This is a genomic window from Agreia pratensis (genome assembly GCF_900177685.1).
GTDB classification, from domain to species: Bacteria; Actinomycetota; Actinomycetes; order Actinomycetales; family Microbacteriaceae; genus Agreia; species Agreia pratensis.
In genome coordinates, this window is record NZ_FXAY01000003.1 from 1 (window position 1) to 56,997 (window position 56,997).

The 56,997-nt window shown below is 64.6% G+C and carries 54 protein-coding genes, 1 tRNA gene and 1 pseudogene (1 of these 56 only partly in view); 29 read left to right on the forward strand and 27 right to left on the reverse strand.

Translation table 11 applies throughout. The features are described 5' to 3' along the window. Window positions 1–155 (forward strand): annotated as a pseudogene (locus B9Y86_RS09530) (aquaporin); the annotation flags it as partial. A 44-nt stretch (window positions 156–199) separates the two neighbouring features. Next, the gene (gene glpK, locus B9Y86_RS09535; RefSeq protein ID WP_085485398.1) at window positions 200–1,717 is read left to right on the forward strand and encodes a glycerol kinase GlpK; all 1,518 of its coding nucleotides are present in this window, start codon (window positions 200–202) and stop codon (window positions 1,715–1,717) included. A gap of 139 nt (window positions 1,718–1,856) precedes the next feature. On the opposite strand, the gene B9Y86_RS09540 is transcribed toward glpK, so the two are convergent. After that, window positions 1,857–2,804: an aldose 1-epimerase family protein gene (locus B9Y86_RS09540; RefSeq protein ID WP_085485400.1), complete on the reverse strand. Its 948-nt coding sequence runs from the start codon at window positions 2,802–2,804 to the stop codon at window positions 1,857–1,859. A gap of 26 nt (window positions 2,805–2,830) precedes the next feature. Beyond that, a complete protein-coding gene (locus B9Y86_RS09545; protein WP_085485402.1) occupies window positions 2,831–4,312 on the reverse strand; it encodes an MFS transporter in 1,482 nt (493 codons plus the stop codon). A 57-nt stretch (window positions 4,313–4,369) separates the two neighbouring features. Between B9Y86_RS09545 and B9Y86_RS09550 the strand changes: the two genes are divergently transcribed. Further along, window positions 4,370–4,978: a TetR family transcriptional regulator gene (locus B9Y86_RS09550; protein WP_085485404.1), complete on the forward strand. Its 609-nt coding sequence runs from the start codon at window positions 4,370–4,372 to the stop codon at window positions 4,976–4,978. Here the strand turns inward: B9Y86_RS09550 and prpB are convergent. The 7 genes from prpB to B9Y86_RS09585 form a co-directional block, all read right to left on the reverse strand. Further along, a complete protein-coding gene (gene prpB, locus B9Y86_RS09555) occupies window positions 4,941–5,855 on the reverse strand; it encodes a methylisocitrate lyase (protein ID WP_085485406.1) in 915 nt (304 codons plus the stop codon). The genes B9Y86_RS09550 and prpB overlap by 38 nt on opposite strands. Next, window positions 5,855–7,372 (reverse strand): MmgE/PrpD family protein, encoded by a 1,518-nt coding sequence (locus B9Y86_RS09560; protein WP_085485408.1) that lies wholly within the window; start codon window positions 7,370–7,372, stop codon window positions 5,855–5,857. Before B9Y86_RS09560 ends, prpB begins: the two co-directional genes overlap by 1 nt. Before the next feature lie 53 nt (window positions 7,373–7,425). Continuing rightward, a complete protein-coding gene (locus B9Y86_RS09565) occupies window positions 7,426–9,111 on the reverse strand; it encodes a glycoside hydrolase family 13 protein (protein WP_085485410.1) in 1,686 nt (561 codons plus the stop codon). Next, window positions 9,111–10,010: a carbohydrate ABC transporter permease gene (locus tag B9Y86_RS09570; RefSeq protein ID WP_085485412.1), complete on the reverse strand. Its 900-nt coding sequence runs from the start codon at window positions 10,008–10,010 to the stop codon at window positions 9,111–9,113. Before B9Y86_RS09570 ends, B9Y86_RS09565 begins: the two co-directional genes overlap by 1 nt. Further along, window positions 10,010–10,924: a carbohydrate ABC transporter permease gene (locus tag B9Y86_RS09575; protein ID WP_085485414.1), complete on the reverse strand. Its 915-nt coding sequence runs from the start codon at window positions 10,922–10,924 to the stop codon at window positions 10,010–10,012. Before B9Y86_RS09575 ends, B9Y86_RS09570 begins: the two co-directional genes overlap by 1 nt. Further along, window positions 10,921–12,165, reverse strand: coding sequence for an ABC transporter substrate-binding protein (locus tag B9Y86_RS09580; RefSeq protein ID WP_244894701.1), 1,245 nt, complete (start codon window positions 12,163–12,165; stop codon window positions 10,921–10,923). The genes B9Y86_RS09575 and B9Y86_RS09580 overlap by 4 nt, the downstream gene beginning before the upstream one ends. Before the next feature lie 120 nt (window positions 12,166–12,285). After that, window positions 12,286–14,433, reverse strand: a complete 2,148-nt coding sequence (locus B9Y86_RS09585) for an alpha-galactosidase (protein WP_085485418.1) — start codon at window positions 14,431–14,433, stop codon at window positions 12,286–12,288. A gap of 106 nt (window positions 14,434–14,539) precedes the next feature. Between B9Y86_RS09585 and B9Y86_RS09590 the strand changes: the two genes are divergently transcribed. Then, entirely contained in the window at window positions 14,540–15,685 is a 1,146-nt protein-coding gene (locus B9Y86_RS09590) for an ROK family protein (RefSeq protein ID WP_085485420.1), read from the forward strand. A gap of 18 nt (window positions 15,686–15,703) precedes the next feature. Next, complete coding sequence (locus tag B9Y86_RS09595; RefSeq protein WP_085485422.1) at window positions 15,704–16,540, forward strand: carbon-nitrogen hydrolase family protein; 837 nt, start codon at window positions 15,704–15,706, stop codon at window positions 16,538–16,540. A gap of 26 nt (window positions 16,541–16,566) precedes the next feature. On the opposite strand, the gene B9Y86_RS09600 is transcribed toward B9Y86_RS09595, so the two are convergent. After that, window positions 16,567–17,763: an aminotransferase class I/II-fold pyridoxal phosphate-dependent enzyme gene (locus B9Y86_RS09600; protein ID WP_085486276.1), complete on the reverse strand. Its 1,197-nt coding sequence runs from the start codon at window positions 17,761–17,763 to the stop codon at window positions 16,567–16,569. A 246-nt stretch (window positions 17,764–18,009) separates the two neighbouring features. Here B9Y86_RS09600 and B9Y86_RS17335 point away from each other — a divergent pair, with 246 nt between their 5' ends. Continuing rightward, window positions 18,010–18,414 carry a hypothetical protein gene (locus B9Y86_RS17335; protein ID WP_139824849.1) on the forward strand — a complete coding sequence of 135 codons (405 nt, stop codon included), beginning with the start codon at window positions 18,010–18,012 and terminating at the stop codon, window positions 18,412–18,414. Between the two features lie 8 nt (window positions 18,415–18,422). On the opposite strand, the gene B9Y86_RS09605 is transcribed toward B9Y86_RS17335, so the two are convergent. Continuing rightward, window positions 18,423–18,725 carry a hypothetical protein gene (locus tag B9Y86_RS09605; RefSeq protein WP_085485424.1) on the reverse strand — a complete coding sequence of 101 codons (303 nt, stop codon included), beginning with the start codon at window positions 18,723–18,725 and terminating at the stop codon, window positions 18,423–18,425. 27 nt (window positions 18,726–18,752) lie between these two features. On the opposite strand from B9Y86_RS09605, the gene B9Y86_RS09610 reads away from it, so the two are divergent. The 6 genes from B9Y86_RS09610 (at window position 18,753) to B9Y86_RS09630 (ending at window position 25,427) form a co-directional block, all read left to right on the forward strand. Then, entirely contained in the window at window positions 18,753–19,181 is a 429-nt protein-coding gene (locus B9Y86_RS09610; protein WP_139824850.1) for a PKD domain-containing protein, read from the forward strand. A 141-nt stretch (window positions 19,182–19,322) separates the two neighbouring features. After that, the gene (locus tag B9Y86_RS09615; RefSeq protein ID WP_244894702.1) at window positions 19,323–21,113 is read left to right on the forward strand and encodes a trypsin-like peptidase domain-containing protein; all 1,791 of its coding nucleotides are present in this window, start codon (window positions 19,323–19,325) and stop codon (window positions 21,111–21,113) included. 176 nt (window positions 21,114–21,289) lie between these two features. Then, complete coding sequence (locus B9Y86_RS09620) at window positions 21,290–22,357, forward strand: glycosyltransferase family 2 protein (RefSeq protein ID WP_085486280.1); 1,068 nt, start codon at window positions 21,290–21,292, stop codon at window positions 22,355–22,357. A 2-nt stretch (window positions 22,358–22,359) separates the two neighbouring features. Beyond that, window positions 22,360–23,169: a CDP-alcohol phosphatidyltransferase family protein gene (locus B9Y86_RS17340; RefSeq protein ID WP_139824851.1), complete on the forward strand. Its 810-nt coding sequence runs from the start codon at window positions 22,360–22,362 to the stop codon at window positions 23,167–23,169. 32 nt (window positions 23,170–23,201) lie between these two features. Continuing rightward, window positions 23,202–24,044 (forward strand): glycosyltransferase family 2 protein, encoded by an 843-nt coding sequence (locus B9Y86_RS17345; RefSeq protein WP_244894703.1) that lies wholly within the window; start codon window positions 23,202–23,204, stop codon window positions 24,042–24,044. A gap of 108 nt (window positions 24,045–24,152) precedes the next feature. After that, window positions 24,153–25,427, forward strand: coding sequence for a hypothetical protein (locus tag B9Y86_RS09630; RefSeq protein WP_085485430.1), 1,275 nt, complete (start codon window positions 24,153–24,155; stop codon window positions 25,425–25,427). 32 nt (window positions 25,428–25,459) lie between these two features. Here B9Y86_RS09630 and B9Y86_RS17830 read toward each other — a convergent pair whose 3' ends face one another. Next, window positions 25,460–25,588, reverse strand: coding sequence for a hypothetical protein (locus B9Y86_RS17830; RefSeq protein ID WP_267240104.1), 129 nt, complete (start codon window positions 25,586–25,588; stop codon window positions 25,460–25,462). A gap of 149 nt (window positions 25,589–25,737) precedes the next feature. On the opposite strand from B9Y86_RS17830, the gene B9Y86_RS09635 reads away from it, so the two are divergent. Beyond that, on the forward strand, window positions 25,738–26,049 hold the full coding sequence (locus B9Y86_RS09635) for a GNAT family N-acetyltransferase (RefSeq protein ID WP_085485432.1): 312 nt from the start codon (window positions 25,738–25,740) through the stop codon (window positions 26,047–26,049). 12 nt (window positions 26,050–26,061) lie between these two features. Here B9Y86_RS09635 and B9Y86_RS09640 read toward each other — a convergent pair whose 3' ends face one another. Further along, window positions 26,062–26,961 carry a hypothetical protein gene (locus tag B9Y86_RS09640; RefSeq protein WP_244894704.1) on the reverse strand — a complete coding sequence of 300 codons (900 nt, stop codon included), beginning with the start codon at window positions 26,959–26,961 and terminating at the stop codon, window positions 26,062–26,064. A gap of 70 nt (window positions 26,962–27,031) precedes the next feature. On the opposite strand from B9Y86_RS09640, the gene B9Y86_RS09645 reads away from it, so the two are divergent. After that, window positions 27,032–27,535 carry a DUF427 domain-containing protein gene (locus B9Y86_RS09645; RefSeq protein ID WP_085485434.1) on the forward strand — a complete coding sequence of 168 codons (504 nt, stop codon included), beginning with the start codon at window positions 27,032–27,034 and terminating at the stop codon, window positions 27,533–27,535. A gap of 8 nt (window positions 27,536–27,543) precedes the next feature. Here the strand turns inward: B9Y86_RS09645 and B9Y86_RS09650 are convergent, their stop codons facing one another. Both B9Y86_RS09650 and B9Y86_RS09655 read right to left on the reverse strand, forming a co-directional pair. After that, window positions 27,544–28,383, reverse strand: a complete 840-nt coding sequence (locus B9Y86_RS09650; protein ID WP_085485436.1) for a DUF3097 domain-containing protein — start codon at window positions 28,381–28,383, stop codon at window positions 27,544–27,546. Between the two features lie 66 nt (window positions 28,384–28,449). Further along, the gene (locus B9Y86_RS09655) at window positions 28,450–29,757 is read right to left on the reverse strand and encodes a CoA transferase (protein ID WP_085485438.1); all 1,308 of its coding nucleotides are present in this window, start codon (window positions 29,755–29,757) and stop codon (window positions 28,450–28,452) included. Window positions 29,758–29,870: 113 nt separating this feature from the next. On the opposite strand from B9Y86_RS09655, the gene B9Y86_RS09660 reads away from it, so the two are divergent. Together B9Y86_RS09660 and B9Y86_RS09665 are read left to right on the forward strand one after the other, a co-directional pair. Further along, window positions 29,871–30,842, forward strand: coding sequence for an LLM class F420-dependent oxidoreductase (locus B9Y86_RS09660; RefSeq protein ID WP_085485440.1), 972 nt, complete (start codon window positions 29,871–29,873; stop codon window positions 30,840–30,842). Window positions 30,843–30,933: 91 nt separating this feature from the next. Continuing rightward, complete coding sequence (locus B9Y86_RS09665) at window positions 30,934–32,433, forward strand: MFS transporter (RefSeq protein WP_085485442.1); 1,500 nt, start codon at window positions 30,934–30,936, stop codon at window positions 32,431–32,433. Here the strand turns inward: B9Y86_RS09665 and B9Y86_RS09670 are convergent, their stop codons facing one another. Both B9Y86_RS09670 and B9Y86_RS09675 read right to left on the reverse strand, forming a co-directional pair. Continuing rightward, window positions 32,434–33,300: an aminotransferase class IV gene (locus B9Y86_RS09670; protein WP_085485444.1), complete on the reverse strand. Its 867-nt coding sequence runs from the start codon at window positions 33,298–33,300 to the stop codon at window positions 32,434–32,436. It lies immediately after the preceding gene. Then, entirely contained in the window at window positions 33,297–33,809 is a 513-nt protein-coding gene (locus tag B9Y86_RS09675; RefSeq protein ID WP_217809193.1) for a metallophosphoesterase family protein, read from the reverse strand. Before B9Y86_RS09675 ends, B9Y86_RS09670 begins: the two co-directional genes overlap by 4 nt. A 39-nt stretch (window positions 33,810–33,848) precedes the next feature. Here B9Y86_RS09675 and B9Y86_RS09680 point away from each other — a divergent pair, with 39 nt between their 5' ends. Then, window positions 33,849–35,417, forward strand: coding sequence for a DUF7059 domain-containing protein (locus B9Y86_RS09680; protein ID WP_244894705.1), 1,569 nt, complete (start codon window positions 33,849–33,851; stop codon window positions 35,415–35,417). A gap of 19 nt (window positions 35,418–35,436) precedes the next feature. Here B9Y86_RS09680 and B9Y86_RS09685 read toward each other — a convergent pair whose 3' ends face one another. From B9Y86_RS09685 to B9Y86_RS09700, 4 genes are all read right to left on the reverse strand, one after another. Next, window positions 35,437–36,651 carry an MFS transporter gene (locus B9Y86_RS09685; RefSeq protein WP_085485501.1) on the reverse strand — a complete coding sequence of 405 codons (1,215 nt, stop codon included), beginning with the start codon at window positions 36,649–36,651 and terminating at the stop codon, window positions 35,437–35,439. An 11-nt stretch (window positions 36,652–36,662) separates the two neighbouring features. Further along, on the reverse strand, window positions 36,663–37,427 hold the full coding sequence (locus tag B9Y86_RS09690; protein WP_085485503.1) for an ABC transporter ATP-binding protein: 765 nt from the start codon (window positions 37,425–37,427) through the stop codon (window positions 36,663–36,665). Then, window positions 37,427–38,230 (reverse strand): ABC transporter permease, encoded by an 804-nt coding sequence (locus tag B9Y86_RS09695; RefSeq protein WP_244894706.1) that lies wholly within the window; start codon window positions 38,228–38,230, stop codon window positions 37,427–37,429. Before B9Y86_RS09695 ends, B9Y86_RS09690 begins: the two co-directional genes overlap by 1 nt. A gap of 140 nt (window positions 38,231–38,370) precedes the next feature. Continuing rightward, on the reverse strand, window positions 38,371–39,063 hold the full coding sequence (locus tag B9Y86_RS09700; RefSeq protein ID WP_085485505.1) for a phosphocholine cytidylyltransferase family protein: 693 nt from the start codon (window positions 39,061–39,063) through the stop codon (window positions 38,371–38,373). 597 nt (window positions 39,064–39,660) lie between these two features. On the opposite strand from B9Y86_RS09700, the gene B9Y86_RS09705 reads away from it, so the two are divergent. The 3 genes from B9Y86_RS09705 to B9Y86_RS09715 all read left to right on the forward strand — a co-directional run bounded on the left by B9Y86_RS09705 (window position 39,661) and on the right by B9Y86_RS09715 (window position 42,851). Next, entirely contained in the window at window positions 39,661–40,926 is a 1,266-nt protein-coding gene (locus B9Y86_RS09705; RefSeq protein WP_244894707.1) for an ABC transporter ATP-binding protein, read from the forward strand. Further along, the gene (locus tag B9Y86_RS09710) at window positions 40,902–42,473 is read left to right on the forward strand and encodes a GumC domain-containing protein (protein ID WP_085485507.1); all 1,572 of its coding nucleotides are present in this window, start codon (window positions 40,902–40,904) and stop codon (window positions 42,471–42,473) included. The genes B9Y86_RS09705 and B9Y86_RS09710 overlap by 25 nt, the downstream gene beginning before the upstream one ends. A 72-nt stretch (window positions 42,474–42,545) precedes the next feature. Beyond that, entirely contained in the window at window positions 42,546–42,851 is a 306-nt protein-coding gene (locus tag B9Y86_RS09715) for a DUF3039 domain-containing protein (protein WP_085485509.1), read from the forward strand. 14 nt (window positions 42,852–42,865) lie between these two features. On the opposite strand, the gene B9Y86_RS09720 is transcribed toward B9Y86_RS09715, so the two are convergent. After that, window positions 42,866–44,167 (reverse strand): nicotinate phosphoribosyltransferase, encoded by a 1,302-nt coding sequence (locus B9Y86_RS09720; protein WP_085485511.1) that lies wholly within the window; start codon window positions 44,165–44,167, stop codon window positions 42,866–42,868. Between the two features lie 43 nt (window positions 44,168–44,210). Between B9Y86_RS09720 and murI the strand changes: the two genes are divergently transcribed. The 4 genes from murI to B9Y86_RS09740 are packed head-to-tail and all read left to right on the forward strand — an operon-like array spanning window position 44,211 to window position 47,388. Further along, a complete protein-coding gene (murI, locus tag B9Y86_RS09725; protein WP_085485513.1) occupies window positions 44,211–45,035 on the forward strand; it encodes a glutamate racemase in 825 nt (274 codons plus the stop codon). Window positions 45,036–45,053: 18 nt separating this feature from the next. After that, the gene (rph, locus tag B9Y86_RS09730; protein WP_085485515.1) at window positions 45,054–45,794 is read left to right on the forward strand and encodes a ribonuclease PH; all 741 of its coding nucleotides are present in this window, start codon (window positions 45,054–45,056) and stop codon (window positions 45,792–45,794) included. Beyond that, on the forward strand, window positions 45,791–46,405 hold the full coding sequence (gene rdgB / locus B9Y86_RS09735; RefSeq protein ID WP_085485517.1) for an RdgB/HAM1 family non-canonical purine NTP pyrophosphatase: 615 nt from the start codon (window positions 45,791–45,793) through the stop codon (window positions 46,403–46,405). Before rph ends, rdgB begins: the two co-directional genes overlap by 4 nt. A 47-nt stretch (window positions 46,406–46,452) precedes the next feature. Further along, entirely contained in the window at window positions 46,453–47,388 is a 936-nt protein-coding gene (locus tag B9Y86_RS09740) for a cation diffusion facilitator family transporter (RefSeq protein ID WP_085485519.1), read from the forward strand. Window positions 47,389–47,412: 24 nt separating this feature from the next. Here the strand turns inward: B9Y86_RS09740 and aspS are convergent, their stop codons facing one another. The 5 genes from aspS to B9Y86_RS09765 all read right to left on the reverse strand — a co-directional run bounded on the left by aspS (window position 47,413) and on the right by B9Y86_RS09765 (window position 52,016). Beyond that, complete coding sequence (gene aspS, locus B9Y86_RS09745; RefSeq protein WP_085485521.1) at window positions 47,413–49,185, reverse strand: aspartate--tRNA ligase; 1,773 nt, start codon at window positions 49,183–49,185, stop codon at window positions 47,413–47,415. A 13-nt stretch (window positions 49,186–49,198) separates the two neighbouring features. Beyond that, the gene (locus tag B9Y86_RS09750; RefSeq protein ID WP_085485523.1) at window positions 49,199–49,921 is read right to left on the reverse strand and encodes a DedA family protein; all 723 of its coding nucleotides are present in this window, start codon (window positions 49,919–49,921) and stop codon (window positions 49,199–49,201) included. Window positions 49,922–50,035: 114 nt separating this feature from the next. Further along, a tRNA-Leu gene (locus tag B9Y86_RS09755) sits at window positions 50,036–50,117 on the reverse strand. Window positions 50,118–50,148: 31 nt separating this feature from the next. Then, entirely contained in the window at window positions 50,149–50,817 is a 669-nt protein-coding gene (locus tag B9Y86_RS09760) for a response regulator transcription factor (RefSeq protein ID WP_085485525.1), read from the reverse strand. Next, window positions 50,814–52,016 (reverse strand): sensor histidine kinase, encoded by a 1,203-nt coding sequence (locus B9Y86_RS09765; protein WP_176223323.1) that lies wholly within the window; start codon window positions 52,014–52,016, stop codon window positions 50,814–50,816. The genes B9Y86_RS09760 and B9Y86_RS09765 overlap by 4 nt, the downstream gene beginning before the upstream one ends. Before the next feature lie 221 nt (window positions 52,017–52,237). On the opposite strand from B9Y86_RS09765, the gene B9Y86_RS09770 reads away from it, so the two are divergent. The 5 genes from B9Y86_RS09770 to B9Y86_RS09790 form a co-directional block, all read left to right on the forward strand. Then, window positions 52,238–52,933: an ABC transporter ATP-binding protein gene (locus B9Y86_RS09770; RefSeq protein ID WP_085486290.1), complete on the forward strand. Its 696-nt coding sequence runs from the start codon at window positions 52,238–52,240 to the stop codon at window positions 52,931–52,933. Further along, window positions 52,930–54,219 (forward strand): ABC transporter permease, encoded by a 1,290-nt coding sequence (locus tag B9Y86_RS09775; protein WP_085485529.1) that lies wholly within the window; start codon window positions 52,930–52,932, stop codon window positions 54,217–54,219. The genes B9Y86_RS09770 and B9Y86_RS09775 overlap by 4 nt, the downstream gene beginning before the upstream one ends. A gap of 96 nt (window positions 54,220–54,315) precedes the next feature. Next, a complete protein-coding gene (locus B9Y86_RS09780; protein ID WP_085485532.1) occupies window positions 54,316–55,569 on the forward strand; it encodes a TadA family conjugal transfer-associated ATPase in 1,254 nt (417 codons plus the stop codon). Beyond that, on the forward strand, window positions 55,566–56,423 hold the full coding sequence (locus B9Y86_RS09785) for a type II secretion system F family protein (RefSeq protein WP_085485534.1): 858 nt from the start codon (window positions 55,566–55,568) through the stop codon (window positions 56,421–56,423). The genes B9Y86_RS09780 and B9Y86_RS09785 overlap by 4 nt, the downstream gene beginning before the upstream one ends. Then, on the forward strand, window positions 56,420–56,997 hold the 5' portion of the coding sequence (locus B9Y86_RS09790; RefSeq protein WP_085486292.1) for a type II secretion system F family protein. The gene runs 361 nt beyond the window's last position; only the first 578 of its 939 coding nucleotides appear in the window; it begins with the start codon at window positions 56,420–56,422; its stop codon lies off the right edge, out of view. Before B9Y86_RS09785 ends, B9Y86_RS09790 begins: the two co-directional genes overlap by 4 nt.

Below are 56,997 nucleotides of genomic sequence, written 5' to 3' on the forward strand. Positions count from 1 at the left end.
GTGACCTCGGTCCGCGTATCGCGCACGCCCTACTGCCGATCAAGGGCAAGGGCGGATCGGACTGGTCGTACTCCTGGATCCCGGTCTTCGGCCCCGTCGTCGGAGGCGTCATCGCCGGCCTCGCCGCCGGACCACTCCTCCCCATCCTCACCTGACCGGCATCCCGCCTCACTAGAACCACATAACGAAGGAGTTAGACATGAGCAAGTACGTCATTGCGATCGACCAGGGAACCACGAGTTCCCGCGCGATCATCTTCAACCACGAGGGCGGAATCGTCTCGACGGGCCAGAAGGAGCACGAGCAGATCTTCCCCAAAGCGGGCTGGGTCGAGCACAACCCCAAGGAGATCTGGGACAACGTTCGTGAGGTCATCGGTCAGGCCCTCTCGAAGGCGAACCTGACGCGTCACGACATCGTCGCGGTCGGCATCACCAACCAGCGCGAGACGGCCGTCGTGTGGGACAAGAACACCGGCGAGTCCGTCTACAACGCGATCGTCTGGCAGGACACCCGTACGCAGTCCATCGTCGATCGCCTCTCTGCCGATGGCGGCGGAGACCGCTTCAAGGACACGGTGGGTCTTCCGCTGTCGACGTACTTCGCCGGTACCAAGATCGTCTGGATCCTCGAGAACGTCGAGGGCGCCCGCGAACGCGCCGAGGCCGGCGACCTCATCTTCGGAACGACCGACACGTGGGTTCTCTGGAACCTGACCGGAGGCGTCAACGGGGGAGTGCACGCGACCGACGTCACGAACGCCAGCCGCACGCTGTTCCTCGATCTCAAGACTCTCGAGTGGGACGACGAGATCCTCAAGGCGTTCGACGTTCCCAAGTCGATGCTGCCCGAGGTTCGCTCCTCCTCCGAGGTCTACGGCACCGTCTCCGACTCGAGCCTGCTGCGCGAGGTTCCGGTGGCCGGAATCCTGGGTGACCAGCAGGCCGCCACGTTCGGCCAGGCGGCGTTCGACAAGGGCGAGGCGAAGAACACCTACGGCACCGGCAACTTCCTCATCTTCAACACCGGCACTGACATCGTCAAGAGCGAGAACGGCCTGCTCACCACCATCGGCTACAAGCTCGGCGACGGAGAAACCCACTACGCCCTCGAAGGCTCCATCGCGGTCACCGGCTCGCTCGTTCAGTGGCTGCGCGACAACCTCGGCATCATCCAGAGCGCTCCCGACATCGAGGTGCTCGCCAAGACGGTCGACGACAACGGTGGAGCCTATTTCGTACCCGCGTTCTCGGGTCTGTTCGCGCCGCATTGGCGATCGGATGCGCGTGGCGCCCTGGTCGGTCTCACCCGGTTTGTGAACAAGGGCCACATCGCCCGCGCGGCTCTCGAGTCGATCGCGTTCCAGACCCGCGAGGTTCTGGATGCGGTCAACGCCGACTCCGGCGTACCGCTGACCGAGCTGAAGGTCGACGGCGGCGCCACTGCCAATGACACCCTCTTGCAGTTCCAGGCCGACATTCTGAACGTTCCCGTGGTTCGCCCGGTCGTTGCGGAGACCACGGCGCTCGGCGCGGCCTACGCGGCTGGCCTGGCCGTCGGTTACTGGGATAACCTCGACGACCTGCGCAACAACTGGCAGGAAGACAAGCGCTGGACTCCGAACATGGACGACGCCGAGCGCGAGCGCTTGTACCGCAACTGGAAGAAGGCCGTCACGAAGACCCTCGACTGGGTCGACGAAGACGTAGCCGAGTAGTAAGCCACGCACCATACCGCGTCGCGCTGATCGAGTAGCGGCGAGGAACGAGTCGCGTATCGAGATCCCGAGATGAATCTCGATACGCCGGCCTCGTACCTCGGCTGGCTACTCGATCAGCGCGTGTGCGGTTTGTGCTTTATAGGGCGAAGATCGTCCAACTCGCGGTGTGCTCTTCGCCCGGGTCGAGGACGACCAGGTCGGTGCCCGTGTTGAAGGCGTCCGGAGGGCAGGTCATCGGTTCGACCGCCAACCCGAGCCGGTTGATCGATGGCTCTGGCTGGTCTGCTGTATGGATCTGCACCCACTGGCACTCCGTGCCCCACGTGATCGCGACGCCAGAGGCTCCGTCGTGCGTTGTGACACGCACCGTCGCGGCCCCGGCCTCGTCGCGTTCGAGTTCGGTGAAGGCATGGTCGATGAATGTCGAATCGATGGGCCGGGTCGCGACGAAATCGAAGGCGCCGTCGTCTTCGAGCTCCACATCGCCGAGATCGATCGGAATCAGTCGGTCGGGGGTGACCGTGAGGACGGCGCGGGCCGGTAGCTCGAGCGACCAGTCGTCGACCCGGCCGGGCCCCGCCACAAGATATGGATGCGGGCCCGTCCCATATGGGGCCGCATCGCGGCCCGTGTTGATGGCCCTGATGGTCGTTGTCAGACCGGAGGGCGAGAGTTCGTAACGCGCGGCGACGAGAACGCGGAACGGATATCCCGACTGTGCCTCGATCTGGAAAGCGAGTTCGACGAAGTCGTCGCCCTCGTCGACGAGCGTCCACTCCTGCCACGCCGCGAGACCGTGCAATGCGTGACCGCGGCGGGGCTCGGTGAGGGCGAGTTCGTACTCCGTGCCGCGGAACGTGTATCGACCGTCTACCACCCGGTTGGGCCACGGCGCGAGCACGGCACCGCGGAATGCCGGCCGAACCTCGTCAGCATCGAATGGAACGATGAGATCGCGCCCCCGATGGCGCAGGGTGCGCAGGCTGGCGCCGACTCCTGCGATGTCGGCCGAGTAGTCGCCCGAGGTGAGTGTGTAGGCAGCGCCGGCGAGAGGAACGTCGGAGAGGGTGGAGGCAGTGTTCATAGTGCCTCCACCGTAGCGGCAGAAGCTCAGCCCAGGTGAACCGCGTCGGACACGTTCATCAGCTCGTCTTTCGACGGACGCACGAGGAAGAACGAGATCGGCGCGGCGAGCAGAATGAGCGCCGCTGCCCACAGGAATGCCGTCGAATAGCCGTCAACGTACGCCTCGAACTCTGATGTCGCTGACGAAGGGTTCGTGGCCAGATATGCGGAGATCGCTGCGGTGTACAGCGCGGTGAACAGGGCCGTTCCTATCGATCCGCCGATCTGCTGGGTGGCCGAGACGGCAGCGCTGGCGACTCCCGCGTCGTGCTGGTCGATGCCAGAGAGTGCGACGTTCTGCAGGGGCACGAAGATGCATGCGAGACCGATACCGAGCAGGATGATTCCGGGGAGCACCTGAACCACGTAGTTGCCCTCGACGGTGATGAACGACAACCAGGTGAGGCCGGCGGCCGCCACGATCGGGCCGACGGTCATCGGCAGACGAACTCCGATCGTGGGTAGGAACCTCGACAGCACCGTGGCGCCGATCATGATCGTGAAGGTCATCGGAAGCGAGGCCAGGCCGGACTGAAGGGGGCTGTACAAGAGCACGACCTGGAAGTAGAAGGTGAGGAAGAGCAACCCGCCGAGCAGTGCGGCGCCCGTGAGAAGCGAGACGAGGAATGCGCCACCGCGGACGCGGTTGAGGATGACTCGGAGAGGTAACAGAGGGTTCGAAGCGCGAGACTCGACCCAGACGAATGCGGCGAGCAGAACGACGCCGAGGGCGAGGAACCCGATGGTCTCCCAGCGGCCCCATCCGTTCTCGGCCTGCGAGAAGCCGTACACCAGAGATGCGAGTCCTCCGACGATGAGCGCGGCGCCGGGAAGGTCGTAGCGCGTGTTGCCGTGCGCGCGGCTCTCTCGGATCAGAGGGATACCGGCCACGATCGCGACGACCGCGATGGGAACGTTCACCAGGAGGCACCAGCCCCAGCTCGCGTATTCGGTCAGCACGCCGCCGAGCAGCAGGCCGACAGCCGCGCCGCCGCCGCCTATCGCGCCGTAGACGGCGAAGGCCTTGATGCGGTCTTTGCCGTTGGGAAAGGTGATGGTGAGGATTGCGAGGGACGCCGGGGCCAGGAGCGCGGCGAACGCGCCCTGCAGACCTCGCGCGATCAAGAGCTGCTCGGTCGTCGCGGCGATTCCACCGATGCCCGACGCGATGGCGAAGCCGACCATGCCCAGCATGAATGACCGCTTCCGACCCCAGTAGTCGGCGATCCGGCCGCCGAGCAGCAGGAGTGAGCCGAACGCGAGCACGTAGATCGTGACGACCCAAGTTCTGTCGCCGTCACTCATGCCGAGCTCGATCTGAGCTTCACGCAAGGCGATGTTCACGATCGTTCCGTCGAGCACCACCATGAGCTGGGCGAGTGCAAGAACGGCGAGCAGCCACCACCGTCGGGGATGTGCGGCGTGATCGTGGACGGCCTCGATCGAGGCGGTGGAGGGGGACGTCATAGAGAAGCGGGATCCTATTCGTACGAACTAGTTGGTTGGCTTAGCTATGCTATACCCATGAGGAGTGACGGTGAGGCGACCAGGCAGCGAATTCTGGATGCCGCGCGCACCGAATTCGCCGACTTCGGTCTGGCGGGGGCTCGGGTGGATCGTATCGCTGCGAACGCGAGCGCGAGCAAGGAGCGGCTGTACGCCTATTTCGGAGACAAGCAGGCACTCTTTCAGGTCGTGCTTCACCTGAATCAGTGCGAGGTCGCCGAGGCGAACCCGATCAATGTCGATGACCTACCAGGCTTCGTGGGGCGGGTCTTCGACCACACGATCTCGCACCCCGAGCACATACGCATGTTGCATTGGGCTCGACTCGAGGGGGTGCCGGCCTCACTCTCCGACGACGACAGGTCCCGGCTCTTCCCCGAGCGACAGATTATTCTGGATGCTCAGTCCAGGGGAGATCTCGACGACGAGTGGGATCCGGAAGACCTGATCACAATGCTGTTCGGTCTCGCCTTCGCCTGGGCGAGCGCGCCGAGCGCCTTCGCCGGTCCCAGCGACGCACAGAATCCAGCCGCGATCGCGAGCCGTCGCAGATCAGCCGTTCGCGCTGCCCAGAAGCTGGTGCGACCCGCTACTGGGCTCCGAAGTGACGATCGAGGGAGAAGTTGAACACGCCGGAATCGAAGGTGTTGTAGGCCTCGTAATCGAGTACCTCGTAGAGGCGAGCGCGCGTTTGCATCTCGGGCAGCAGCGAGGTGAGCGAGCCCTCACGGGTGATCGTGTCGAGGCCCCTCTCAGCGGCGCCCATGGCGAGTCGCAACAACGACACCGGGAAGATGACGAGATTGAGCCCGACGTCGGCGAGCTGTCTCGTGGTGAACAGCTCGCTCTTGCCGAACTCCGTCATATTGGCGAGGATCGGCACATCGACGGCGGCTCGCACGGCGGCGAACTCCTCGAGCGAGGCCATGGCCTCAGGGAAGATCGCGTCGGCGCCGGCATCGACCAGAGCCTTGGCGCGGTCGACCGCGGCCTGCAGTCCGTCGACACCACGGGCATCCGTTCGGGCCATGATGAGGAAGTTCGGATCGCGCCGAGCCTCTACGGCGGCCTTGATGCGCTTGAGAGCTGTGTCGAGGTCGACGACCTGCTTGCCGTCGAGGTGGCCGCAGCGCTTAGGGTTGACCTGATCCTCGAGGTGCATTCCCGCCACGCCCGCGTCTTCGAGCGTCTGGATCGTGCGGGCGACGTTCATCGGTTCGCCGAACCCGGTGTCGGCGTCGACGATCGATGGCAGATCGGTCATGCGAGCGATCTGCTGTGAGCGGCCGGCCACCTCGGTGAGGGTTGTGAGGCCGATGTCGGGCAGACCGAGGTCGGCCGACAAGACGGCGCCGGAGATGTAGACCCCGTGCATGCCCTTCTGCTGGATGAGTTTTGCGGAGAGGGGGTTGAACGCACCAGGGAAGAGCTGGAGTTCGCCGCTTGCCAGGCCCGCACGCAGCGCGATGCGCTTGTCGGCCGCGGTCGTCGGGGCGTACAGCATCAGAAGAGTCCCTTCGGCGTGGCGACGCCGTCGAAGAGCCCGGGGCGCGCCGTGATGGTGAGGCCCGCGAGCTCGTCGGCGCGGAGTTCGGGAAGACGGGCGGCGACAGAGAGAAAACGCTCTATCTCGGTCTGCTCGAGCACTCCCTCAGCGAGAGTGCGGAACTTGGCGACATATTGCTCACGGGCGAACGGTCGAGCGCCCAGCGGGTGGGCATCGGCGACGGCGATCTGGTCGCTGATCAGGGTGCCGTCGGTGAGAAGGATCTCGACGCGACCGCCGAACGCCTTCTCCTGCGGATCGATCGAGTGGTACCGCCTCGTCCACTCGGAGTCCTCGACGGTGCGCACGCTGTTCCACAGCCGCACGGTGTCTGCGCGGCCCGCGCGCTCGGGTGCGTAGGAGTCGACGTGATGCCACGAGCCGTCTTGCAGCGCTACCGTGAAGATGTAGGGGATCGAGTGGTCGAGTGTCTCCCTCGACGCGGTGGGGTCGTATTTCTGGGGGTCGCCGGCGCCGGAACCGATCACGAAGTGCGTGTGATGGCTCGTGTGGATCGTGATGCTGCCGATGTTCTCCGGGTGCTCCACGAGAACCGGATACTCGTTGTGCAGTTTGCGTGCCAGGTCGATCCAGGCCTGTGCCTGGTACTCGGCCGAGTGCTCCTTCGTATACGTGTCGAGGATGCCCCGTTTCGACTCGCCGGCGGTCGGAAGAGGGACCTCGTAGGCGGCCTCCGGACCGTCGAGCAGCCAGGCGATGACGCCGTCTTCGCCCTCGTAGATGGGTGTGGGACTGGTCTCGCCGCGCATGGCTCTGTCGACGGCCTCGACGGCCATCTTGCCGGCGAACGCTGGCGCGTGCGCCTTCCACGACGAGATCTCGCCCTTGCGGGACTGCCGAGTAGCGGTGGTCGTGTGCAGCGCTTGACCGACGGCTTGGAAGATCGTTTCGACATCGAGCCCGAGGAGGGTGCCGATTCCGGCGGCTGCGGAAGGCCCGAGATGGGCGACATGATCGATCTTGTGCGCGTGGAGGCTGATCGCCTTCACAAGATCGACCTGGATCTCGTAGCCGGTGGCGATACCGCGGACCAGCTCCGCGCCTGTGCGACCCGCGTGCTGCGCTACCGCGAGGATCGGCGGGATATTGTCGCCGGGATGCGAGTACTCTGCCGCGAGAAAAGTGTCGTGAAAGTCGAGCTCGCGAACGGCGACGCCGTTGGCCCAGGCCGCCCACTCGGGCGAGAACCGCGCATCCGATGCCAAGCCGAACACCGTCGACCCGGGGGAATAGGGGTGCCGCTCGGCCTGCGATCGCGCCGAGACGACCGGCCTTCTCGTCAACGACGCTGCAGCGACCGAAGCGTTGTCGATGACCCGGTTGATGATCATCTCGGTGACATCGGCGTCGACCGCCACGGGGTCTGCGGCCACCTCGGCGATCGCGTGAGCAAGCTGGTCGGCTCGCTCCAGCGAGTCGGAACTGGGGTGGACGCGGACGGAGTGGAGCTTCACGGGTGCGATGTCCTTTCGACGAATCGGCGCGGCTAGACGGCGCCAAGTCCAGGCTAGGCCACGGGTTCGGCGCCCGCCCGCTCCGAGCGGCGATACACCCGCGCCTCCCACGGCTCGAGAACAGCCTCGTGCCACTCCGGATAGTTGCCGATGAGTCGCGTGCCTGGGTCGTCGGCGAGGCCCTCGGGCAGCCGAAGCCGCTCGTTCGACCAGTTGCCGAGCACGAGCAGACGATCGCCGCCGAGCGTGCGGGTGAAGGCGTAGAGAGCCGGATGTTCCGGCTCGAGCAGGGCGAATTCGCCCAGTGCCACGACGGGCAGCTCGTGCCGCACCCCGATCAGGCGCCGGTAGAAGTCGAAGATCGATCGGTCACCGGCCGCCCGGTCTGTCTGCACATTGATGGTCGAGGCGTTGCTGTTGACGTGGATCCACGGCTCTGCCGTGGTGAATCCGGCGTGCGGCCCCGGTGTCCATTGCACCGGTGTGCGTGCGTTGTCGCGACTGCGGAACGCCATCTGCTCGAGAACGGTCGCAGGCTCTGCTCCCGCACCGACGACCTCCGCGAAGTGGTTGAGGCTCTCGATGTCTTTGTACTGTTCGATCGACTCGAAGTTCGCGTTGGTCATGCCGATCTCGTCACCCTGGTAGATGTAGGGCGTTCCTCGGTGCAGGTGCAGGATCGTCGCGAGCAGGGTGGCGGATTCGTAGCGGTAGCGTCGGTCGTCACCGAACCGCGAGACCGAGCGCGGCTGATCGTGGTTGCCGAAATAGAGGCTGTTCCACCCCGACGAGGCGAGCCCCGTCTGCCATCTGGCCAATGACGTCTTGAGAGCCACCAGGTCGAAGGGGAGGTTGTCGAACTTTCCGGCGTCGCTGTGGTCGAGCCCGACGTGCTCGAACTGGAAGACCATATCCAGCTCATTCCGTTCGGCTCCCGTGAAGAGGGCCGCATCCTCGACCGTGACTCCGGGCATCTCGCCCACGGTGATCAACTCGGTGTCCCTGCCCGCAAAGACCTCGCGATGCATCTCCTGCAGATAGTCGTGGATCTGGGCCCCCATGCTCGGATGCACGCTTTCGCCGACCAGCTCCGACTCCGTCTTGGCGATGAAGTTGATGACGTCCATCCTGAAGCCGTCGACCCCGCGATCGAGCCAGCGGTTCATCATGGCGAAGACGGCACCACGCACCTCGGGATTCTGCCAGTTGAGGTCGGGCTGTTTCGCCGCGAACAGATGCAGGTAATACTGACCCGTGGTGGTGTCGAGACTCCAGGCCGGCCCGCTGAATGCGCTGGTCCAGCCGTTGGGCTCATGCGCATCCACCGGGTCGCGCCAGATGTACCAGTCGCGTTTCGGGTTGTCTCTCGAGGATCGCGATTCGACGAACCACGGGTGCTCGTCGCTGGTGTGGTTGACCACCAGATCCATGACGAGCTTCATGCCGCGCTCATGCACCTCGGCGAGCAACTGATCGAACTCGGCAAGAGTGCCGAACAGGGGGTCGATGTCCTCGTAGTCACTGATGTCATAGCCGTTGTCGGCCTGCGGGGAACGATAGATCGGAGAGAGCCAGATCACATCGACGCCCAACTCGGCGAGGTGATCGAGCTTCGCGCGGATGCCTCCCAGATCGCCGATGCCGTCGCCATTCGAGTCGGCGAAGCTGCGCGGATAGATCTGGTAGACCACCGCCCGTGTCCACCATGCGGGAGTTTCCGTCGCGAGTTCAGTCGTCATCACTTGACCGATCCTCTCATCACCCCGGAGACGACCCACTTCTGCGCGATGACGTAGACGATCAGGAGAGGCGCGAGTGCCATCAGGTACGAGGCGAAGGCGACCGTGTAGTTCGTGTTGAACTGCCCCTGGAAAATGAACTGCGCCAGCGGAAGCGTCTGTGCGGAGGGATCCGAGAGCACCACAAGCGGCAGGAGGAAATCGTTCCATGCCCAGACGCAGGTCAGGATGCCCACGGTTGCGTTCATCGGGGCGAGCAACGGGAACACGACCTTCCAGAAAACGCCCCAGGTACTGGCACCGTCCATGCGTGCCGCTTCCTCCAACTCGATAGGGATCGACTGGATGTATGCGACGAAGATGAAGATGTTGAACGACAGCCCGTAGACCGTGTACAGCAGGATCAGGCCGACGGGTGTATCCAGTCCGAGCAGCGCGGTCTCTTTCACCACGGGAAGCATGATGATCGGAAACGGTACGAAGATCGCCGCGAGGAAGTAGAAGTACAGCCCCCTGAAGAACTTCTTGTGCATGTTGCGGGCGATCGCGTAGGCCACGAGGGAGTTGGTCAGCAGGGTCAACACGACCGCTCCCACCGTGATGAGCGCCGTGTTCAGGAGCGCCCGAGGAAAGTTCGTCAGCTGGTAGGCATCGGAGAAGTTCTCCCAGCGCACGCTGGTGGGCCACTCGAATCCCGTTCCCCCGAGCTGGTCAGGAGTCTTGAGAGCCGTGATGATCGTGAAGTAGAGCGGAATGAGCACGGTCAGCGAGCAGACCGCGATCAGGGCGGTCACCCACCAATTCGTTCCGCCGTTGACGCTGCTGCGTCGACGACGCCGGCGGGGGCTTGGAGCGGGTACGGTGCGAAGGGCTTCGGTGCCCTGTAGTGCTGCGGACATCAGTAGCTCGCCTCCCTGCGCTGGAGGAAGCGCAGTTGGATGAATGACACGAGGATGATGACGAAGAGGTACACGACCGCGTTCGCCATCTGGTAGCCGTATTCGCCACCCTGGAAACCGCCGCGGTAGATCACCATGGCGATGGATTCGGTGCTCGTTCCCGGGCCGCCGTTCGTGAGGGCGACGATCTGATCGAAGACCTGCAGGAACGACTTGAACGACAGCACCATGTTGATGGTGAAGTAGGCGCCGATGAGCGGGAAGGTCAGCGACCAGAACCGGCGCCAGGCCGATGCTCCGTCGATGCCCGCGGCCTCGTAGATCTCGCCGGGGATGGTCTGCAGCCCCGCGAGGTAGAGGATCACGTTGAAAGCGGCCGCCTGCCAGACCGTCGTGATGACGATTCCGATCCAGGCGAAGTTCGGGTCGGCCAGGATGTTGCCCGACAGTCCCGTTATGCCGAGGCTCTCGAAGATGGCCGGGAACGAGTTGGCGAACAGATAGTTGAACACGTAGCCGATGATCAGGATGGCGAGGACATAAGGAATGAAGAACACCCCCCGGAACGCCGTCTTGAACTTGATCCGGGCGTTCAGGCCGAGGGCGATCGCCAAGGCGATCACGTTGACGAGCACGGTCGAGACGATCGCGAAGCCGAACGTGAATCCATAGGAGTTCAGCACCCGGTCGTCAAGAAAGAGATTGACGTAGTTCGACAGCCCGACCAGATCCCACGTGCCGTAGCCGGCGTAGTTCGTGAGGCTGAAGAACATGCCTGTCAGCACGGGGATCGTGTGCAGTCCGAAGAAGATCACGACGGCGGGAACGACCATCCAGAAGAAGGCTCTGGGGGTGCGTCCGGTGCGGCGGGGCGTGGCCGTCCGGCGGGGGGTGGATGCGACGGGCGCGGTCATGACTTTCCCTTTCGCGCGGTCGCAGTGCGGGCCGCGACCTTGCTCCACTCGGAGTCCAGATCAGACAGGAATGCGTCGGCATCACCCGTGAGAACCAGGCTCTGCAACATGTTCACCAGCGGGATCGATGCAGGAATCTGGTGATCGATGAATCCGATGATGCGGCCGTCGCTGAAGTACGGCTCGAGGCCCGCGAGCGCAGGGTCGGAGTTCGGCACGGCGTTCTTCAGGGGCGAGAACGTGCTCTGCGCCTCAGAGTAGGACTGCACGACCTCGGGAGACATGAGGTAGTCCACGAAGCGTTGAGCTTCTGCTCGGTGCGGGGTGTCCCTGCCGATCGAGAGGCCCACGTCGACTCCCGAGACAACGACGCGGGAGTCGGGGTCGTTGGTGACGGGGTACGGGAACGAGGCGATCTGGGCATCCGGATTCGTGGTTCTGATGGCCGGGATCGCATAGGAGCCCTGCAGATACATTGCGGACTCGCCGTCGCCGAATGCCTTGTTGCCCGCGTTGTAGTCGCGGCTGGCGAAGTCGTCCTGGCAGAAGCTGTAGAGCTCCACCTCCTTCTTCGCCGCGTCGTGGAAGTCTTTCGAGAACGACACGGTGTCGAGGTCGGATCCTTCGGAACGCAGATTGTCGAAGAAGCCGTCGGGCATCAGCGTTCCGCCCAGGTTGACGAAGGCTGGAGCGGCTGTCCAAGCGTCTTTCATCGTGCAATAGAACGGCGAGATGCCGTTGTCTTTGAACGTCTGCGCGGCAGCGAGCAGCTCGTCCCAGGTCGTGGGAACGTCGACGCCGTTCTCGGCGAAGATCTGCGGGTTGTACAGGATGCCCGAGGCATTGCTGGCGAAGGGGAGCGCGTTTATCTCGGCGCCCTGGCCCTGGTCGCAGCTGCCGAGATCCTGAACGATCTTCTGCACGGCGGGGTTCACGGTGGCGGCCGGAGCCTCGTCGCTCAGATCGGCGAAGACGCAGGCCCGAGCCAGCTCGGCGAAGTTGCCGCTCACATTCAGGGTGAGCACATCGGGCACCTTGTTCTTGACCAGAAGCGTGCGAATCGCGGTGTCGGGATCGGGAACCGAGTTCTGCACCACGCGGATGTCAGGGTTCTTGGCTTCGAAGTCGTCGATGAGCGACGCGAACTCCTTGACCGCCTCGGGCTTGAACTGGAAGAAGTCGAGGGTGACGACCTTGTCGTCGCCGCTCGAGCATGCAACCAGGGCCGAACTCGCGATCACGAGCCCGATTCCCGCGGCAAGTGCCCGTCGTATCTGGCGTCCGTTCCGCCTTGCGGAACGGACTTGGGGTGGTTGAAACACGAAAACGCCTCCTTGCGTCGTGCGGAACGCGGTCTGGGGTCAGATCGCGACGATGTCGATCAGCCGGAGCTGTTCGGGAAAGAGAACGGGCGCCTGGATGCCCATGGTGCGAAGTGCCCGGCCTGTCAGGTGCACGGGGTGCTCCGTCCAGGCCAGCGGTGATTGTCCTGGGCCCTCGAGTGGCGTCGTCGGCGAGGCCAGCGATACCCGGTACACCCGATCGTCGTCGAGCGCAGGAAAGGTGATCGCGCCCGGCGGGTAGCTCGTGCTGGTTGTCACCTGCGTGTAGGCGAAGAGGGCCTGTTCTCGGTCGTGTGAGACGACGCCGCGCAGGTCTGCCGACTCGTCGGGCAGATCAGCGTAGACCGCGCGCCCCCTGTGGGACAGCTCGCGAATGCGCTTGTGGGCGTCGACCCACGCTGCGAGCTCATCGAGTTCCGCATCGTCGAGTCGGGAGATGTCCCACTCGATGCCGAAATGACCGGGGAGTGCCACGCCGGCGCGCAGCGCCAGCTCGTGCCGTCGCCCGGTCGAGTGCGACCACGGGCCGCCGATATGGGCTCCCATGAGCTCATAGGGAACGACGATGTTGGTGTACTTCTGAATCGTCAGGCGTTCGATCGGATCGATGCAGTCGCTCGTCCAGATACGGTCGGTGTGGGAGAGGATACCCAGGTCGACCCTGGCGCCTCCCGACGCGCAGCTCTCGATCTCGAGCTCAGGATGCCGAGCCTTCAGCTCATCGAGGAGCCTGTAGAGGGCGAGAACGTTGTTGTGCACTGCGGCTCTTGCAGTGGCGGAACTCCCCGCCTCGAGCAGATCGCGATTGTGGTCCCATTTGAGGTAGGCGATGTCGTACGCACGAAGAAGCGCGTCGAGCCGCTCGAGCAAGTACTCGTAGACGGCGCCGTTCGAGAGGTCGAGCACCTGCTGCTGACGGCCCTCGAGCGGCAGATGACCACCTGCCTGCAGGATCCAGTCGGGGTGAGCGCGGGCGAGCTCAGAATCGGCGTTGACCATCTCGGGCTCTACCCACAGACCGAACTGCATGCCGAGTGCGGTGACATGGTCGACGATCGGGGTGAGCCCACGGGGCCACATGTCGTCGTCGACGAACCAGTCGCCGAGCCCGGCTGTGTCGTCGCGTCTGCCGCGGAACCAGCCGTCGTCGAGAACAAAGCGTTCCACTCCCACCCGGGCGCCTGCATCGGCAAGCCGTGTCAGTCGCTCGAGGTCATGGTCGAAGTACACGGCTTCCCAGGTGTTGAGGGTCACCGGCCGCGACGATGCAGGATGATTCGGCCGCGCTCGCACCGATTCGTGGAACCGGGCCGAGACCGCCGTGAGACCGTCGCCCCACGAGCCCATCGCATCCGGGGTCGTGTACCTGTCGCCGGGGCCGAGAATCAGCTCGCCCGGCGCCAGCAATTCGCCCGCCTGCAGGAGCCCATGCGCGGCAACCGTTCGTTCCGCCGCCACGCGCTGGTTACCGCTCCAGGCGAGGTGCACTGCGTGCACGAGGCCCTGTTCGAAACCGAACCCAGGTGTGCCGGCGGCGAGGAACAGGGTGGAGTCTGCTCCAGGACGGCCGCGACGACTGTCTCGAACGTGTCGCCCGGTGGTGAATCCGTGTCGCTGGGGCGAGCGCTCGCGGAGGTGGCGACCCGTCGTATCGAGCAACTCACGAGCGGACTGCGGCACAGGGAAGGTCGCGAGCAACTGCTGCAGTTCGTAGTCCGTCGTTCCGATATTGGTGAGGGTGTGCTGCTGGTGCAGCAGGCCCGCATCGTCGAGTGTCAGGGTCGTCTGGAGTTCGAGCTGAGCGTGCTCGTCGACGGAGCGGAGCCTCACAGAGGCCGTGTTGACATCCTCTGCGGTGCTGCCCTGCGCTTCCGCAAGGCCGAAGGAGGGGGAGAAGTCCTGCCCGCTGCGCGAACCGACGAGGCCAGGCTCGTTCTGCCACCCTGCTGACTCGAGAGGAACGAGCGTGAGTCGAGATGGATTGTCGAGTCCTCCGGAAACCCGCTGGGGGCGAGCCGCGATGGAGATGTCGGAGAGCTGCGATTCGCTGAGTTCGCCGAGGTCTTCCCCCCAGTGGATGATCGCCGGGAACCCCGGAGCCGCGAGGTCGATGACGACGCTCGTCCCGGCTGATCTGAGGTGAATGTTCCCATTGCGGCTCTGCATGGATAATTTCTATCGCGAAACTAATTACTCTGTCAACTCTTGGTTTCCAGCACGAAATGCGTGTTTCACTCGCTAAACAACACTCGTTAGTTGATAATCGAAACAAATGTCTGACACTTTTCGTGACACCGTCACCCGCGATCCCGGGCGTGAACTCGCCCGTGAGGTCTTGATTCATGGGCCGATCGCCCGCGGAGAGCTGGGGCGCAGACTGGGGCTGTCTCCTGCGAGCCTGACTCGTCTGAGTCGTCCGTTCCTCGACCACGGCATCCTCGTCGAGGCTCAGGAGAGGCAGGACGGCGTCGTCGGCAGGCCGGTCAAGCCGCTCGACGTTCGCGTCGATGCGCAACGGATGCTCGGGGTCAAGATCACCGGGGAGCGCGTGTTCGGCGTGGTGACCGATCTGCGCGCCACCGTCGGGGTGTCGGCTGCAGCGCCGTTGGCCGCACACGGTGTCGACGACGTACTCGACAGCATTCAGCAGGTGATGGATGCGCTGGATGCCCATGACGTGGCGGCGATCGGGGCGAGTGTCGGCGGAAAAGTCACCGGCTCATCTCTCGTCGTTCGGGCTCCCTTTCTCGACTGGCACGACATCGATCTCGGTACCGCCATCGAGGATCGTTTCGGCAGGCCCGCGACCGTCGAGAATGACGTCGTCGCCCTCACCGCCGCCGAGCAGTGGTTCGGTCACGCTCGAGGCATAGACAACTTCTCCGTGGTCACCATCGGCGCGGGCGTCGGCTATGGGCTCGTCGTGCACGGACGTCAGGTGATCTCGTCGGATACAGGCCTCGGCCTCGGTGGGCATTTTCCGCTCGACCCCACCGGACCGCTCTGCGCCGATGGCCATCGCGGATGCTCCTCGGCGATGCTGTCTATCCCGAGCATGTGCGCCAGCGCCGGCGTCGGACTCGGGCGTGCGGTCGACTACGACGAGCTTCTCGCGCTCGCGGCCGAGGGCAATGCCGTGGCTCGCCAGGTCGTCGACACCTCCGGCCGTGCTCTGGGGCGGCTCATTGCTGCCAGCGCCAACCTGGCCATGGTCGAGACAGTTGTGCTGTCGGGCGAGGGGATCGGGCTGCTCGACGTGGCAGAAGACGCGGTGCGTGCCGCGGTGCAGGCCGATCGCGATCCCGACGCGCTCCCCGTGGACATCAGGCCGACCGACTCCGACTTCACCGCGTGGGCCCGAGGCGCCGCTGCGGTCGCGATTCAATCGGGCTTCGGCCTCATTCCGAGCGCTGCATAGCTTCGCTAGGGTGAGGGCATGATCTCCCCGTCTCAGCAGGTTTCGGCAGCGGGCGATGGCCTTGGCGTCGCCGTCGCGCAGTTCGCTCCGGGCGCTGATACGGCAGAGAATCTCGCTACGATCACCCGGCTGGCCGAGCGGGCGGTCTCGCGCGGCGCATCCCTCGTCGTCTTTCCCGAATACTCGTCGTATTTCTCAGAGCCGTTCGGTGAGGGTTTTCTCGACAATGCCGAGCCGATCGATGGAGAGTTCGTCACACGGCTGGCGGACGTGTCTCACAGGCTGCAGATCCACATCGTCGCGGGCATGATCGAGACGGCGGCTCGACACGATCGATTCTCCAACACGGTCGTCGCCGTCTCGCCCCAGGGCGCGGTCGTAGCCGCGTATCGCAAGCTGCATCTCTACGATGCTTTCGGTTCGCGCGAGAGCGACTTCGTAGAACCCGGCAGCATCGCCGCTCCCGAGACATTCGAGGTCGGCGACTTCACCGTCGGTCTGCAGACCTGCTACGACATCCGCTTTCCCGAGATGACCCGACGGCTGGTCGATGCGGGTGCCGATCTCGTTCTCGTTCCCGCGGAGTGGGTGAGGGGCGTGCTGAAGGAGCACCACTGGCGCACCCTCGTCACCGCACGGGCACTCGAGAACACCATCTACGTCGCCGCTGCTGATCACACTCCGCCCGTCGGTGTCGGGGCCAGTCTTGTCGTCGATCCGATGGGTGTGGCGGTTGCCTCGCTCGCTGAGAATGAGGACGTCGCCGTGGCGTGGATCACCCGGACTCGGGTCGACGATGTTCGACTCGTCAATCCGGCGCTAGCCCTGCGACGCTTCGGCATCCACGAACTCTAGAGGCGCGCACTCGCGGAGGTCGAGCGTCAGCGTCCGAGGCGGCCGAGCTGCGCCGAAGCGCGCTCGAGCACCTCGACCTTCTTGCAGTATGCGAAGCGAACGAGTGACGCGTATTCACGCCCGAGCTGCTCTGTACAGAATGCGCTGATCGGAATACCGACCACGCCGGCCAATTCGGGAAGCTGCCGACAGAGCGTCGCGACGTCGGGATACCCGAGTGGCGCGGCATCAGCGACGACGAAGTATCCGGCCTGTGGCGTGAAGATATCGAAGCCCGCCTTGGCGAGTCCCGCCGAGAGGATGTCGCGCTTCGATTGCAACGTGCGGGCGATGTGCTCGAAGAACTCGTCGGGCAGCCCGAGTCCGACCGCGATCGCCGGCTGGAATGGAGCGCCGTTCACGAAGGTCAAGAATTGCTTCACGGCGAGGATGGCGGTGACGATCTCGTGCGGTGCCGTCAACCAGCCGATCTTCCAGCCCGTGGTGTTGAACGTCTTGCCCCCCGACGAGATCGTGACCGTGCGCTCCCGTGCGCCCGGCAGAGTCGCGACGGGGACGTGCTGCACGCCGAAGGTCAGGTGCTCGTACACCTCATCGGTCACGATGATCGCGTCGTGTTTGTGGGCGAGATCGACGATCAACTCGAGGGTCTCGCGTGGGAGCACGGTGCCCGTGGGGTTGTGCGGGTTGTTGATCAGGATGACTCGGGTGCGGTCGGTCACGGCCGCACGCAACTCGTCGTGGTCAGGCAGAAATGCGGGGAGGCGGAGGGGCACAGTGCGATGGATGCCGCGGGCCAGGGCGATCACGGCCCCGTACGCATCGTAGAAGGGCTCGAGGGTGACCACCTCGTCACCATCGTCGACAAGGGCGAGCAACGTGGCCGCGAGAGCCTCAGTGGCGCCCGCGGTTACGAGCACCTCGCGGTCGGCGTCAACCTCGAGCCCGTAGAACCGCTTCTGGTGGGCGGCAATCGCGTCGCGCAGAACGGGCATTCCGAGTCCGGGCGGGTACTGGTTCAGTCCATCGCTGATGGCCTGACGTGCCGCATCGAGAATCTCGGCGGGGCCGTCTTCGTCAGGAAATCCCTGCCCGAGGTTGATGGCGCCGGTCGCCGAGGCGAGGGCGCTCATCTCGGCGAAGATCGTGGAGCGGATGGATCCGTCGGGCGAGAGAAGCCCTGCGCCGCGCGCTGTGCGCAGCCAGGAACCGGAGATAGTCACGAAGACCAAACCTACCTCCAGCTTTCATGTGGATAACTTTTCCCGTCATCTGCCGACATCCTTTACGGTGTACCCATGTTCGGTCAGAAACGCGCCGCGTCAGGAGTTTCGAGAGCTCTGATATTGCTTTCTGTTGGCCTTCTGTTGACGGGTTGCAGTGAGAGTCACCCCGAGGTGTCCAATTCAACTAGCCCTCCGCCCGCTCAAGCTACCGGCCAATCAGACCAGGAGATTTACGAGTCGCTGATGGCGAGTTACGAGGCGTATCTCAAGATTGCTGACCAGATTCTGGCGGACGGTGGTAGTTCGCCCAACAGAATTGAGTCAGTGTCGACCTCAGCCTATGCACAAGATTTCAAGACGGACGCCGCGGAATACGCCACTGCCGGACTGCGGTCCGTGGGATCAACGGCGGTGAAAACCGCAAGTCTTCAAGGGTGGTCCCAGGATAAGAACGGCTTCAAAGTAACAGCGTACGTTTGTGAGGATGTCACCGGCGTGGATGTCGTCAATAGTGAAAGTGTTTCCGTGGTCTCTCCCGATCGAGACCCGACCACACCTTACGAAGTCTCTTTCGAAGGCGGCACACTTACTCGACTGCTCGTTACTGCGCGAGAGCTTTGGAGCGGAGTAGATTTTTGCGACGAATAGCATTCGGACTAGTTTTCATCGCAATTCTTGCCTTGCTGCCGGCTAGAGCCGCGATCGCAAGCGATTGCAGCATACTTCAGGCTCAAACGACGGGCTGCGGCGAGGTTTCCGGCGGCGGGGTCGATGTCGGGGTCGGGAACAATGTCGTCGGGGGAGGCGGCGGCGAGTCCGGGGGCGGGGTCGGCGGGTCTGGTTCCGCCGAGGGTGGCGTCGAGGCGCCGTGCATTGCGACCAGTGTTGAGCTGTGCAACGAGCAGCGTCTCGAAGCGTCGGCTCCAGGACCCGCCGTGACGACTCGTGAAATCGCCCATCTGGTGCCGGGTGTCAGTGTGCAGGGTATGGAACCGAGGGGCTTCATGGTGGTCGGGCTTCCGACGAATTTCTACGCCGATGCCCAGCCATCGACTGTCTCGACGACACTGCTCGGGACTCCGGCAGAGGTGCGGTTTACGCCCGTCTCCTTCACCTGGGACAACGGAGACGGGTCGACGACGACAAGTGGGTCGGGCGGCGCCACGTGGGCTGCCCTGGGCCTCGACGAGTTTTCCGAGACGGAGACGAGTCACGTCTTCGACCGGGCCGGCGACTACACGATCTCTCTCACGATTCTCTACTCGGCCGAATACCGCATCGGTGGCGGTGCATGGCGTCCGTTGGCCGGCACTGTGCCTTCTACATCGCCGCCCCTGACAGCCTCGGCCAAGGCAGCGAAGACGGTGCTGGTCGCCGACGACTGTGGGCGGCGTCGTATATCTCCAGGGTGCTGAGCGCAATGGAATAGGGCCGTTCGGAATTCGGTTCTCCAACTCCAAGCTCAGCCCGAGCGTTACGGCAGTCTGTTTTCAGCCCATGTATAGACAACGTCCAGCTTCGGTGGTGATGCTTACAGGGCTTGGAAGGAGCACCCATTGTCTGAGAACACCGACAACCCGATCAACCCGGCGGCAGCCGAGGGCGTTGACCGCGACGACACCACGAACACCGGTTCGAGCCCCGCCGCCACCGAGCACGCCCCCGCCTTCCCCCACTACGCACCCAGCGCATCAGGCGCAACGCCGAGCTCGACGCACACGTCGGAGCCGGCAAAAGAGCAGAACGCTCCCCAGATCTCCGGCACGCAGCAGGCTCCCGAGGGAATGACCCCGCCAGCCGCGACTGCGCCGCCGGCCGCTCCGCTGGCCGGATCTGCGCCTCATCCCGGATACGGGCACACTCCCGCCGCGCCGCAGCCGACCCAGCCCGTTGCGCAGGCGCATCCGGCTCAGGCAACCGCCGCGCACTACCCAGCGCCGCACAACCAGACGCAGCCACACCAGGCACAGCCCAACCAGACGCAACCTACGCAGGCCTACGCTGCGGCGCCGGGCAACTACGGAAACGGCGCATTCGGCCAGCCGCCGCAGCAGCCTCCAGTGGCGGGAGCGGCAACCTCCGGGGCACACGCCCCCAAGAGGCGCGGAGCGACGATGGTCATCGCAGCTCTGGCGATTGCTGCCCTCGTCGGCGGCGCATCCGGTGCTGGAATCACAGCCTGGACGCTGAGCCAGAATCAGCAGAGCTCGACCTCGAGCGCGTCAGGGCCGCAGACCATCACGGTCAACAACGCCGATGATGCATCGCTCGCAACCGCGGTCGCGGCCAAGGCTTCGCCCTCGGTCGTCACCATCTCGGTCAACGACGGTCAGTCGGGTGGCACGGGTTCGGGCGTCATCCTCTCGGATGACGGCTACGTCCTCACCAACACCCACGTGGTCACGCTCGACGGCGCAACCGGAAAGCCGACCATTCAGGTGACCACCAACGACGGACGGCTCTTCGCCGGAACGCTCGTCGGAACCGACCCGGTGGCGGACCTCGCCGTGATCAAGCTCGACAAGGCGAAGGATCTCACCCCCATCACCTGGGGCGACTCGACCAAGCTCAACGTCGGTGACTCCGTCGTGGCCATCGGCGCCCCGCTCGGACTGTCGGGAACGGTGACCACGGGAATCGTCAGCGCGCTGAATCGCGCGATCACAGTCGCATCGTCCGCCGCTCCCAAGGGCGACGACACCGAGTCGACCCCGCCTGATGACAACGGCGGGCCCGGCGACGGCACGAAGCAGAATCCCTACGACTTCTGGAATTTCGACATTCCAGGCCAGGGAGGTTCGGAAGCGCCCAAGCAGGCACCGGCCACATCGAGCATCTCGCTCGCGGTCATCCAGACAGACGCGGCGATCAACCCCGGCAACTCGGGTGGTGCTCTGCTGAACGACAAGGGCGAACTCATCGGCATCAACGTCGCCATCGCGAGCGCCGGCTCCTCGAGCGGATCCGGCCAGTCCGGTTCGATCGGCGTCGGCTTCTCCATCCCCGCCGCGCTGGCTCAGCGAATCTCGCAAGAGATCATCAAGGACGGCGCCGGCAGCCACGGACTCCTCGGCGCCTCAGTGGGTGACGCCAGCTCAGACCAGGCGCTCGCCAGCGTCACGGCCGGGGCTCTCGTCAAGGAGGTCTCGTCAGGTGGAGCGGCGGAGAAGGCAGGCATCAAGGCGGGCGACGTCATCACGGCGTTCAACGGCATTCCGGTGGCCGGCGCGACTGACCTCACCGCGCAGGTTCGCAGCCTCGCCGCCGATTCCGACGCCAAGCTCACGGTCTACCGCGATGGCAAGAACCAGGACATCGACGTGAAGCTCGGAGAACTCACTCAGTAATCGACTCCGGTATCGGCGATCCCCGGGCAGCTTCGGCTGCCCGGGGATTGCTGCGTGTTGGAACATCGGCACACGAACCGCGGATGAGCGCTGCGATAGGCTCGTTCGGCCAGCGTCGGCGCGACGACATCGAATCCCGCGTGCGACAAGGCACCAGAACACAACGAGTGGATGCCATGACCCCGAACACCCCAGCGAGTACCCTGCCCGGCGTTTCCTACGTCATGCCGGTGCTCAACGAGGTCACCCATGTCGAGGCAGCGATCGACAGCCTCCTATCGCAGGACTACCGCGGCCCGTTCGACGTGATCGTCGCGCTGGGACCGAGCATCGACGGGACCACCGAGCTCGTCGAGCGGCTCTCGAAGGTCGACCCGCGCATCCAGGTGATCGAGAACCCCACAGGCTCGACCCCCAGCGGATTGAACGTGGCGATCACTGCGTCACACAACCCGATCGTGGTGCGGGTCGACGCGCACTCGGTGCTTCCGTCCGACTACACGCGCATCGCAGTCGAGACGATGGCGCGAACGAACGCGGCAAACGTCGGCGGCATCATGCAGGCCGAGGGTACAACCCCGTTCGAGGATGCCGTCGCGGCGGCATACGGGTCGGCCATCGGCCTCGGAGGCGGCCAGCATCACCTCGGTGGTGACGAAGGGCCGGCCGAGACCGTCTACCTCGGAGTGTTCCGCCGCGAATGGATTCAGCGCGTGGGCCTGTTCAACGAGGAGATCCGGCGCGGTCAGGACTGGGAGCTGAATCGGCGTCTGCGCGAGGCCGGGGGAGTCGTCTGGTTCACGCCCAAGCTCACCGTCACCTACCGCCCGAGACCGTCGCTCGAGAAACTCGCCCGGCAGTTCTTCTCGACGGGCCTGTGGCGAGGCGATCTCGCTCGCCGTTTCTTCAGCTCCAACGCGCTGAAGTACTTCGCGCCGCCCGTCGCGGTTCTGAGCGTGGCGCTCGGCCTCCTGCTGGGCTGCTTCGGCTACTTCGGGCTGGTCGGCAATGCGCAGGGCCCCGCGCTCGTGATCTCATGGATCTTTACGGCGCTCTTCATCTTTCCGATCCTGTACCTGTTACTCGTCGCGGTCGCATCGATCAGCGTTGCAGTGCGTCGGGGCGCTCGCACGGGTGCGTGGTTTCTCGTAGTCTTGCCCTGCATCCACTTCAGCTGGGGCACGGGCTTCATTCTGGGGTTCCTGAAGCTCACGAGCAACATCACCGCGCACACCGGAAGGTAACCGTGTCACCGACGTCTACGCGAGGGCGGCCGTCCTCGATCGCCGAGCTGCGCGCTGTCGCCCAGCCTCCTGAAGTGCGGGGACGGCGCAATGCCGAGCATTGGACCGCGTCGCTCTACCTGCGCAATGTCTCTCCCTATCTGACCTGGCTGTTGCTGAAGACATCGATTTCGGCCAACGGAGTCACCGGGCTCATGATCCTCGTCGGATGGTCGACTGCCGCCGCCCTCCTGATCCCTGGGATAGGAGGGGCCTCTCTCGCCCTCGTGCTCGGTCAACTGCAGATGCTCGTCGACTGCTGCGACGGCGAGGTCGCCAGGTGGCGCGGAACATCGTCTCCGGCCGGAGTGTTCCTCGACAAGGTCGGTCACTACACGACCGAGTCGCTGATCCCGATCGCGCTGGGCATCCGGGCGGCGGGATTTCCGTTCGACGTACCGGCCGATTATCTCTGGACCACTCTCGGATTCGCCCTCGCACTCGTGATCGTGCTGAACAAGGCTCTGAACGATATGGTGCACGTGGCCCGTGCGAACGCCGGCCTGAGCAAACTGGCCGACAAGCAGGGAGAGTCCGAGCCATCGCAGCGTCTTGTCGCTCGTCTGCGTCGCGTGGCCCGGTTCGTTCCGTTCCACCGGCTCTACCACTCGGTCGAACTGACCATGCTCGCGTTTGCCTTTGCCGCCGTCGGCCTCGTGATCGGCGAACCGCTCGCCGATCGCATCTTGCTCGGCGCTCTGCTGCCTCTCTCTGTACTCGCGCTCATCGGACACTTCATCGCGATCATGGCCTCGAAGAGGGTGCGCTCATAGTCGACGAGCGGCAGCCGACTGTCGGTGTCGTCGTGCTGACCCAGGGCACGCGGCCCGATGACCTGCGTCGTGGCCTCGAGTCGATTCTCGCCCAGTCGGGGGTGGACCTCGACGTCGTGTGCGTTGGAAACGGCTGGGTGCCGGTCGGATTGCCCGAGGGCGTCGCGTCGCTCGCTTTGGAGGAGAATCTCGGGATCCCCGCGGGGCGCAACGCGGGCGTGAGCGCGGTGTCGGGGGAATTCATCTTCTTTCTCGACGACGACGCGAGCATCCCCTCATCGACTTTTCTCCTCGACGCGATCGACATCATCCGACGAGATCCGAGCATCGGGCTCGTGCAGCCGCGGGTCGTCGACCCTCGGGGAGTGACGAACCCCCGTCGCTGGACGCCCCGCATCCGCAAGGGTGACCCTCGAGTGTCGTCGCCCGTCTTCTCGGTGTGGGAAGGGGCTGTGCTCCTGCCTCGATCCGTGTTCGAGGCCACGGGTGGGTGGGCTGCGCCGTTCTTCTACGCCCACGAGGGAATCGAGCTCGCGTGGCGCGTGTGGGATCAGGGCCTCGTGACCTGGTATGCCGGAGATCTCGTTGCGAACCACCCCGCTATCGAGCCGACGCGGCACTCGTACTACTTCAGGCTCAACGCGAGAAATCGCGTGTGGTTGGCCAAACGCAACCTGCCCGTGATCCTTGCTCCGATCTACGTCGGAGCGTGGACCGGCATCCAGGTTCTTCGCTGGGCGCGACGCCCCGCAGATCTGAGCGCATGGTTCGGCGGCTGGCTGGCTGGCTGGCGCGAAGACGCCGGCGAGAGGCGGCCGCTGCGGTGGCGCACGGTGTTTCGGATGACGATGGCTGGGAGACCGCCGATCGTCTAGTTGTGCGATTCGTGCGAGATCCCGGATGCCTCACGCGAGATCATCACGATTGGCTACCGGTAAAGCCCCCTGGTCGGGGGGCCAGCGGAGGCTGAGTACCCTGGAAACGTGGGAATTCTTCGTGACGCCAAACTCGGACTCAAAGTCGGAGTCGATCTGCTGAAGTCGAGGCGCACGCGGGGCCAGCTCGCTCAGAAGCTCTCTCATCGGCGCCCGTTCGCACCGGGCACGTTCGAGATCGGTGTGTACTTCGCCGACGGAGACGTCAACCTCTATCAGCTTCGCCAGTGGTACGAACCGCTGGTCGAGCTCTCCAAGACCTGGCCCGTCGTCATCCTCAGCCGCAGCCCCTCGGCCATGAGTGCCCTGCTCGATGAGTCACCGCTTCCCGTCGCCTACGTGCGCAAGGTCGTCGACCTCGAACAACTGATCGATGAACAGCCGCTCAAGATCGTGTTCTACGTCAACCAGAACACCCGGAACTTCCAGATGATGCGCTACGGGCGCCGCTGGCACGTTTTCATCAACCACGGTGAGAGCGACAAGATGTACATGACGACGAACCAGTTCAAGGCTTATGACTACAGCCTTGTCGCCGGCGAGGCCGCAGTGGCGAGACTGAACCGGGTTCTGTGGGACTACGACTTCGAGAAGCGAGCGATCCGCATCGGGCGGCCGCAGGCCGACCACTACTCGGGGCCGGTTCCCTACACCCCCGACGACCGCCGTGTCGTTCTCTATGCTCCGACGTGGGAGGGCGATAGGCCATCGGCCGCCTACGGATCGATCGTGACTCACGGTGTCGGTCTCGTGACCCAACTGCTGGCGACAGGCACGCACCGCGTGATCTATCGGCCGCATCCGAGGAGCGGCGTCGTCGACTCGAGCTATGCCGCAGCCAACCAGCAGATCATCAAGCTGATCGCTCAGGCGAACGCTGCAGATCCTCGGGCTCAGCACATCTATGACGACGGTCCCCAACTCGGTTGGCAACTCGCGGCAGCCGATATTGCCATCGTCGACATCTCGGCAATGGTCTACGACCGGTTGGCGAGCGGCAAGCCCCTGTTCGTCACCCGTCCGGTGAACGCCCTCGCCGAGATCGATTCGAGTGGGTATCTTTTCGAAGCGGAATGGCTCGATGCCGATGAGGCAGCCGACATCGTCTCGAGAATCGACGCGCTCGAACACGATCCCGAGGCAGAAGCCCGTCTCGCATATTGGGTCGAGAGATATTTCGGAGATACGACGCGGGGTACGACAACCCGTCGATTCCACGAGGCCATCGAGGGCCTGATGGACGAGTGGCAGAGAAACGCCGCGCTACACGCGGACGATGGCCCCGTCGACGAGCATGAACCGGTCGTCGAAGAATCGAATTGACGCGCCTCGGCGCAGAGGCTGGTTATCTCGCGTCAGCGATCGACGCGGGCGAGACGCATGCGCACCAGAACGACAGCGACGCCGATGACGACGAGAACGACGGCGGCCGCGACGAGCATGGGCACGAACGCTACGCCCGTGTCTGCCAGCGTCGTGCTCACCGGAGTTATCTCGGTAAATCGTGCAAACAATGCTCTCACCCCGCCTTCATGTGTGTAACAAATGTGTAACTTCGTCAACCCTACCAGTTGACTCTCAGCGATTCACCACGTTTGTGTGCGAGTCGCGGAATCGACGCAGAATAGAAATCATGATCACCATCACTGATACCGGTAACCGCTATGAACTCAGCGTCGACGGAGAGGTGGTCGGCCGTTGTTTCTATCGGGACGCTGGACCGCGTCGAGTCTTCATCCACACTGAAGTCGACGCCGGGCATGCGGGCCAAGGACTGGCCACCAGGCTCATCGAGTACGCGCTCACCGATTGCCGCACCCGAGGGATGCGCATCGTTGCGCGTTGCCCGATGGTGTCGGCCTATCTCGGCAAGCACAAAGACTTCGACGATCTCGTCGACACTCCGGCCGGCGTGGACGGGCCAGAGGATGCTGCTCGGGCCTGAGATCCGTGCGACTCAGATCCGTACGTCCGGCCACTCCGAACCCGGAGCATCCGGTGCTATGACCTCTGCCTCAGAGTTCTTTCGCGACCGAGTGAGCATCCGCGGCCGACGTCGATCCTTGTCCTTCAGCTCTTTCTGCCGGGGCGCCTTCTTCTCGCGAGGCACGACGATCTTCGGCTCGAGGCTCGCGGGAAAGAACGGTGGGGGAGGGCCGAACGCGTAACGGGCACTGTGCACGACTTTGCGGCCCAGGATGTGGTTGCCGGTTCCTCCGATGACGGCGCCGACGCCGAAGGGCACGAGGCGACCCACAGCTCCTGCTCCTGTGCGCGCCGCCAGATGTTTGAGAAAGGTGCTCTTCAGTCGATCGGCGATCGGCCCGATAGCGAATTGGGGCAGGCTGCGAGTGACCAACGTTCCCCAGTACTGACTTCTCGGAGCCCCGGTACCGGTCACCTGGCCAGCCAGTTGCCTGACGAGATCGGCGCCTGCTGTGCCCATCATCATCGACATCACGAGAGTGCGCGCCCTGTCTGGATCGTCGACGGCGATTCCGTGCACCTCGGTGATCGACTGCGCGAACAGGGCGCTGGCCTCGAGAAAACCCGCCGTCTCGACGCTGGTGAGTGCAAGCGAGACGCCGACGCCGATACCCGGTATCACGGCGCTCGCCCCGACAGCGGCCCCGCCGGCCGTGACAGCGGCGAGATAGCGCGTCTCGAGAATCTTGATGATCTGCTCGGTCGTCGCGTTCGGGTGCATCTTGCGAATAGACCGGATGTGAGCGATCACCACGGGGCGGTGCACGCTCAGAAGGCCGTCGATGCCTTTAGTGAACTGGGGGTGCAGATCGGGGTCGTAGACCGTCGGCCCGGGCTGCGCCTCGCCGAGCTGCTTCTGCTTCTTCGCCACTGAGAGTCCTTCGTTCGGTCGGTGGGGTCATCATCCTACGTTTCGAAGCCGAGAGGCGTAGCGTCGACACATGGATACTCGACCGACGCATGCCCAGATTCCCGCCGACGGCCAGGAGTCGGTGTGGGACTACCCACGCCCTCCTCGCGTCGAGAAGTCGACCGAACGCATCCAGATCACTCTGGGCGGTGTCGTGATCGCAGACACCGTGGATTCGTGTCGTGTTCTCGAGACCAGCCACCCGCCGGTCTACTACCTGCCGCTCTCCGCTTTCGTCGACGGAGTGATCAGCCCCGCGGCTGGCAGTTCGTTCTGCGAGTTCAAGGGCTCAGCCAAATACGTCACCCTTCGGGGCGGCAGTGTCGTGGCACAGGGCGCGGGATGGTTCTACCCCACGCCGACGGCCGGGTTCGAAGAGCTTCGAGACAGGATCGCCGTCTATCCGTCGGCCATGGATGTCTGCACCGTCGACAGCGAAGCGGTCACGCCGCAGGAGGGCGACTTCTACGGGGGCTGGATCACGTCGCGCGTCGTCGGCCCGTTCAAGGGAGCGCCAGGAACCCTGGGCTGGTGAGGTGAGCCCTACTCGGCCGTGACGAAGTCGATGAGCTGCTCGACACGGCCCAGCAGCTGTGGCTCGAGATCGGTGTAGGTCGAGACCCGTGACAGGATGCGTTGCCAGGCACGGGCGATATCGGCCTGCTCGGCGTGCGGCCAGCCGAAGGCCTCGCAGATGCCGTGCTTCCACTCGATCGACCGAGGAATGACCGGCCACTCGGTGAGACCGAGTCTGGCGGGCTTCACCGACTGCCAGACGTCGACGTAAGGGTGGCCCACGACGATCACGTTCGCGCCGTGGGGGCCGCGGGCGACTTTCTCGGCGATTCGGCTCTCCTTCGAGTTCGGAACGAGGTGATCGACGAGGACACCGACGCGCCTTCCAGGGCCCGGTCGGAACTCGGCGAGGACCTCCTCGAGATGGTCGACACCCTCGAGATATTCGACGACGACTCCCTCGGAGCGCAGGTCGGAACCCCAGACTTTCTCGACGAGTTCTGCGTCGTGCCGGCCCTCGACGAAGATGCGGCTGGCTCTCGCGACTCGGGCTCGTTCCTGCGGTCCGGCGATCGATCCTGAGGCCGTTCGGCCGAGACCTGTCTGCTTCGTGCGGGGAGCGCGAACGGCTACCGGAGTGCCTTCGAGCAGGAAGCCCGGTCCGAGGGGGAACATGCGGCGACGGCCCTTGCGGTCCTCCAGCTCGACCATCCGCCCTTCGACCCGCACGACCGAGCCGCAAAAATCGCTGGCGACGTCTTCGAGAACGAGATCGGTCACCGCCTCGACGACCGGGAGGTCGATCTTGGCCGGGCGCCTCGAGAAATCGGCCAATACATCGGAGCCGTAGCGATCGTCGGTGTTCATCTGGTCGACGCTAGCAACTGACCACGGGCAGGCCCGACAGACTCGCTGGGCCGTTGCATCGCGGCGTCACTCCCACGTGGCCGGGTCGGCTCCGAGTGGATGCGCGGGGAACGCGTAGTCGGCGAATTCGGCAAGAGCGGGTCGCGCCGTCGTGTACTCGCCGTGGGTGACCACGAGCGAATCCGGCAGCGGGATTCTCTCCGTCGATCGTGTGACATGATCGCCCGCCAGGAGCTCTGCAGCGACACCCGCGAGAGACACGGAGATGCGATGGCCGACCGGGCTCTCGAACTGACTCCCGAGCGCTCGAACGACCGCTGCCGCGAGCTGATATCCGGCGGAGTGGTCGAGCGCCTGAACCGGCAGTGCTCCGGGGCGCGGGTCGTCGGATTCGCTCGGCTGCGACTCCATCCTCGATATGCCCGTGACAGCCTGCACCAGACTGTCGAAGCCTCGTCGTTCGCTCCAGGTGTCGACATCGCCCCAGGCATTCACGGTCGCGTGAACGATGCCCGGAGGCAGCTTCAACCCGAGAGCTTCGATCGCGCCGGGACGGTAGCCGCTGACGAGCACGTCGGCCTCGGCCAGGAGCGCGTCGAGCGTTGCACGCCCTGACAAACTCGCGCCGTCGACGAACGTCGACCTCTTGCCCTGCCCAGTGTCTACGTGTTGAAGGGCTATCTCGGGCATCGCGGGCGGGTCGACACGCAGCACATCGGCCCCGAGCAGCGCGAGACTGCGGGTGGCGACGGGCCCGGCGATCACTCTAGTGAGATCGAGAACGCGTATGCCCGCGAGCGGCGGATCGGACTCGCTCGGTGGCCGCCGCGGCGTGGCACGACTCGCGCCGAGCGTCTCGTCGTGGACGACGCCTGCGGGCGGCTCCCACTCTGCGGGCTCACGCACCCGCACGGCGAGCGCGCCGACGCGCCATGCGGCTTCTTCGATAGCGCGCGCGTCGAGAGTTGCGACTCTCGCTGCGAAGTCGGCTGCCGTCGCCGTGTCGTCGAGTCCCGTTGCCAGGCAGAGGCCGAGGCGGTGGTGCGGATAGTTCGCGTGCGTTCTGATCCACCCGTCGCGCGTGCGGAAGAAGCCGGAGAGTTCGGCGAACATCTGCACGGGCTCTCCGTGGAGCCGCAGGAGCCGGTCGCTCCCGTATGCGGCCGCGATGCGATCCGCATCCAGTGCCCAGTTCCGAGGGGAGCCGCCGGAAGCAACGAGATACTCGTTGACCGAACCGACGAAATCGGCCACGCTGCGCGAGGCCAGCCCCGCGACATCCAGATTCGACGGGAGGAGTCGTCGAAGACGCGCCATATCAGGCATGCCCACGAGCGGATCATCGGTGTGCGCGAGGGACTCGATGCGGGTCATGCGAGGACACTACTCCCGTTCTGTCTGCACACGGTCGGTCTGAGGACAACCCCTGACAGCCCTGCTCGATCACCTCGTAGCGTGAAGAGAACGCACACGAGAAAGGCATGTCTATGACACGGTTCGGATACACCCTCATGACAGAACAGAGCGGTCCCAAGCAGCTCGTCGGCTACGCCGTCGACGCTGAGCGTGCCGGATTCGACTTCGAGGTCTCGAGCGATCACTATTCTCCGTGGCTGACAGAACAGGGGCACGCTCCCTATGCCTGGTCGGTGCTCGGAGCCGTCGCCCAGGCCACCGAGCGAGTGGAACTCGCCACCTATGTGACGTGCCCGACCATGCGCTACCACCCGGCCGTGATCGCGCAGAAGGCAGCCACGATGCAGCTGCTGAGCGACGGTCGATTCATTCTGGGACTCGGATCGGGCGAGAACCTCAACGAGCACGTCGTCGGGGAAGGGTGGCCGTCGATCGCTCCTCGCCAGGACATGCTCGAGGAGGCCGTGACGATCATTCGTCAGCTTCACACGGGCGATCTCGTCACGTGGGAGGGCGAGTACTTCCGAGTCGACTCCGCCCGCATCTGGGACGTGCCGGAGGGCGGGGTTCCCATCGGGCTGGCGGTGTCGGGCGAGAAATCGATCGAGAGATTCGCACCCCTCGGAGATCACCTCATCACGACGGAGCCGTCTGCCGAGCTCATCTCGGGGTGGGCCGCGGCCCGCTCGAGCAGCGCGCCCTCGCGCTCGATCGGCCAGATCCCCATCAGCTGGGCGCCCGACAAAGAGGATGCGATCGCCCGGGCCCACGAGCAGTTCCGCTGGTTCGCCGGTGGCTGGGCGGTCAACGCCGATCTGCCCACGCCGGCGGGCTTCGACGGTGCAACACAGTTCGTGCGACCCGAAGACGTGGCGGAACAGATCGCATGCGGTCCGGATCTGGACGAACTCGCCGAGAGCGTGCGCCCATACCTCGACGCCGGGTTCACCGACGTGGCGATCGTGCAGATCGGCGATGAGCTGCAGCAGCGATTCCTCGACGAGATCGCCGAACCGCTGCTGGAGAAGCTGCGCGCGCTCTGACCCCGAATATTCGTCGAGCGGGCCGGGCATAGAATTCCGGTCGGAATGGTTGCACACGCGCAACCTCCTCTCGAAAGGCACCACCCGGCCTATGGCCCCCTCGACGAATCCTCCTGAACCCTCCGACAACCACAGCGAACGAGAACGGCGCCAGCGCGCACGACTTGCTCGCACCCCGAGCGAACGGGCGATCGTCTTCACCCTGGCGCTCACCGGCCTGACGGCCGCGGTGATGCAGACCCTGGTCACCCCCATCACTCCCGAGTTGCCGACACTGCTCGACACCTCGAGTTCGAACGCCACATGGGTGCTCACGGCCACACTGCTGGCGGCGGCCATCACCACTCCGATCTCCGGCCGTCTGGGCGATATGTTCGGAAAGCGCCGCATCACGCTGCTGCTTCTCGCCATCACGATCGTCGGCTCCATCGTCTGCGCGCTTGCCCAAGACGTGACCGTGCTTATCGCCGGTCGGGCGCTGCAGGGCGCGGGTCTCGGCGTTATCGCACTCGGCATCAGCATTCTGCGCGATGTACTGCATCCCAAGCGGCTCGGCGCGGCCGTCGCTCTGGTCAGCTCGACCCTGGGCATCGGAGGCGCTCTCGGGCTGCCTGTGGCCGCCTTCGTCGCCGACACGTTCGACTGGCATGTGTTGTTCTGGATGGCCACGGTGCTGTCTGCAGTCGCCTTCGTGCTCGTGCTGTGGATCATCCCCGTCTCCACCCTCCGAACCGGTGGGTCATTCGATGTCGTCGGTGCTATCGGGTTCGGGATCGGGCTCGTGGCGATTCTGCTCGCGGTATCGAAAGGCAACGAATGGGGCTGGGCGACACCGGGAACCATCGGCCTGTTCGTCGGGGGAGCCGTCGTGCTCATCGTCTGGGGAGTCTACGAGCTGCGCGCATCCAACCCGCTGGTCGATCTGCGGATCGCCGCACGTCGGCCTGTGCTTCTGACGAACCTGGCGTCGATCACCGTCGGATTCGCCTATTTCGCCAGCGTCGCCGTTCTGCCACAACTTCTCGAGGCACCCACAGACACGGGAGTCGGCCTCGGCCAGTCGCTGTTCATCGCCAGCCTCTGCTTGATGCCCAGCGGAATCGTGATGTTCTTCCTCTCGCCGATCGCCGCCCGTCTTTCGGCAAGCAGGGGGCCGCGCACATCCCTCATCCTGGGCGCCTTCATCATCGCGGTGGGCTACGTGCTCGCCGTCGGCCTGATGACGGAGGTCTGGCATGCGGTGCTCGTCGCCACCGCGGTGGGCTTCGGAGTGGGGTTCGCCTACGCCGCCATGCCCACATTGATCATGCACGCGGTGCCAGCCTCAGAGACGGCCGCGGCCAATGGCTTCAACTCGGTGATGCGCACCCTCGGGTCGACGATCGCTGCCGCCGTCATCGGCGTGATCCTCTCATCGCACGTCGACATCGTGGGCGAGCGTGCCATCCCGACGGCCGCGGCCTTCCAGTGGTCCTTCGGCCTCGCTGCCGCCGTCGCTCTCGCGGGTGCGATCCTTGCGCTCTTCCTGCCCCGACGCGAGACGATCTACACGACGGCGAGCATCCCCATCGTCACGCCCGGCAAGAACTGATCACTCGAGCCGCGCCTCGTCGCCCAGCCACCGATTGAGGTCGGCGGTCATGGCGTCGTCGACGGGCATGGGATGGCCGTCGAGCGTGTGCACCGCAACCGCCTGACGCACGCTCGACACCAGCCATATCGCGTCGCACTCGACCAGCTCGGCGGCGGCGATTGCAGAGAATCTCGTTCGATAGCCCCTCGATTCGAAGAAGCCGAATGCTGTTGCCTGGGTCGTTCCAGCGAGGATCCCCGCTTCGACCGCCGGGCTCTCGATGAGATCGCCTCGTCGCACGACCAGGCTCGACGTCGGACCTTCGAGTGCGAGTCCATCGGTCGACGTGAAGATCACGTCGTCGGCATCGCGTCTGGATGCCTCGCGCAGCGCCGCGGCGTTCGTCGCGTAAGACAGGTGCTTCGCTCCCAGTAGCAACCATGGTGAGCCTTCGGCGGCGTCGCTCGCATACCCGCGATCGAGTGTGACGACCGAGACCCCGCTGCGTCTGATGCCCGTGAAGTCGCGGGCCGGACGGGCGAGGAGCCATGCCGTGGGGGAGTCGTCTGCGCCCTCGACTCCTCGAGTCATCACGACAGTGACGGCGAGGCGGTCGACCGGCTCGTGCGCGTCGATCGCCTTCCTCAGCGCGTCCGTCCAGATCGAGCGGTTCGGCAGCGGCAGATCGAGCGCTCTCGCCGAGGCTTCGAGCCGATCGAAGCGGGCGTCGAGGGTGGGCATCCGGCCTGCGATCACGCTGATGCTCTCGAAGATGCCGTCGCCGCGAGTGACGCCCCAGTCGGTCACGCTCAGGTGAGGCTCGTGCGGATCGACACGTCGAGAGCCTGATTCGTCGACGAGGAGCAGCACGGGCGAGGTGCTCACGGGTGCCGCCGTTCGATGGCGTGCAGTTCGACGTCTCGCAGCTCTCCGGCGTCGGCGACCGCCGTGAGAAAGGTGCAGTTCGGCTGGCGGCGGCGATCGGTGGGTGAACCGGGGTTCAGGAGGCGCAGCCCGCTCGCCGACTGCGAGTCCCACGGGATGTGGCTGTGGCCGAAGACGAGCACGTCTGTGTCGTCGAACGTTCGTGCCATCCGCTCCTCGCGCCCGCTCGACGCGCCGGTCTCGTGAACCATCGCGAATCGGACCCTCTCGACGTCGAATCGTGCAACCTCGGGCAGCCGAGATCGAAGCTCTGGGCCATCGTTGTTGCCGTAGACACCCTCCAGGCGCGTGGATCGAGCCTCGAGCTCGTCGAGCGTTGCCACGTCGACCCAGTCGCCGGCGTGCAGAACGACATCGGCCGCGTCGATCGCCGACCACAACTCAGTCGGAAGCACCTTCGCCCGCTTCGGCAGATGGGTGTCGGCGATCATGACGATTCGGGTGCTCACCCGTTCAGTCTGACAGCGCGAGTGGGATTGAATAAGGGGGTGACCCATCCCCAGCGCGACCTCATCGCCGCCCTTCGCTCAGATCTCACCGCGGCGGGATTCACGGTCTCCGCTCTTTCCGGACTCTGGGGCCCCGACGCCGACGCTGCGCTGCACCGCAATCAGCGTGTTCCGGCGCTCCGAGCATTGACCCGGTTGAGGCGCACGCTCGGGCGCTCGACGCCGACAGCCACCCTCGCAGAGCTGTTCGTTCTCGGCCTGCCGGTGTCGCCCGCGATGCTCGCCGAGGCCTTACCGAATCTTGGCCTCCAGGGCGCATCAGAGCTCAGGCTGATCTCGTCGGCAGACGAGCGAGACGAAAGCGTGCGGCCGACGGCCGATCTGCGACCCTACAGATTCATCGACCAGCTCGGAGTCGGCAGCTGGTGGATCGTGTCTGACCTCGGCGAGTTGTCGCTCGGACACGCCGTGGGCGAAGATCACGTGCTCGGTGTCGGAGGTGCGTCGCTCACGCTGAGCGGACTCATGATCCAGCGGCCCGTCGACGCAGCCCTCGACCTCGGCACCGGATGCGGCATCCAGGCCATGCACGCGGCCCGACACGCACGCCGGGTCGTGGCGACCGACATCTCTACTCGCGCCCTCGACATCGCCGCTCTCAACGCAGAGCTGAACGCGTTCGAGAACATCGAGTTCAGACTGGGCAGCTTGTTCGAGCCCGTCGCCGACGAGACCTTCGATCAGATCGTCTCTAACCCGCCCTTCGTCATCACTCCACGGGCTGAGGGAGTGCCGAGCTACGAGTACCGCGACGGCGGAATGCTCGGTGACGCACTCGTGCAGCACGTCATGCGCCACGCAAGCGAATATCTCGCGCCCGGCGGGATCGCCCAGTTTCTCGGCAACTGGGAGTACACAGACGGGCACGCCGGCCTCGATCGAGTGAGCGGATGGTTGGATGACGCGCCCGCCACTGTTGTCGACGCCTGGGTCATCGAGCGCGACGTGCAGCACATCGACGAATACGCGGAGACGTGGATCAGAGACGGGGGCACCACCCCAGCGTCTCCCGAGTTCGATCGGCTCTACGGAGCGTGGCTCAACGACTTCGAGCACCGCGGGGTCGAGCGTGTCGGGTTCGGCTACGTCCTGCTCCGTCGACCGGATGCGGCGTCGTCGGCGACGTCGGCGGCTCCGCTTCGCCGTCTCGAGCAGGTGCATGGCCCACTGGGCGGCTCAGGCTCCGGACTCGGCGCGCATCTGACCGAATGCCTCGACGGGCACGATTGGCAGGCGAGCCGCAGCGATGCCGAACTCGCCTCATCGACCCTCGTCGTCGCATCCGATGTGACGGTCGAGCGGCACTACTGGCCTGGCGACGACGACCCCACCGCCATGATCCTGAGCCAGGGTGGGGGATTCGGGCGCCAGACTCCGGTCGACACGGGTCTCGCCGCGCTTGTCGGAGCGTGTGACGGAGAGCTCACGGTCGGTGCCATCTGCAGCGCGCTCGCTCAGCTGCTCTCGGTCGATGAGCAGGCGCTCGAAGGGGAGCTGCTGCCGCTCGTGCGTTCCCTGATCGACGACGCCATCCTTCTGCCGTCCTGAGGAGTCGGGTCAGCTGGGGTCAGGGATGCCGGGACTCCACCCGCGCGGACGCCGTGATACCGAAGATCAGGAGCACGAGAACAGAGGCCGTCACGACGATGAGAGGTGCGGTCCATCCGCCGGATGCCTCGTGGACGGCGCCGACGATCGACGGCCCTGTCGAGGCCAGGAGGTAGCCACCGCCCTGCACGAAGGCTGACATGCCTCTCGCCTGATCATTGCTCGTCGACATGCGCACGATGATGATGAAGACGATGGTGATGCCTCCGCCCTGCGCGGCTCCACCGACGACCGACCACAGGGGCCAGAGCTCGGGAGCGAGCAGCAGGCCCAACGGCATAGCCAGCCAGAGTGTGCCGACGAGCCCCACAACAGAGCCGGGACGCCATCGATTCGCGAGTACGGGCACGCCCAGGGCGCCGACGACAGCGAGCACCTGGAACACCGACGAGCTTGCTCCCGCGGACTTGTCGTCGAGACCCTGCACCTCGTGCAGAATCGTGGGCAGCCACGTCGTGATGCCGTAGTACGAGAAGGCCTGCCCGCCGAACGCCAACATCAGCAGCCACGCGGTGAGGCTCCGGTACGAGGCCGAGTGTGCCGGCGGGGCCTCTGAGCTGTCGGGCGCCGTGACTCGTTCGCCGAGGACCGACCTGCGCCATCCGGCGGCCTGGCCCCAGATGATAATGGCAGCCACGAGAAGCACAGCCCACGCGGTGATGGCGGCACGCCAGCCGAGCCATTCGGCGAGGGGAGCCGTGCAGAGAGAGGTCAGCATGGCGCCGACGTTGAGAGTCGCGGTGTAGACACCGGTCACGATGCCGACTCTCGACGCGGGGAAATCACGGCGCACCACGACGGGAACCACGACGTTGCCGACCGTTATCGCGATGCCGATGACGAGAGTCCCGATCACCGCGACAGCGAATCCTCCCTGTGCCCGGATCAGGGTTCCGACCAGGATTCCGGCCAACGAGATGAGAACTGCGCGTTCAGGGCCGGCGCGCGCGATCAGGGCCGCGGCCAGAGGAGTTGCCAGGGCGAAGCAGAGAACGGGGAGGCTTGTAAGGAGTCCGGCGGTCGCCGCCGACAGGCCTAGATCATCGCGGATCTGCCCGATCACCGGAGCGATCGCGACGATGGGCCCGCGCAGATTGAGCGCGAAGAGAACGACTGCCACAAGCAGAAACCATGGCATCGCGCGGGCAACGGATCGGGTGTCGCGCGTTCTCATCACTCCCTATTTTAGGGTTTCGGCTTGGGTGCCGCCGCGACCGGGTAGTCGGCCGCGTACCGGGCGAGAACGTCGGCCACCGGAGCATCCAGAATCAACGACCCCTTGTCGAGGTAGAGACCTCGAGTGCAGAAACGCCTGAGATCTTTCTCGTTATGCGAGACGAAAAACAGAGTGCGGCCGCCGGCGAGCAGCTCCTCGATGCGTCGGTAGCACTTCTCGCGGAACGCCTTGTCGCCCACGGCGAGCACTTCATCGACGAGGATGATCGGCTCCTCGAGTTGAGAGATCACGGAGAAGGCGATGCGCACCTTCATGCCGCTCGAGAGGTGCTTGTACGGGGTATCGAGGAAGTCGCCGATCTCGGCGAAATCGATGATGCGAGCGAACCGTTCATCGATCTGAGCCTTGGTCATGCCGTGCAGCCCAGCCGTGAGATAGACGTTGTCGCGAACCGAGAGGTCATCGACGAATCCGCCCGTGATCTCGATGAGCGGAGCGACGCCTTCGCCCACGCGCACTGTTCCCTCATCGGGAAGAACGACCTCTGCGACGAGCTTGAGCAACGTGGACTTGCCCTGCCCATTACGGCCGATGACTCCGATGGCTTCACCCTGCCTGACCGTGAAGCTCACGTTGCGCAGCGCCCAGAACTCGCCCGGTCGTGAACGACGCAGGCGGCCCGCGAAGAGATCTTTGAAGTTTCGCCGCGATCGCCGGTTTCGTTTGAACCGGATGCCGGCATCGGCGACGGTGATGACGGGGGAGTCGGGCATCAGATCTCTTTCAGTACGGCGCGTTCGGTGCGACGGAAGACGAGGATGCCGACGAGCAGGATGAGAACGCTCATCGCCGCGCTCACCGCGACCAGGTACCAGTCGAGGTGCTCGGGAAAGAATGCCGCACGGTAGAGAGAGAAGATTCCGCTGAGCGGGTTGAACGCGGCGAAGACATGCAACCCCGCGGGCAGATCACTGGTGCTGTAGATGATGGGCGAGGCATAGAACAGGGCTCTGAGAGCGAGCTTGACTGCTCGCTCGAGATCGCGGAAGAACACGACGAGCGGCGCGACGATCAGACCGACACCCACTGTCAGCACGGCCTGAATAAGGATGGCGACAGGAAAGAGAAGGACTTCGATGTGCAGCGATGCCCCGGCGAAGATGGCGAATGCGGCGAGCACCGGCAGGCTGGCGAGAAACTCGATGCCTTTCGAGAGCACGAGCCGGTTCACCCAGATTGTTCGAGGGATCTTGGTCGAGCGGATGAGCTTGGCCTCGCGAAGGAACGCGCGGGTTGAGTCGGCCGTTGTGCCGTTGAACCACATCCAGGGCAGCAGCGCCGCAAGGAGGAAGACGATATAGGGATCTTCGCCGACCGATTTCTGGAAGACCTGGGTGAACACGAACCAGTAGATCAGCGCCATCACGAGCGGGTCGAGAATCGACCAGACGTAGCCCAGAGCCGACGTCGAATAGCGCACACGCAGGTCTCGTCTGGTCAAGAGCCAGAGGGCGTTGCGATATCGCGCGAACGGGGTGCGCTGGTTCGGCCGCACCTCGCTGAGCGTCGTCGTCACGTGCCGGTTCTCATTTCTTCTCGAAGAACAACGCTTCACTCTATCCCGCACACGAATAGTGCCCCCTCACGCCGACCGATGATCGGAGTGAGGGGGCACGGATTCGGGATGCCGCAGGCCGCGGCGATCTCGCGCGTCAGCTAGACGAAGAGGTTTGCCCGCTCCAGATCTTCGGCGAAGTCGACCTCGACGGCGTAGAGATCAGAGATGTCGACGGGCTCGACCAGCAAACGGTTCTGCTCGATGGCGAGTTCGATGCCGCGCTCGAAGTAGTCCTGATCGCCCACGGCCTTGAGCTGGCGAAGGAGCGTGTTCTTGTCGGCAGCGGAAATGTAGTTGATGCCGACTGCCTCGCCCAGGCCACCCTTGACCGTCTTGGACAGCTCTTTGATGTACCCCTCGGCGCTGGTGGTGTACTTGACCTCTTCATCGGACACCTTGGACGTGTTGACGGTGACGAACGACTGGTCGCGTGCGATCATCGCTGCTGCTCGGTCGAGCACGGCCGGGTCGAACACCACATCGCCGTTCATCCACAGCACGCCGCCGGGGCCTGATGCCTGCAGCGCCCGCATGAGGCTCTTCGACGTGTTCGTCTGGTCGTACTGCTCGTTATAAACGAACGATGCCTGAGGGAATGCTTCGATGATGTGCTCGAGCTTGTAGCCGACGACGATCGTGACCTTCGCGTTGTTGCCGAAGGCGTGGTGGATGTTGTCGAACTGCTGGCCCATGATCGTGCGGCCATCACTGAGCTCGGTGAGCGGCTTCGGAAGGGTGCGGCCGAGACGGCTGCCCATTCCTGCCGCGAGGATGACTACCTGGGTGGTCACGATGGATCTCCTTGATGGTGCGAAAGTACTTGAGGACAATTCTGCGCATCTGCATCGGAGACGAAAATTCAGAAACCGTTAAGCCATACGAGAGGCGCTGGACACTCCGTTATGTCGCACCTCACTGTATCGTGCCCCCCGTTTCGGGTCACGTGACGCCGCCGTATCGTTTCATGTTCGTGATATAACCCTGACGAATTCTCGGGGGAGTGAATTGCAGGTCGAAAGCACATCACTGTGTGTCGTTGATGAATGCGAGTGTCGGTCACGGCTGATACCTTAAGTTCGGTGAGCTCAGAGTCAGACATTTCCGCGACCGGGGGCGAAGGCAGCGAAGAGTTGAACGAGGAGTCGAAATCCTCAACAGCAGAAACCGCGGCCGGGGTCCAGGGAGCACGGTCTCAGCCCATGAAACAAGGCACCACAGCACGAAAACCGCGAGCCGCCAAAACATCGAAACCTCGTTCGGCGGGCGCGGAGCAGTCCTCCACGACGGCGAGACCGTCACGCACGGCGAAGCCGCGCACCCAAGTCCGACCGGTGAAGCCTGCCGAACCAGGCGTCGACGCGATCGGCGCAACCAGCGAAGAGGACGACGTGACACCCCAGTCCCCGACCGATATGGCCGACAACACTGTTGTCGACGACAGCGCGACCGATGACGCTGTTGCACAGATGCCAGCGAGCGACGGCGGTGCCGATGACGTCACGACCGACGGTGCTGCGGGTGGTCGCAGCACAGAGGCGGTGGAAGGCGCGGAGGGTGATAAAGAGACGGCTCCTGAGGCCGCGAGCAGTGCGAAGCCCCGCCCCGCTTCACCTCGATCGCCGCGTGCTCGCTCGACAGGCACTTCTCGGGCTGCCGGCGGCTCGGATCGAGTCCCAGCTGCGCCCCGAGCACCACGCAAGCCGGCCGCTCCGCGAGCGAAGGCTGCGCCGTCGGCATCCGATGCACCCATCGTTCTCGATCCGACCGCAGCACCCATCAGCAAGCCGGCGAAGAAGCCGGCGCCCAAGGCTGTGCGACTGACAGCCGCTCAGAAGAAGGCAGCGGCACTGGCCGAGGCCGAGGCCGCCGAGCGCGCGGCGTTCCGCGCACAGCAGCCCGTCGTCCTCTCCATCAGTGGTCTGGTCAAGAGGTTCGGCAGCACCACCGCGGTAGACGGTATCGACCTCGAGGTTCGGCAGGGCGCGTTCTACGGAATCGTCGGACCGAACGGCGCAGGCAAGACCACGACTCTGTCGATGGTCACAGGGCTTCTTCGACCCGACTCGGGCACGATCACGATCAACGACCTCGACGTCTGGGCGAATCCCGCGCAGGCCAAGAAGATCATCGGTGTTCTTCCCGATCGTCTTCGGCTCTTCGATCGCCTCACAGGGCGACAGATGCTCTATTACGCAGGCACGCTCCGCGGCCTCGACAACAAGGCAGTGCGCGAGCGCAGCGACGACCTCGCGGCGGCCTTCGGACTCGAGGACGCCCTCGGACGACTCGTCGCCGACTACTCGGCGGGAATGACGAAGAAGATCGCTCTCGCAGCGGCGATGATTCACTCTCCTCGGATTCTCGTGCTCGATGAGCCGTTCGAGTCTGTCGACCCGGTCTCCGCGGCCAACGTGATCGAGATCTTGCAGAAGTATGTCGAGGCCGGGGGAACGGTCGTTCTGTCCAGCCACAGCATGGAGATGATCCAGCGTGTGTGCGACGGAGTAGCGATCATCGTTCAGGGGCAGGTACTGGCGCAGGGCACGGTCGACGAGGTCAGGCGCGGCGGCACTCTGGAAGACCGCTTCGTCGAGCTCGCTGGTGGGCGCAAGGCAGCGGAAGGCATGGAATGGTTGCTGAATTCCTCAAACTGAAGCTGAGGCTTCTCGGCAACACGTTCAACCGCACCCCTAAGCAGAACGTCGGTGTGGTGGCGAGCATTCTTTTCGCCATTGCGTTGGCGGTCGCCTGTTCATGGGTGCTGTCGTCGCTCGCTCCCGGCTCCGACGAGGCCCGCACCGCAATCGTGCTCGGTGGCTCGCTCGTGGTGCTGGCTTTCATCGTCGGTCCTTTGCTCTCTTCTGTACCCGACCCCCTCGACCCACGCAGCTTTTCCCTCTTCGGCATCTCCGCGTCGACATTGGCCCGTGGTCTGGCAGTGGCGGGGCTCCTGAGCGTGCCCGTTATTCTCACCCTTGTCGTCGCTGCCATCACGCTTCGTGTCTGGTCGCAAGACGGGGTGACGATCTTGCTCGCTCTGCTTTCGGTTCTGATCGTGGTGGCCACGGTCGTCCTTGCATCCCGCGTCACATCACTTCTCGCCGCCATCGGCCTCGCTACTCGCAGATCCCGAGAGACGGCGGCACTTCTCGCGATTCTTGTCGTCGTGCTGGCATCACCCGCGGTGGTGTTGTGGGTGACTGTCCACTGGGGTCGAGACGGATCCGGCCTCGCCGGGGCGGCGGCCGACTCGTTGAGTTGGAGTCCCCTTGGGGCCGCATGGGCTCTGCCTGCCGACGCCGCGACCGGCGCACCCGCTGGCGAGGTCACTCTCAAGCTGCTGATCGCTCTGGCATTCGTCGCTCTACTCTGGCTGTCATGGAGAGCGCTGGTTGGTCGAGTGCTCGTCACCGCGCAGCGTAATGCGCCCGAGCGTGAGCACGCCAATCTCGGATGGTTCGCACGGACACCAACCACCCGCACAGGGGCAGTCGCCGCCCGGAGCTTCACCTACTGGGCGCGCGATGCTCGTTATCCTGTTCCCGTCATCGGCGTCTTCGGATTCCTTGTCGTTGTTTTCGTTGCTTTCGTCGTCCCGGGCATACCGCTCACATACCTCGTTCTGCTCACTGTGCCGGCACTGTGCGTGACTCTGGCGTTCTCGGTGCATAACGATGTCGCTCTCGACAACTCAGCTGTGTGGCTGCACGTTTCCGCCAGCCGGGTTGGATTCGCCGATCGACTCGGGCGCGCGGCTCCCGTGCTTGCGATGGGCATTCCTCTGATCGCCGTCGGGTCTGTCGCTGCTGCTTTCTTCGCCGACAGCTTCGCGACTCTGCCGGCACTTCTCGGCGTCAGCACTGTCCTTCTGCTGGCTGGTCTCGGAGTCGGAAACTTCTTGTCCTCCCTGTTTCCCTACCCCGCGGTTCGTCCGGGCGACGGGCCTTTTTCTCAGCCGCAGGTCGGCGGTGGCACCGGTTTCGTGGTGCAGATCGCATTCGTTCTTCTTACGGCGCTGTTCTCGGCACCGTCAGTGATCTACGCCATCCTCGGACTGCTCGGCGACGAGTCGGCATTCTGGCCGTCACTCTGGTGGGGTGTGGGGGCAGGTGTGCTCGTGTTCGTGGCCGGCACCGTCGTGGGCGGGGCGATCTTCGACCGCCGGGGTCCAGACATCCTGGCCGCCGCGCTGCGCAACTGATCAGGTGCCGATGTGCGCACGCCGAAAGGCCTGCAGGGTCATCGTCGTGCCAGGTGAAATTAGACTGGGCTCATGAGTTACGCACCTCACTCCAGCCCAACAGCCAGCATCGTCGAGCCGGGCGGTCCCCGCGAGGGCGGTGGAACGTCGACCCTCGACCGCGAGCTCGAAGAACTGCTCGAGCAGGAGGCCATCGAACCGGGTGACCACGAGCGATTCTCTCACTATGTCAAGAAAGAGCAGATTCTCGAATCAGCCATGACGGGCAAGCCCGTCAAAGCTCTCTGCGGCAAGAAGTGGCTGCCGGGCCGCGACCCCGAAAAATTTCCGGTGTGCCCCGACTGCAAACGCATCTACGAGGGCCTGAAGCCGGAGTAGCCGTCTCTGCCGGGTCAGACGTAGATTGTCGGGATGATCGGCTCGCCGCGGCCCAGACGGAAAGCATGGTCGGGCAGTTCCGCGATGGCATCGGATCGATGAGCGCGGGCGAGCTCTACTCCCGCGGGTCCGATGTAGCGAGTATCGACGGTGCCCTTGTCGATGAGAGTGACGAGCAGGTCGCGAGATGAGCCTTTCGGTTCTTCGGTCTCGCCGACATCGATGGTCTCGGCTGTGGCCCGCCCAGAGGCGTTCATGGTGCGGACCGGATGCTTGCGGCCACCCACTGTCGCCTTCTCCGCGGACTTCTTGGCGACGGAGACCCACTCGTCGTCAGCATCCTTATGCGCCACCAGCTTGTAGACCATGCCGGCGGCGGGGGAGCCGGAGCCGGTGACGACGGACGTTCCCACTCCGTAGGAATCGACGGGCGACGCGGCCAGGGCAGCGATGGTGTATTCGTCGAGATCGTTGGTCACCGTGATCTTCGTGCGATGGTTGCCCAGCGAGTCGAGCTGCTCCCGAACAGCGGTGACGAGTGAGGGCAGGTCGCCGGAGTCGATGCGAACCGCACCCAGCTCGGGCCCTGCGACGCGCACCGCGAGTTCGACGCCTCGGTGAACGTCGAACGTGTCGACGAGGAGCGTTGTCGACGGTCCGAGAGCATCGACCTGTGCCTGGAACGCGGCTTCCTCGCTGTCGTGCAGAAGCGTGAATGAGTGGGCGGCCGTGCCCATCGTGGGGATGCCCCATGTGCGCCCCGCCTCGAGGTTGGAGGTAGCGCCGAAGCCTGCGATGTAGGCGGCGCGCGCGGCGGCTACAGCGGATCGTTCACCGGTGCGGCGCGAGCCCATCTCTGCCAGCGGTCGCCCGGCCGCGGCGGACACCATGCGGGATGCGGCACTCGCTACCGAGGAGTCGTAGTTGAGAACGCTCAGGATGAGCGTTTCGAGAATGACACCCTCGGCGAATGTCGAATCGACGATCAGAATGGGGGAGTTCGGGAAGTAGACCTCGCCCTCGCGGTATCCGGAGACGGTGCCGCGGAAACGGTAGTCGGCCAACCAATCGAGCGCCGCGGTGCGCACGATGCCCTCCCTGGCGAGCCATTCGAGTTCGGCATCGCCGAAACGGAAGGCTTCGATGAGTTCGAGCAGGCGTCCTGTACCCGCCACGATTCCGTAGCGGCGCCCCTGGGGGAGTCGTCGTGCGAAAGCTTCGAAAACGCATTCCCGCTCGTGCGTTCCGGCCTGAATGGCCGCATCGAGCATCGTGAGTTCATAGCGGTCGGTGAGAAGCGAAGAGGCGTCGGTCACCCGGCAAGCATATCCGCGGCCACGCGCGCAGTAGTCTTGACGGGTGAGTGATGCGCCGATCGGAGTCTTCGATTCCGGCGTCGGCGGATTGTCTGTAGCCCGGTCCATCCGCGACCAGCTGCCGCGAGAGTCCATCACCTACATCGGTGACACCGCTCGATCGCCGTACGGACCGCGGCCCCTGGCCGAGGTCAGGGAGTTCGCACTCGAGGCGCTCGACACACTGGTCGCGCAGGACGTGAAAATGCTCGTGATCGCGTGCAACACCGCCTCCGCCGCAATGCTGCGCGATGCCCGGGAACGATACTCCGTCCCCGTCATCGAGGTGATCCAACCTGCAGTTCGCGCCGCCGTGTCGTCGACCAGAAATCTCAAGGTGGGCGTGATCGGCACCGAGGGCACGATCCGTTCCCGGGCCTACAACGACGCGTTTGCTGCGGCACCCCACCTCGAACTCTTCACCCAGGCGTGCCCACGGTTTGTCGAATTCGTCGAGTCGGGCGACACCACGAGCCGCGAACTCTTCGCCGTGGCAGAGCAGTACCTGGCACCGCTTCGCGAGCACGAGGTTGACACGCTCGTGCTCGGCTGCACGCACTATCCGTTTTTGAAGGGCGCCATCTCCTACGTGATGGGAGACGGCGTGCGTCTCGTCTCGAGCGACACCGAGACGGCGAACGACGTGTACCGCGAACTCGTCAGCCGCGGAATCGAACGCACGTCGTCGGCGCCGCCCGTGCACCGCTACGAAGCGACGGGCGCCAGCGCCGACGAATTCATGCGCCTTGCAGACCTCATGCTCGGTCGACAGGTCGAGACGGTCGAGTTCGTCGAGACCGGCGTCATCACACTTCCGCCCATCCACTGATCCCCTCCTGGAGACACTATGCCGAACGACCTTCGCAAAGACGGCCGCACCGCCAGCCAGCTGCGCCCCATCACTATCGAGCGCGGCTGGAGTGACCAAGCCGAGGGGTCGGCACTGATCTCGTTCGGAAAGACGCGCGTACTCTGCACGGCGTCGTTTACCAACGGCGTTCCGCGCTGGAAGCAGGGCAAGGGCCAAGGCTGGGTGACGGCCGAATACTCGATGCTTCCGCGCTCGACGAACGACCGCATGGACCGTGAAGCCGTGAAGGGCAAAATCGGCGGACGAACACACGAGATCTCGCGTCTGATCGGGCGCAGCCTGCGTGCCGTCGTCGACATGAAAGCCCTGGGCGAGAACACGATCGTGATCGACTGCGACGTTTTGCAGGCAGATGGCGGCACGCGCACGGCCGCCATCACCGGCGCATACGTCGCTCTGGCCGACGCGATCGAGTGGGCACGCACCAAGAAGTTCATCGGGCAGAAGTCGCAGCCTCTCATCGACAGTCTGTCGGCCGTGTCGGTGGGCATCATCGATGGCGCCCCCATGCTCGACCTCGCATACGTCGAGGATGTGCGTGCCGAGACCGACATGAACGTCGTCGTCACCGGCCGAGGACTCTTCGTCGAGGTGCAGGGCACGGCCGAGGGTGCGCCATTCGATCGCGCTGAACTCGATGCTCTGCTCGATCTCGCGCTGGCGGGCACGGCTGAGCTGGCCGAGATCCAGGCGACGGTCCTCGGGCCGGGCGAATGAGCATCCGGGTCGTTCTGGCCACGCACAACGCGCACAAGGTCGAGGAATTCCAGAAGATCCTGGCCGCCGAGATCCCCGAACTCGAAATCGTGGCCTATGACGGACCCGAACCGATCGAAGACGGCGTCTCATTCGCCGATAATGCTCTGATCAAGGCACGCGTCGCGGCGGCACACACAGGCCTTCCCGCGCTCGCCGATGATTCGGGCATCTGTGTCGACGTTCTCGGTGGAGCTCCTGGCATCTTTTCCGCACGGTGGGCGGGCCACGGCCGCGGGGCGACCGCGAACCTCGAGCTCCTGCTCGACCAGCTGGCAGACATCAAAGACCCGCACCGCACAGGCTGGTACGCCTGCACGATCGCCGTTGTCGTGCCCGAACAGCAGGGTCGGCCCTCGAGCGAGCATCTCGCCGTGGGCGAATGGCCGGGGCGAATCCTGGATGCGCCGCGCGGAGAGAACGGATTCGGTTACGATCCGATCTTCGTTCCTGACGGAGGAGATCTCTCAGCCGCCGAACTGACGCCGGCGCAGAAGAACGCCGACAGCCATCGCAGCCGCGCATTCCGTGAGCTCGTTCCCGTGTTGAGAATGAGCGTCATTCCTAACTAGCTCGGCCGCTAGGTACAGCGTGGCGCGATGCCTACGCTGGAAGAACAATGGCTCACTCCGAACAACATTCGCGCGGCTCACACGATCATGCCTCGGCGACGACGAACCGAACCCGACTGGGCTGGGCGATCGTTATCGTTGCGACTGTTCTGGTGGTGGAGGTCGTCGGTGCCGTGGCCACCGGCTCGCTCGCGCTTCTCGCCGATGCGGGACACATGGCATCCGATCTCATCGGACTCACGGTGGCGCTCGTCGCAACGATCATCGCGGCCCGACCTGCCACAGACAGGCACAGCTTCGGCTTTCAGCGGGTGGAGGTCTTCGCCGCGCTGTTCAACGGGCTGCTGCTGATCGGAGTGGCGGCCTTCGTGGCCGTCGAGGGCGTCTCACGGCTCATCACACCGGAGGAGGTGAGCATCCCCCCGGTCCCGTTGCTCATCGTCGCCGTCATCGGCCTGGTCGCCAACTTCGGCGCCCTGATGCTGCTTCGAGGGGGAGCGAGTTCCTCGCTGAATATGCGCGGGGCGTACCTCGAGGTGCTCGGCGACCTGCTCGGATCCGCGACGGTGATCATCGCATCCCTCGTGATCCTGGTGACGGGCTTCGCACCAGCCGACGCCATCGCATCCCTCGTGATCGCAGCCATGATCATTCCCCGCGCCATCTCGTTGCTGCGCGATGTCATCCGGGTTCTACTTCAGCAGACACCCGTCGAGACCGACGTCGCTGAGATCCGCAGCCATATTCTCGCGGAAGACGGTGTGGTGGATGTGCACGATGTGCACGTGTGGGCCGTGACGACGGGCAAGAACATCTTCTCGGCGCACGTCGTGGTCGAACCGGCGATTTTCGAGCAGGGAGAGCCTGGCAGACTGCTCGATCGCCTCTCGACATGCCTGTCAGCGCATTTCGACGTCGGCCATTCCACGTTCCAGATCGAACCGGCAGAGCACGCACGGCACGAGGAACACCTGCACCCGTAGGCGAGGAGTCCTCGTGCCGAGGGCTTACTTCTGGGGCAGAGCCTGAACGCCGAGGGTGCGGTACAACTCGACCTTCTGCACGCTCTCCAACTCGGCCGGCGCGCCCGTGAGCGGGTCGTTGCCGCCGCCCGACTTGGGGAATGCGATGACATCGCGGATCGAGTCGGTCGCCGCGAGAAGCGACACGACGCGGTCGAAGCCCATGGCGAATCCTCCGTGCGGCGGGGCGCCGAAGGCGAAGGCCTGCAGCAGGAAGCCGAACTTCTCCTGAGCCTCTTCCTCGCTGATACCCATGATCTTGAAGACGCGCTCCTGTAGCTCGCGAGTGTGGATACGGATGCTGCCGCCACCGATCTCGTTGCCGTTGCAGACGATGTCGTAGGCGTACGACAGGGCCGATTCGGGGTCGGAGTCGAAGGTGTCGATGAACTCGGGCTTGGGCGAGGTGAAGGCGTGGTGCACTGCGGTCCACGCACCTGCACCGACAGCGACGTCGCCGCTCGCGACCGCGTCGCCGGCGGGCTCGAAGAGGGGAGCGTCGACGACCCAGGTGAAGGCCCAGGCGTTGGGGTCGATGAGGCCCTGTCGAGCGGCGATCTCGCCGCGAAGCGCGCCGAGAAGACCGCGCGAGGCCTTTGCAGCTCCCGCTGCGAAGAAGATGCAGTCGCCGGGCTGTGCGCCGGCGTGCGCCACGAGTCCGGCGCGCTCCTCGTCGGACAGGTTCTTCGCGACCGGGCCGCGCAGTTCTCCGTCTTCGCCGACGAGCACGTAGGCGAGGCCCTTTGCTCCGCGCTGCTTCGCCCACTCCTGCCACGCGTCGAGGGCGCGACGAGCCTGACCGGCGCCGCCGGGCATCACGACCGCGCCAACGTACGGCGCTTTGAAGATGGCGAAGTCGCTGCCCTCGAAGTACTCGGTGAACTCGACGAGCTCGAGGCCGAAGCGCAGATCGGGCTTGTCAGAGCCGAAGCGACGCATGGCCTCCGCATAGGTCATGCGGGGGAGCGGGGTGGGGAGCTCGACGTCGATCGTGCGCCACATGGCGCGCAGCACCTTCTCGGCGAGCGCGATGACCTCTTCTTGATCGACGAAGCTCATCTCGACGTCGAGCTGGGTGAACTCCGGCTGCCTGTCTGCCCGGAAGTCTTCGTCGCGGTAACAGCGGGCGATCTGGAAGTACTTCTCGAATCCGCCGACCATCAGCAGCTGCTTGAACAGCTGCGGGCTCTGCGGCAGAGCATAGAACGTGCCGGGCTTGAGGCGCGCGGGCACGAGGAAATCGCGTGCGCCCTCGGGAGTCGAGTGGGTGAGGGTCGGAGTCTCGACTTCGACGAAGTCCTCGTCGACGAGAACGTTTCGAACGGCTGCAGACACCTTTGAGCGCAGCTTCAGCGGGTACGCGGCGCTCTCGCGGCGAAGGTCGAGGTAGCGGTACGCCAGGCGGGTCTCCTCGCCGGGTTCGTCGTCGAGCTGGAAGGGAAGGACGTCGCTGGCCGCGAGAACCTCGAGGCTCGTCGCCTGGATCTCGACCTCGCCGGACGCGATCGTGGTGTTGACGTTGCCGGCGGGACGCTCGCGAACGATGCCCTTGACGGTCACGACGGACTCGACCCGGAGGCTCTCGGCCGTTGCCACCAGTTCGTCACGGAAGGTGACCTGTGCGATTCCGGATGCGTCGCGCAGGTCGATGAAGGCCACGCCGCCGTGGTCACGGATTCGCGCGACCCAGCCTGAGAGCATGACTTCGAGGCCCACGTCTTCGCGGGTGAGCGACGACGCGTAGTTGGTTCTATACATTGATGCGTGCTTCCTAAGCCTCCGGCTTGTGGTCGAAGACGTCGGGGTCGAGTGCCAGATCTGCGTGAGGCTCGGCGGCCTCCGCAGCGTTGGCTTTTCGAGCCTTCATCGTCGACTGCACGTAGTGCCAGATCGTGGGGATGAGTGTCGCCGCGACTGCGGCGAGCAGGATGATGTCGATGTACTTCGTGACGAAGTCCGCGACGGGAGGAATGTATCCGAGTACAAAACCGCCATATGTCACGCCGGCGCCCCAGATGATTGCTCCGATGAGGTTGTACAGAGAGTACTTGCGGTAGTTCATGTGGCCGACGCCCGCGGCGATCGGAGCGAAGGTGCGAACGACGGGAACGAAGCGTGCCAGGATCACCGCGAAGGCGCCGTACTTTGCGAAGAACGCGTTCGTGCGCTCCACATTCTTGATGCTGAAGATGCCGGACTCTTTGCGCTCGAAGATGCGCGGACCGAACTTGTGCCCGATGAGATAGCCCACCTCGCCGCCCAGGAATGCGGCGAAACCGATCGCGAGGCACACCCACCAGATGTCGATCTTGATCGTTCCGGCGAACGTCAGGAGCCCCGTGATGATCAGCAGTGTGTCGCCCGGAAAGAGGAAGCCGATCAGAAGCCCGGTCTCGGCGAAGATGATCAGGCACACGCCCACGAGCGCGAGCGGCCCGAATCCATTGATCAGTGCCTCGGGATCGAGCCAAGGGATGAGTGCTGCGTGTGTCACGTGGGCTCCAGTCGTCGGCGGGTCAAGTCAAGGCCGGTCGGCGGCGGACAAGGTTCTGGTCTGTGTGCATCAAGAGTACCCCCGCCGAGCAGGGAGAAACATGGGCCACTGAAGTACGGGAGAAGGGACTTGAACCCTCACGCTCGAAAGCACAGGAACCTAAATCCTGCGTGTCTACCAATTCCACCACTCCCGCAGAGCAGAACCAGTGTAGCGGCGAGAGTCGATCATGTTCGCCCCGGAACCAGCAGGCCGGACTCGTAGGCGATGATCACCAGCTGGGCTCGATCATGAACGCCGAGCTTCGACATCATGCGGTTGACGTGCGTCTTGGCGGTCTGGGGTGAAATCACGAGACCAGCGGCGATCTCTCCGTTCGACAGGCCCGAACCCACGAGAAGCAGGATCTCGCGTTCGCGCTCGGTCAAGAGTGCCAATTCGTCGGGAACACGCTGCGGTGCGGTTTCCGCCGGTGAGAGGTACCGATCGATGAGGGCTCGCGTGGCCTTCGGCGACAGCAGGGCCTCACCGTCGTTGACTGTTCGGATCGCTGCCATGAGTGCTTCGGCCTCGGTGCCCTTTCCGAGAAAACCGCCGGCGCCCGCCTTCAGCGCGCGCAGCACGTACTCGTCTTCTTCGAAGGTCGTGAGGATGATGATCCGGGTGTCTGCGAGCTGTGGGTCGGCGCAGATGGCCTCGGTCGCCTGTAGCCCGTCCATCACAGGCATCCGGATGTCCATCAGCACGATGTCGGGACGGGTTGCGCGAACGAGATGGAGGGCTTCGAGACCGTTCGACGCCTCGCCGACGACGGTGAAACCGTCGGTATGAGACACCAGTTCGGAGACGGCTGTGCGGATGAGGGCCTGGTCATCGGCGAGGACGACGGAGATCATGAGTGTGCTCTCGGGTGGGAGGAGTCGATCGGAATGGTCACGACGAACCTGTGCACGGGACCCGGGCCGAACGAGGTTTCGAGGTTTCCGCCCACGGAGGAGACACGCTCGCGTACCCCGACGAGTCCGTGGCCGCTTTCGACGACGATCCTGTCGTCGCGACGTGGCCTCGTCACATTGGTGACCGTGATGGCGAGGTCTTCGGTGCCGTAATCGAGCTGAACGAGGGCAGTGCCGTCACCGCCGTGCTTGTGCGCGTTCGTCAGACCCTCCTGCAACACTCGGTGGGCCACGATGTCGCTCAGCGAATCGAGCTCGATGGGAGTGCCGACCGTTCTCTGCTCGACCGACAGCCCGGCCTTCGAGAAGTCGTCGATCAGCTGGGGAAGGTGCGCGAGGCCCGGAGTGGGCGCAAGGGAACCCGCGTGGTCGCCGTCTGCCGAGCGGAGCACGGTCAGAAGGCCGCCGATTTCGCCGAGTACGGTTCGAGCCGCCTCGCGAACGGTGGTGAGCGAGCGTTCTGCGTCATCCGGTCGTGTGCGCAACGCCTGTGATGCCGACGCGGCGTGCAGATTGATCACGGCGATCTGGTGCGCCATCACGTCGTGCAGATCGCGGGCGATGGCGAGCCGTTCCTCGGCCACGCGCCTCTCGGCCTCCGACTCGCGCGTCTCTTCAGCACGTCTCGCACGATCGGTGATGGCCTGGATGAAGGCGCGACCGTTGTACTGAGCGATTCCGCCGGTCGCAGCGAGGCCGACGAGGGCGACGAGTGTGATCAGCGATTCGACTCCGCGCGAGCCGTCAGGCCTTGCGAGTAACACCGTGATTCCGATAGTGGCAACGGCGATGATGGCAAGGATGAACGCCGGGGTGCGCCCCTGCCTGGATCCGACTCCGAAGACGGTGACCATCACGGCGAGGACGCACGCGACGATCGGACCTGGACCGACGAGGGACAGGTGCGACAGCAACACAACAACGCACGTCGTCGCGATTGCCGTTGCCGCCATGCTTCGGGGATATCGGGCCCGCAGCAGCAACGCGGTGACCAGGACAGCGGCGACAAGTACCGACGCTGTGATCATGGCACCCGTGGTGCCGCCGGTCGTCGCTTGGCGCTGAGACGCGACGACGACGGGAATACAGACGGCGATGATCGCGAGTGCTGTGGGGATCCAGCGGAGGCGGGCAGGCAAGGGCGATTCGAAGGGGACGTGAAGCTGCTGTCTGGAACCGAACATCGCGTGCTTCCCCCAATCCTTCTTGCTCACCCTCAGTCTCGCAGGCCGTCCGCGCTTCCCGCGTCCCACGATCGTGGTACTCGAGGATGCCGTGACGGGGTGACGACAGGCATCCTGCTCGCGGTCAGGCTGAAGTCATCGTGCAGAGTGCACGTGACGACATCACAGGAGCATCCATGCCGGTCCCGGTTCTCGCGGCGCGAGACGTCAAGAAGTCCTATGGGCGAGGAGCTGCACGCTTCGATGCCTTGAAGGGCGTGTCCATCGACATCGAGGAGGGGGAGTCCATCTCGATCGTCGGAAAGAGCGGGTCGGGCAAGTCGACTCTGATGCACCTGCTCGCCCTGCTCGACAAACCCTCCACCGGCGCTGTCGAGCTCAGCGGGCGTGACGCCGGAGCGCTCGGAGGACGAGTCCTCAATCGCACACGCAATCAGACGTTCGGCTTCGTCTTTCAGCAGTTCTTTCTCACTCCCAACACCTCGGTGCTCGACAACGTGACGCTGCCCCTGCGGATAGCGGGCGTGAGCGGTGCGGAGCGACGGCGACGCGGGATGGAGGCTCTCGAACGTCTGGAGCTGGCCGACAAGGCGAAGAACAAGGCGACCGACCTGTCGGGCGGGCAGAAGCAGCGCGTCGTGATCGCCCGCGCACTGGTCAACGAACCGCGCGTGATCTTCGCCGACGAGCCGACAGGCAACCTCGACACGGCCACAGGAGCGGTTGTCGAAGAGATCCTCTTCGACCTCAACAGGCGCACGGGGATCACCCTGATCGTGGTGACCCACGACGAGGATCTAGCGGCAAAGACCGACCGCAGCGTCTTCATCCGTGACGGCCTTATCGTCGACCGGAGCGGAGAGAACGCATGAGCGGCCTCGACATGATTCGTTCGGCCGTAGGCAACACATTCCGTAGCAAGACACGCACGATCCTCACCGTATTGGCCATCTTCATCGGCGCGTTCACACTGGCGCTGACCAGCGGGGTCGGAACGGGAATCAATCGCTACATCGACACGACCGTCTCGTCGATCGGCTCCAACGACATCATGGTGGTGACGAGAACTGCTGAGAACACCAGTGATGGACCGGCCAAATACGAACCGGACACGAGGAATGTCGCCAGTCAGACGGCATCTCCCGGCACGACCGTGCGGGCGATCACAACCGGCGAGCTCGACGACATCGCCGGGGTGAGTGGGGTCACGTCAGTCGATCCAGCTCTCGCTATCAGGCCGGATTACGTCGAGTACAACGGCGGCACGCAGTACCAGGTCTCTTTCGCGGGATTCCCCGGCGGTACGAAACTCAACCTCGCCGCAGGAGCCGATCCCGCACCGGGTACCTCCAAGCACGAGGTCGCGATTCCCGTCGAGTATGTCGACGCCCTGGGCTTTACGAGTGATTCGGATGCCGTCGGCAAGACGGTGACGTTCGGCGTCACCGATCAGACGGGCGGCTCGACGACCATCGACGCGACGATCGTCGGAGTCGCCCAACCAGGGCTGGTCGGCACGTCGAGCTTGACTGCGAACGACTCGTTGACGAAGGCCCTGTACGACGCGCAGTCCGTCGGGCTCAGCGATGCGAGCAAGAACAGCTACGCCTCGGTGACCGTGCATTTCGACCCGTCGGACTCCGACGCGCAGATCTCGACGATCAAGGGCGACCTCAAGGCGCTCGGATATGACGCGACGACCGTGAAGGACCAGATCGGCCTGTTCAAGACGATCATCGACGCGATCGTATTGGTGCTGAACGGCTTCGCCGTGATCGCGCTCGTCGCCGCGGGCTTCGGAATCGTCAACACGCTTCTGATGAGCGTTCAGGAGCGCACCAGGGAGATCGGCCTCATGAAGGCCATGGGAATGGGCGGAGGGAGGGTCTTCGGTCTATTCAGCCTCGAGGCCGTCTTCATCGGATTTCTCGGGAGTGCGATTGGGGTGATCGGGGCAATCCTCGCGGGAACGGCCCTGAACGGGGTTCTCGCCAACGGGCTGCTGTCGGCGCTGCCGGGGCTCAGCTTGATCGCGTTCGACCCGGCACCGATCGCGGTCATCATCCTCGTGGTGATGAGCATCGCGTTCCTGGCAGGAACCATCCCGGCCCTGCGCGCGGCGCGGCAGGATCCGATCGAGTCGCTGCGCTACGAGTAGTCTCGCGTTCGCGCTCGAACTGAAGCCCTGTGGATAACTTCCACGGGGCTTCGGCGTTTCGGGGCATCATGTCGGTCGAAGACGATCGACAGGAGAATGCGAGTGGCGAACGCCGTGCAGCTGATCACCGAGCGGGTGCGCGACCGCGTGCGCCGCGAGGGTGTCGACCTGGCATCAGACGCGACTCTTGCCAGACAGTTCGTCGACGACGAGATTCGCAGCTATACAGAGCGGGCGCTGGGCGGCGGCGCTCCGTTGCTGCCTGACGAGACGGTTGCGACCCGCGAGGTGGTGGCGTCACTCACCGGGTTCGGCCCGCTCCAGCCGCTGCTCGATGATCCTGGCATCGAGGAGATCTGGATCAACAGTCCCGACAGGGTGTTCGTGGCCAAGAACGGTGTGTCAGAGCTTTCGGACATCGTCCTGTCCGATCTCGAGATACGCGAGCTCGTCGAGCGCATGCTGCAGAGTTCCGGTCGGCGGGTCGATCTGAGTTCCCCTTTCGTCGACGCGTCCCTTCCCGACGGCAGTCGACTCCATGTGGTGATTCCCGACGTCACCCGAGCCCACCTTGCGGTCAATATCAGAAAATTCGCCCGACGCATCCGAGACCTGCATCAGCTCGTTGGTCTGGGCGCGCTCACTCAGCAATCCGCCGAGTTCCTGCGCATGTGCGTGCTCGCGCAGCAGAACATCCTGGTCTCTGGTGCGACGCAGAGCGGCAAGACCACGCTGCTCAATGCCCTGCTCTCGGTCGCGCGGCCCAGCGACCGCATTGTGACCGTCGAGGAGACCTTCGAACTCGACCTCTCCGCTCGTGATGTGGTGGCGCTGCAGTGCCGCCAGGCAAGCCTCGAGGGCACGGGCGAGATCACGCTGCGGCGCTTGATCAAAGAAGCGCTGAGAATGCGGCCCGACCGCATCGTGGTCGGAGAGGTGCGCGAGGCGGAGAGCCTCGATCTGCTCATTGCTTTGAATAGTGGTTTACCGGGAGCGTGCAGTATCCATGCGAACAGTGCTCGCGATGCGTTGGTGAAGCTGTGCACGCTGCCGCTGCTCGCCGGGCGCAACATCGATGCTGCCTTTGTCACGCCGACGGTGGCGTCGTGCATCGACATCGTCGTGCAGTGCGAAATGGACAAGCGCGGCGTACGTCGTATCACCGAGATTCTTGCGCCGAGCGGCCAGGTGGCAGGCGCGGCGGGCCAGGGCGGGGTCATCGAGGCAAGCACGATCTTCGCTCTCGATGGGCGAGACCTCGTCGCGACCGGGGGATACCCCACGAAGCTGGCGAAGTTCCGCGCTGCTGGTCTCGACCCTTCTATCGTGCTCGCGAGGGGCGACCGATGAGCACGGTCTTCGGACTCATTCTGGGTCTCGGGCTCCTACTGTGCGCGGCCCCCATCCTGTGGCCGGCATCGCCCGGGCCGACGGCACAGGGTCGCGCCAGTCGTGTTCGTTCTCTTCTCGATCATGCAGGGCTCGAGAGAGTGCCGGTTTTGGTGTTCATCGCCGCCAGTGCGTGCCTCGGCCTGGTTGCCGCGGCTATCGCAGAGGCTTCTCTCGCCGTTCTGGCGCTCGATGCCGCAGCGCTCGCGGTCGGCGCCTTGCTTCCGATGTCCGTGGTGCGCCACCGCAGTCGTGCTCGACGGCGCGCGAGTCACACATTCTGGCCGGATGCCGTCGACCATCTCGTGTCTGCTGTCCGCAGCGGTGTTGCCCTGCCCGACAGCGTCAGTACCCTCGCGCACGCGGGGCCGGTCTCGAGTCGAGCCGCCTTCGCCGAGTTCGAAGCGATGTACCGCACGACGGGCAACTTCGGAGTGAGTCTCGATGCGCTCAAGGCGAGGCTGGCAGACCCGACGGCCGATCGCATCCTCGAGACGCTTCGCATGTCGAGAGAGGTGGGCGGCACAGACCTCACCCGAGTACTGAGAAGTCTCTCGGGTTACCTGCGAGAAGACGCAGCCATACGCAGCGAGGTGGAGGCTCGGCAATCGTGGGTCATGAACGCGGCTCGCTTGGGGGTCGCGGCGCCGTGGATCGTGCTGCTTCTCTTGTCGACGCGGCCCGAGGCGGCGGCGGCCTACAACAGCGCCGGGGGAGTTGTGCTCATCGTGGGCGGCCTCTGCCTCAGCGTCATCGCCTATCGAGTGATGCTGCTCATTGCACGTATCCCCGAAGAACGGCGGTGGTTCGCGTGAGCGCGACCGTGGCCTGGGCGATGCTCTTCGGAGTCGTTCTCGGCGTCGGGCTCTGGTCACTGGTGAGCTTGGCCCCGCGACTGTCTAGACCGTCGTTGGCCGAGCGCACCGCGCCCTATCTCGTCGATGTCTCAGCCGGAGCTCGGCAATATCTGTCGAAGCGTTCCAGCGACCCGCTCCCGGTTTTCGGTGTGCTGCTGTCGCCCGTGGCCCGGGTCGCCATCGACATTCTCGACGGAATTCTCGGGGGTACGGAACAGATCGAGCGTCGTCTGGCGCAGTCGCGGTCGACATTGTCCGTCGAACACTTCCGCTCGCAGCAGCTCGTCTACGGGGTCGTCGGCCTGACCATCGGAGCCGCGGTCGTCGCCGCTTCCTCGCCCACGATCACGATGCCCATGGCCACACAACTGGCCATCCCCATCGTGCTCGGTGCAGTGGGAATCATGTCGCGCGATCTCGTGCTGCGCAGAGCGGCGCGACGGCGCATCGCCCGCATCGACAGTGAGCTTCCCACTGTGCTCGAGTTCTTGACGCTCAGTCTCTCTGCAGGCGAGACCGTGCTCGACGGCCT

Bases quoted from the DNA above. Each gene is read 5' to 3' on its own strand.
- glpK (WP_085485398.1), top strand. From the start codon at position 200: ATGAGCAAGTACGTCATTGCGATCGACCAGGGAACCACGAGTTCCCGC.
- B9Y86_RS09540 (WP_085485400.1), bottom strand. From the start codon at position 2,804: ATGAACACTGCCTCCACCCTCTCCGACGTTCCTCTCGCCGGCGCTGCC.
- B9Y86_RS09545 (WP_085485402.1), bottom strand. From the start codon at position 4,312: ATGACGTCCCCCTCCACCGCCTCGATCGAGGCCGTCCACGATCACGCC.
- B9Y86_RS09550 (WP_085485404.1), top strand. From the start codon at position 4,370: ATGAGGAGTGACGGTGAGGCGACCAGGCAGCGAATTCTGGATGCCGCG.
- prpB (WP_085485406.1), bottom strand. From the start codon at position 5,855: ATGCTGTACGCCCCGACGACCGCGGCCGACAAGCGCATCGCGCTGCGT.
- B9Y86_RS09565 (WP_085485410.1), bottom strand. From the start codon at position 9,111: ATGACGACTGAACTCGCGACGGAAACTCCCGCATGGTGGACACGGGCG.
- B9Y86_RS09570 (WP_085485412.1), bottom strand. From the start codon at position 10,010: ATGTCCGCAGCACTACAGGGCACCGAAGCCCTTCGCACCGTACCCGCT.
- B9Y86_RS09575 (WP_085485414.1), bottom strand. From the start codon at position 10,924: ATGACCGCGCCCGTCGCATCCACCCCCCGCCGGACGGCCACGCCCCGC.
- B9Y86_RS09585 (WP_085485418.1), bottom strand. From the start codon at position 14,433: ATGCAGAGCCGCAATGGGAACATTCACCTCAGATCAGCCGGGACGAGC.
- B9Y86_RS09590 (WP_085485420.1), top strand. From the start codon at position 14,540: ATGTCTGACACTTTTCGTGACACCGTCACCCGCGATCCCGGGCGTGAA.
- B9Y86_RS09595 (WP_085485422.1), top strand. From the start codon at position 15,704: ATGATCTCCCCGTCTCAGCAGGTTTCGGCAGCGGGCGATGGCCTTGGC.
- B9Y86_RS17335 (WP_139824849.1), top strand. From the start codon at position 18,010: ATGGCGAGTTACGAGGCGTATCTCAAGATTGCTGACCAGATTCTGGCG.
- B9Y86_RS09605 (WP_085485424.1), bottom strand. From the start codon at position 18,725: ATGGGCGATTTCACGAGTCGTCACGGCGGGTCCTGGAGCCGACGCTTC.
- B9Y86_RS09610 (WP_139824850.1), top strand. From the start codon at position 18,753: ATGGAACCGAGGGGCTTCATGGTGGTCGGGCTTCCGACGAATTTCTAC.
- B9Y86_RS09620 (WP_085486280.1), top strand. From the start codon at position 21,290: ATGACCCCGAACACCCCAGCGAGTACCCTGCCCGGCGTTTCCTACGTC.
- B9Y86_RS09635 (WP_085485432.1), top strand. From the start codon at position 25,738: ATGATCACCATCACTGATACCGGTAACCGCTATGAACTCAGCGTCGAC.
- B9Y86_RS09645 (WP_085485434.1), top strand. From the start codon at position 27,032: ATGGATACTCGACCGACGCATGCCCAGATTCCCGCCGACGGCCAGGAG.
- B9Y86_RS09650 (WP_085485436.1), bottom strand. From the start codon at position 28,383: ATGAACACCGACGATCGCTACGGCTCCGATGTATTGGCCGATTTCTCG.
- B9Y86_RS09655 (WP_085485438.1), bottom strand. From the start codon at position 29,757: ATGACCCGCATCGAGTCCCTCGCGCACACCGATGATCCGCTCGTGGGC.
- B9Y86_RS09660 (WP_085485440.1), top strand. From the start codon at position 29,871: ATGACACGGTTCGGATACACCCTCATGACAGAACAGAGCGGTCCCAAG.
- B9Y86_RS09665 (WP_085485442.1), top strand. From the start codon at position 30,934: ATGGCCCCCTCGACGAATCCTCCTGAACCCTCCGACAACCACAGCGAA.
- B9Y86_RS09685 (WP_085485501.1), bottom strand. From the start codon at position 36,651: ATGAGAACGCGCGACACCCGATCCGTTGCCCGCGCGATGCCATGGTTT.
- B9Y86_RS09690 (WP_085485503.1), bottom strand. From the start codon at position 37,427: ATGCCCGACTCCCCCGTCATCACCGTCGCCGATGCCGGCATCCGGTTC.
- B9Y86_RS09710 (WP_085485507.1), top strand. From the start codon at position 40,902: ATGGTTGCTGAATTCCTCAAACTGAAGCTGAGGCTTCTCGGCAACACG.
- B9Y86_RS09715 (WP_085485509.1), top strand. From the start codon at position 42,546: ATGAGTTACGCACCTCACTCCAGCCCAACAGCCAGCATCGTCGAGCCG.
- rph (WP_085485515.1), top strand. From the start codon at position 45,054: ATGCCGAACGACCTTCGCAAAGACGGCCGCACCGCCAGCCAGCTGCGC.
- rdgB (WP_085485517.1), top strand. From the start codon at position 45,791: ATGAGCATCCGGGTCGTTCTGGCCACGCACAACGCGCACAAGGTCGAG.
- B9Y86_RS09740 (WP_085485519.1), top strand. From the start codon at position 46,453: ATGGCTCACTCCGAACAACATTCGCGCGGCTCACACGATCATGCCTCG.
- aspS (WP_085485521.1), bottom strand. From the start codon at position 49,185: ATGTATAGAACCAACTACGCGTCGTCGCTCACCCGCGAAGACGTGGGC.
- B9Y86_RS09760 (WP_085485525.1), bottom strand. From the start codon at position 50,817: ATGATCTCCGTCGTCCTCGCCGATGACCAGGCCCTCATCCGCACAGCC.
- B9Y86_RS09770 (WP_085486290.1), top strand. From the start codon at position 52,238: ATGCCGGTCCCGGTTCTCGCGGCGCGAGACGTCAAGAAGTCCTATGGG.
- B9Y86_RS09775 (WP_085485529.1), top strand. From the start codon at position 52,930: ATGAGCGGCCTCGACATGATTCGTTCGGCCGTAGGCAACACATTCCGT.
- B9Y86_RS09780 (WP_085485532.1), top strand. From the start codon at position 54,316: ATGCGAGTGGCGAACGCCGTGCAGCTGATCACCGAGCGGGTGCGCGAC.
- B9Y86_RS09785 (WP_085485534.1), top strand. From the start codon at position 55,566: ATGAGCACGGTCTTCGGACTCATTCTGGGTCTCGGGCTCCTACTGTGC.